This window comes from Croceimicrobium hydrocarbonivorans (assembly GCF_014524565.1).
Taxonomy (GTDB): domain Bacteria; phylum Bacteroidota; class Bacteroidia; order Flavobacteriales; family Schleiferiaceae; genus Croceimicrobium; species Croceimicrobium hydrocarbonivorans.
In genome coordinates this window covers 691535-748654 of sequence record NZ_CP060139.1, presented here as the reverse complement: position 1 = coordinate 748654, position 57120 = coordinate 691535, and the positions used below count along the sequence as shown (strand labels likewise).

General features: G+C 42.2%; 58 protein-coding genes and 1 other RNA gene (2 of these 59 only partly in view). 28 read left to right on the top strand and 31 right to left on the bottom strand.

Going from position 1 to position 57120, the window contains the following annotated elements; genetic code table 11:
* On the bottom strand, nucleotides 1–1720 hold the 5' portion of the coding sequence (locus H4K34_RS03420) for a GDSL-type esterase/lipase family protein (protein ID WP_210759431.1). Its footprint begins 530 nt before the window's first position; only the first 1720 of its 2250 coding nucleotides appear in the window; the start codon lies at nucleotides 1718–1720; its stop codon lies beyond the left edge, outside the window.
* A 340-nt stretch (nucleotides 1721–2060) separates the two neighbouring features.
* On the opposite strand from H4K34_RS03420, the gene H4K34_RS03415 reads away from it, so the two are divergent.
* The 15 genes from H4K34_RS03415 to H4K34_RS03345 all read left to right on the top strand — a co-directional run bounded on the left by H4K34_RS03415 (nucleotide 2061) and on the right by H4K34_RS03345 (nucleotide 15658).
* On the top strand, nucleotides 2061–2537 hold the full coding sequence (locus tag H4K34_RS03415; RefSeq protein WP_210759430.1) for a tetratricopeptide repeat protein: 477 nt from the start codon (nucleotides 2061–2063) through the stop codon (nucleotides 2535–2537).
* Between the two features lie 564 nt (nucleotides 2538–3101).
* Nucleotides 3102–4199, top strand: a complete 1098-nt coding sequence (locus tag H4K34_RS03410; RefSeq protein ID WP_210759429.1) for a slipin family protein — start codon at nucleotides 3102–3104, stop codon at nucleotides 4197–4199.
* Nucleotides 4200–4289: 90 nt separating this feature from the next.
* Nucleotides 4290–4622, top strand: coding sequence for an ArsR/SmtB family transcription factor (locus tag H4K34_RS03405; protein WP_210759428.1), 333 nt, complete (start codon nucleotides 4290–4292; stop codon nucleotides 4620–4622).
* 11 nt (nucleotides 4623–4633) lie between these two features.
* On the top strand, nucleotides 4634–5524 hold the full coding sequence (locus H4K34_RS03400; protein ID WP_210759427.1) for an arsenite methyltransferase: 891 nt from the start codon (nucleotides 4634–4636) through the stop codon (nucleotides 5522–5524).
* A gap of 9 nt (nucleotides 5525–5533) precedes the next feature.
* Complete coding sequence (locus H4K34_RS03395; protein WP_210759426.1) at nucleotides 5534–6142, top strand: low molecular weight phosphatase family protein; 609 nt, start codon at nucleotides 5534–5536, stop codon at nucleotides 6140–6142.
* A complete protein-coding gene (gene arsB, locus H4K34_RS03390) occupies nucleotides 6132–7172 on the top strand; it encodes an ACR3 family arsenite efflux transporter (protein WP_210759425.1) in 1041 nt (346 codons plus the stop codon). Before H4K34_RS03395 ends, arsB begins: the two co-directional genes overlap by 11 nt.
* 46 nt (nucleotides 7173–7218) lie before the next feature.
* Nucleotides 7219–8037 carry a DUF4349 domain-containing protein gene (locus tag H4K34_RS03385; RefSeq protein WP_210759424.1) on the top strand — a complete coding sequence of 273 codons (819 nt, stop codon included), beginning with the start codon at nucleotides 7219–7221 and terminating at the stop codon, nucleotides 8035–8037.
* 19 nt (nucleotides 8038–8056) lie between these two features.
* Nucleotides 8057–8629 (top strand): Crp/Fnr family transcriptional regulator, encoded by a 573-nt coding sequence (locus H4K34_RS03380; protein ID WP_210760528.1) that lies wholly within the window; start codon nucleotides 8057–8059, stop codon nucleotides 8627–8629.
* Nucleotides 8630–8697: 68 nt separating this feature from the next.
* Nucleotides 8698–9666: a cyclase family protein gene (locus H4K34_RS03375; protein WP_210759423.1), complete on the top strand. Its 969-nt coding sequence runs from the start codon at nucleotides 8698–8700 to the stop codon at nucleotides 9664–9666.
* 4 nt (nucleotides 9667–9670) lie between these two features.
* A complete protein-coding gene (locus H4K34_RS03370; RefSeq protein WP_210759422.1) occupies nucleotides 9671–10117 on the top strand; it encodes a DMT family transporter in 447 nt (148 codons plus the stop codon).
* Nucleotides 10118–10120: 3 nt separating this feature from the next.
* Nucleotides 10121–10819 (top strand): GNAT family N-acetyltransferase, encoded by a 699-nt coding sequence (locus H4K34_RS03365; protein WP_210759421.1) that lies wholly within the window; start codon nucleotides 10121–10123, stop codon nucleotides 10817–10819.
* A gap of 8 nt (nucleotides 10820–10827) precedes the next feature.
* Complete coding sequence (locus H4K34_RS03360) at nucleotides 10828–11457, top strand: NAD(P)H-dependent oxidoreductase (protein WP_210759420.1); 630 nt, start codon at nucleotides 10828–10830, stop codon at nucleotides 11455–11457.
* A 212-nt stretch (nucleotides 11458–11669) separates the two neighbouring features.
* Entirely contained in the window at nucleotides 11670–13559 is a 1890-nt protein-coding gene (locus H4K34_RS03355) for a sensor histidine kinase (RefSeq protein WP_210759419.1), read from the top strand.
* On the top strand, nucleotides 13556–13969 hold the full coding sequence (locus tag H4K34_RS03350; protein WP_210759418.1) for a response regulator: 414 nt from the start codon (nucleotides 13556–13558) through the stop codon (nucleotides 13967–13969). Before H4K34_RS03355 ends, H4K34_RS03350 begins: the two co-directional genes overlap by 4 nt.
* Nucleotides 13970–14041: 72 nt before the next feature.
* The gene (locus H4K34_RS03345; RefSeq protein WP_210759417.1) at nucleotides 14042–15658 is read left to right on the top strand and encodes a family 16 glycosylhydrolase; all 1617 of its coding nucleotides are present in this window, start codon (nucleotides 14042–14044) and stop codon (nucleotides 15656–15658) included.
* Nucleotide 15659: 1 nt separating this feature from the next.
* On the opposite strand, the gene H4K34_RS03340 is transcribed toward H4K34_RS03345, so the two are convergent.
* Nucleotides 15660–16643 (bottom strand): lipoate--protein ligase, encoded by a 984-nt coding sequence (locus H4K34_RS03340; RefSeq protein ID WP_210759416.1) that lies wholly within the window; start codon nucleotides 16641–16643, stop codon nucleotides 15660–15662.
* A gap of 114 nt (nucleotides 16644–16757) precedes the next feature.
* Here H4K34_RS03340 and H4K34_RS03335 point away from each other — a divergent pair, with 114 nt between their 5' ends.
* Together H4K34_RS03335 and H4K34_RS03330 are read left to right on the top strand one after the other, a co-directional pair.
* Nucleotides 16758–17312 (top strand): hypothetical protein, encoded by a 555-nt coding sequence (locus tag H4K34_RS03335; RefSeq protein ID WP_210759415.1) that lies wholly within the window; start codon nucleotides 16758–16760, stop codon nucleotides 17310–17312.
* Between the two features lie 110 nt (nucleotides 17313–17422).
* Complete coding sequence (locus tag H4K34_RS03330; RefSeq protein WP_210759414.1) at nucleotides 17423–18286, top strand: hypothetical protein; 864 nt, start codon at nucleotides 17423–17425, stop codon at nucleotides 18284–18286.
* A gap of 405 nt (nucleotides 18287–18691) precedes the next feature.
* Here the strand turns inward: H4K34_RS03330 and H4K34_RS03325 are convergent, their stop codons facing one another.
* The 12 genes from H4K34_RS03325 to ssrA all read right to left on the bottom strand — a co-directional run bounded on the left by H4K34_RS03325 (nucleotide 18692) and on the right by ssrA (nucleotide 30812).
* Nucleotides 18692–19162, bottom strand: a complete 471-nt coding sequence (locus tag H4K34_RS03325; RefSeq protein WP_210759413.1) for a hypothetical protein — start codon at nucleotides 19160–19162, stop codon at nucleotides 18692–18694.
* Nucleotides 19163–19470: 308 nt separating this feature from the next.
* The gene (locus H4K34_RS03320) at nucleotides 19471–22689 is read right to left on the bottom strand and encodes a hypothetical protein (protein ID WP_210759412.1); all 3219 of its coding nucleotides are present in this window, start codon (nucleotides 22687–22689) and stop codon (nucleotides 19471–19473) included.
* A 219-nt stretch (nucleotides 22690–22908) separates the two neighbouring features.
* Nucleotides 22909–23808 (bottom strand): ComEC/Rec2 family competence protein, encoded by a 900-nt coding sequence (locus H4K34_RS03315; protein ID WP_210759411.1) that lies wholly within the window; start codon nucleotides 23806–23808, stop codon nucleotides 22909–22911.
* A complete protein-coding gene (locus tag H4K34_RS03310) occupies nucleotides 23805–24293 on the bottom strand; it encodes a hypothetical protein (RefSeq protein ID WP_210759410.1) in 489 nt (162 codons plus the stop codon). Before H4K34_RS03310 ends, H4K34_RS03315 begins: the two co-directional genes overlap by 4 nt.
* A gap of 634 nt (nucleotides 24294–24927) precedes the next feature.
* A complete protein-coding gene (locus H4K34_RS03305) occupies nucleotides 24928–25284 on the bottom strand; it encodes a helix-turn-helix domain-containing protein (protein WP_210759409.1) in 357 nt (118 codons plus the stop codon).
* A 1-nt stretch (nucleotide 25285) separates the two neighbouring features.
* A complete protein-coding gene (locus tag H4K34_RS03300; RefSeq protein WP_210759408.1) occupies nucleotides 25286–25579 on the bottom strand; it encodes a type II toxin-antitoxin system HigB family toxin in 294 nt (97 codons plus the stop codon).
* 194 nt (nucleotides 25580–25773) lie between these two features.
* The gene (locus tag H4K34_RS03295; protein ID WP_210759407.1) at nucleotides 25774–26427 is read right to left on the bottom strand and encodes a hypothetical protein; all 654 of its coding nucleotides are present in this window, start codon (nucleotides 26425–26427) and stop codon (nucleotides 25774–25776) included.
* A 167-nt stretch (nucleotides 26428–26594) separates the two neighbouring features.
* A complete protein-coding gene (locus H4K34_RS03290; protein ID WP_210759406.1) occupies nucleotides 26595–27242 on the bottom strand; it encodes a hypothetical protein in 648 nt (215 codons plus the stop codon).
* A 186-nt stretch (nucleotides 27243–27428) separates the two neighbouring features.
* A complete protein-coding gene (locus H4K34_RS03285) occupies nucleotides 27429–27752 on the bottom strand; it encodes a hypothetical protein (protein ID WP_210759405.1) in 324 nt (107 codons plus the stop codon).
* Nucleotides 27753–27759: 7 nt separating this feature from the next.
* Complete coding sequence (locus H4K34_RS03280; protein WP_210759404.1) at nucleotides 27760–28152, bottom strand: hypothetical protein; 393 nt, start codon at nucleotides 28150–28152, stop codon at nucleotides 27760–27762.
* 89 nt (nucleotides 28153–28241) lie between these two features.
* Nucleotides 28242–29423 carry an SIR2 family protein gene (locus H4K34_RS03275; RefSeq protein ID WP_210759403.1) on the bottom strand — a complete coding sequence of 394 codons (1182 nt, stop codon included), beginning with the start codon at nucleotides 29421–29423 and terminating at the stop codon, nucleotides 28242–28244.
* A 987-nt stretch (nucleotides 29424–30410) separates the two neighbouring features.
* Nucleotides 30411–30812: a transfer-messenger RNA gene (ssrA, locus tag H4K34_RS03270) on the bottom strand.
* A 65-nt stretch (nucleotides 30813–30877) separates the two neighbouring features.
* Here ssrA and H4K34_RS03265 point away from each other — a divergent pair.
* Genes H4K34_RS03265 through H4K34_RS03255 form a run of 3 tightly spaced genes read left to right on the top strand, consistent with a single transcriptional unit; the run spans nucleotide 30878 to nucleotide 33963 of the window.
* Nucleotides 30878–32083 carry an NAD(P)-dependent oxidoreductase gene (locus tag H4K34_RS03265; protein ID WP_210759402.1) on the top strand — a complete coding sequence of 402 codons (1206 nt, stop codon included), beginning with the start codon at nucleotides 30878–30880 and terminating at the stop codon, nucleotides 32081–32083.
* A gap of 43 nt (nucleotides 32084–32126) precedes the next feature.
* Entirely contained in the window at nucleotides 32127–32969 is an 843-nt protein-coding gene (locus H4K34_RS03260) for a 1-acyl-sn-glycerol-3-phosphate acyltransferase (protein WP_210759401.1), read from the top strand.
* Nucleotides 32970–32973: 4 nt separating this feature from the next.
* Nucleotides 32974–33963, top strand: a complete 990-nt coding sequence (locus H4K34_RS03255; protein ID WP_210759400.1) for a GNAT family N-acetyltransferase — start codon at nucleotides 32974–32976, stop codon at nucleotides 33961–33963.
* On the opposite strand, the gene rpe is transcribed toward H4K34_RS03255, so the two are convergent.
* The 7 genes from rpe to tamL all read right to left on the bottom strand — a co-directional run bounded on the left by rpe (nucleotide 33960) and on the right by tamL (nucleotide 42529).
* Nucleotides 33960–34607 carry a ribulose-phosphate 3-epimerase gene (rpe, locus tag H4K34_RS03250; RefSeq protein ID WP_210759399.1) on the bottom strand — a complete coding sequence of 216 codons (648 nt, stop codon included), beginning with the start codon at nucleotides 34605–34607 and terminating at the stop codon, nucleotides 33960–33962. The genes H4K34_RS03255 and rpe overlap by 4 nt on opposite strands.
* 55 nt (nucleotides 34608–34662) lie before the next feature.
* The gene (locus H4K34_RS03245) at nucleotides 34663–35526 is read right to left on the bottom strand and encodes a sigma-70 family RNA polymerase sigma factor (protein ID WP_210759398.1); all 864 of its coding nucleotides are present in this window, start codon (nucleotides 35524–35526) and stop codon (nucleotides 34663–34665) included.
* A gap of 51 nt (nucleotides 35527–35577) precedes the next feature.
* Nucleotides 35578–37722: a polyribonucleotide nucleotidyltransferase gene (locus tag H4K34_RS03240; protein ID WP_210759397.1), complete on the bottom strand. Its 2145-nt coding sequence runs from the start codon at nucleotides 37720–37722 to the stop codon at nucleotides 35578–35580.
* A gap of 73 nt (nucleotides 37723–37795) precedes the next feature.
* Nucleotides 37796–38065, bottom strand: coding sequence for a 30S ribosomal protein S15 (gene rpsO / locus H4K34_RS03235; protein WP_210759396.1), 270 nt, complete (start codon nucleotides 38063–38065; stop codon nucleotides 37796–37798).
* A gap of 70 nt (nucleotides 38066–38135) precedes the next feature.
* Complete coding sequence (accD, locus tag H4K34_RS03230; RefSeq protein WP_210759395.1) at nucleotides 38136–39005, bottom strand: acetyl-CoA carboxylase, carboxyltransferase subunit beta; 870 nt, start codon at nucleotides 39003–39005, stop codon at nucleotides 38136–38138.
* Nucleotides 39006–39098: 93 nt separating this feature from the next.
* Nucleotides 39099–40175 (bottom strand): class I fructose-bisphosphate aldolase, encoded by a 1077-nt coding sequence (locus H4K34_RS03225; protein WP_210759394.1) that lies wholly within the window; start codon nucleotides 40173–40175, stop codon nucleotides 39099–39101.
* A 56-nt stretch (nucleotides 40176–40231) separates the two neighbouring features.
* Nucleotides 40232–42529 (bottom strand): translocation and assembly module lipoprotein TamL, encoded by a 2298-nt coding sequence (gene tamL / locus H4K34_RS03220; protein ID WP_210759393.1) that lies wholly within the window; start codon nucleotides 42527–42529, stop codon nucleotides 40232–40234.
* Between the two features lie 31 nt (nucleotides 42530–42560).
* On the opposite strand from tamL, the gene H4K34_RS03215 reads away from it, so the two are divergent.
* On the top strand, nucleotides 42561–43265 hold the full coding sequence (locus H4K34_RS03215) for a TrmH family RNA methyltransferase (protein ID WP_210759392.1): 705 nt from the start codon (nucleotides 42561–42563) through the stop codon (nucleotides 43263–43265).
* Here H4K34_RS03215 and H4K34_RS03210 read toward each other — a convergent pair.
* Nucleotides 43243–44106, bottom strand: a complete 864-nt coding sequence (locus tag H4K34_RS03210) for a DMT family transporter (protein WP_246452189.1) — start codon at nucleotides 44104–44106, stop codon at nucleotides 43243–43245. The genes H4K34_RS03215 and H4K34_RS03210 overlap by 23 nt on opposite strands.
* Here H4K34_RS03210 and H4K34_RS03205 point away from each other — a divergent pair.
* Both H4K34_RS03205 and H4K34_RS03200 read left to right on the top strand, forming a co-directional pair.
* On the top strand, nucleotides 44105–44260 hold the full coding sequence (locus H4K34_RS03205; protein WP_210759391.1) for a hypothetical protein: 156 nt from the start codon (nucleotides 44105–44107) through the stop codon (nucleotides 44258–44260). The two genes, H4K34_RS03210 and H4K34_RS03205, sit on opposite strands and share 2 nt — an antisense overlap.
* An 18-nt stretch (nucleotides 44261–44278) precedes the next feature.
* Nucleotides 44279–44623 carry a hypothetical protein gene (locus tag H4K34_RS03200; protein ID WP_210759390.1) on the top strand — a complete coding sequence of 115 codons (345 nt, stop codon included), beginning with the start codon at nucleotides 44279–44281 and terminating at the stop codon, nucleotides 44621–44623.
* A 55-nt stretch (nucleotides 44624–44678) separates the two neighbouring features.
* Here the strand turns inward: H4K34_RS03200 and corA are convergent, their stop codons facing one another.
* The gene (gene corA, locus H4K34_RS03195) at nucleotides 44679–45743 is read right to left on the bottom strand and encodes a magnesium/cobalt transporter CorA (RefSeq protein WP_210759389.1); all 1065 of its coding nucleotides are present in this window, start codon (nucleotides 45741–45743) and stop codon (nucleotides 44679–44681) included.
* Nucleotides 45744–45865: 122 nt separating this feature from the next.
* Between corA and H4K34_RS03190 the strand changes: the two genes are divergently transcribed.
* Together H4K34_RS03190 and H4K34_RS03185 are read left to right on the top strand one after the other, a co-directional pair.
* Nucleotides 45866–46624 (top strand): endonuclease/exonuclease/phosphatase family protein, encoded by a 759-nt coding sequence (locus tag H4K34_RS03190; protein WP_210759388.1) that lies wholly within the window; start codon nucleotides 45866–45868, stop codon nucleotides 46622–46624.
* A gap of 11 nt (nucleotides 46625–46635) precedes the next feature.
* Entirely contained in the window at nucleotides 46636–46998 is a 363-nt protein-coding gene (locus H4K34_RS03185; RefSeq protein WP_210759387.1) for a cupin domain-containing protein, read from the top strand.
* Nucleotides 46999–47004: 6 nt separating this feature from the next.
* Here H4K34_RS03185 and H4K34_RS03180 read toward each other — a convergent pair whose 3' ends face one another.
* From H4K34_RS03180 to H4K34_RS03145, 8 genes are all read right to left on the bottom strand, one after another.
* Nucleotides 47005–48564, bottom strand: a complete 1560-nt coding sequence (locus H4K34_RS03180; protein ID WP_210759386.1) for an NAD(P)/FAD-dependent oxidoreductase — start codon at nucleotides 48562–48564, stop codon at nucleotides 47005–47007.
* Complete coding sequence (gene porT / locus H4K34_RS03175; RefSeq protein ID WP_210759385.1) at nucleotides 48565–49278, bottom strand: type IX secretion/gliding motility protein PorT/SprT; 714 nt, start codon at nucleotides 49276–49278, stop codon at nucleotides 48565–48567.
* A gap of 20 nt (nucleotides 49279–49298) precedes the next feature.
* Entirely contained in the window at nucleotides 49299–50024 is a 726-nt protein-coding gene (ubiE, locus tag H4K34_RS03170; RefSeq protein ID WP_210759384.1) for a bifunctional demethylmenaquinone methyltransferase/2-methoxy-6-polyprenyl-1,4-benzoquinol methylase UbiE, read from the bottom strand.
* 65 nt (nucleotides 50025–50089) lie between these two features.
* Complete coding sequence (locus tag H4K34_RS03165; RefSeq protein WP_210759383.1) at nucleotides 50090–50653, bottom strand: hypothetical protein; 564 nt, start codon at nucleotides 50651–50653, stop codon at nucleotides 50090–50092.
* Nucleotides 50650–51519: a hypothetical protein gene (locus H4K34_RS03160; protein ID WP_210759382.1), complete on the bottom strand. Its 870-nt coding sequence runs from the start codon at nucleotides 51517–51519 to the stop codon at nucleotides 50650–50652. Before H4K34_RS03160 ends, H4K34_RS03165 begins: the two co-directional genes overlap by 4 nt.
* A 50-nt stretch (nucleotides 51520–51569) precedes the next feature.
* On the bottom strand, nucleotides 51570–52595 hold the full coding sequence (locus H4K34_RS03155) for a glycosyltransferase family 9 protein (RefSeq protein WP_210759381.1): 1026 nt from the start codon (nucleotides 52593–52595) through the stop codon (nucleotides 51570–51572).
* A complete protein-coding gene (locus tag H4K34_RS03150) occupies nucleotides 52595–53200 on the bottom strand; it encodes a DUF4254 domain-containing protein (RefSeq protein ID WP_210759380.1) in 606 nt (201 codons plus the stop codon). Before H4K34_RS03150 ends, H4K34_RS03155 begins: the two co-directional genes overlap by 1 nt.
* Nucleotides 53193–54392 carry a pyridoxal phosphate-dependent aminotransferase gene (locus tag H4K34_RS03145; protein ID WP_210759379.1) on the bottom strand — a complete coding sequence of 400 codons (1200 nt, stop codon included), beginning with the start codon at nucleotides 54390–54392 and terminating at the stop codon, nucleotides 53193–53195. Before H4K34_RS03145 ends, H4K34_RS03150 begins: the two co-directional genes overlap by 8 nt.
* A gap of 95 nt (nucleotides 54393–54487) precedes the next feature.
* On the opposite strand from H4K34_RS03145, the gene H4K34_RS03140 reads away from it, so the two are divergent.
* From H4K34_RS03140 to H4K34_RS03130, 3 genes are all read left to right on the top strand, one after another.
* Nucleotides 54488–55009, top strand: coding sequence for a DUF7935 family protein (locus H4K34_RS03140; RefSeq protein ID WP_210759378.1), 522 nt, complete (start codon nucleotides 54488–54490; stop codon nucleotides 55007–55009).
* 166 nt (nucleotides 55010–55175) lie between these two features.
* Entirely contained in the window at nucleotides 55176–56777 is a 1602-nt protein-coding gene (locus H4K34_RS03135; protein WP_210759377.1) for a hypothetical protein, read from the top strand.
* On the top strand, nucleotides 56778–57120 hold the start of the coding sequence (locus tag H4K34_RS03130; protein WP_210759376.1) for a M48 family metallopeptidase. The gene runs 1691 nt beyond the window's last position; 343 of the gene's 2034 nt are visible here — the first part of the coding sequence; it begins with the start codon at nucleotides 56778–56780; its stop codon lies off the right edge, out of view.

Below are 57120 nucleotides of genomic sequence, written 5' to 3'. Positions count from 1 at the left end.
CGGCTTTAAAGCCATAGTGATAATAGAATTGGGCTCGGATAGCCCGGGGATGATAGATGGTTCCGAAGGTATGCTGAATGCCACTGCCCGCTTGCACACTTAATCCTGCTCCTTGATACAGCTGCATGCTACCCACACTTTGGTAGGCCAATCTCTGATTGCTGTTTTCCAAATAGAGGTAGCAACCCAGGGTGTCGCCAGGATTTAAAATTATACTGCCGAATTTTAAGACATAGCTACTGTCTTCCAGAGCCCCATAAATACTGTCTGAGATGGAAGCCGACCAGGAAGCGGCCGTGTTTTCATGGCCTTGATAAGACCCTAATCGGGTGCGGAGGTTCACTTGCATATCACCAGAAGTTCCGGCCACAAATTGAATACTATCCAGGCTTACAGTATCCGGTCCGGCAATAAGGTTAAACATGCAACCATTCCATTTGATATTGGAGCTTTGCGCTGAGCTGAGTGATTCGATATAGTAAAAAGGTCCCTGTAAACTTTGTAAAAACAGGCTGTCGCCCAAAGTAGGATTCCAATACAGGCTGTCCCCTTGATTTATGGGCTGACTTAATCCGGCATCGCTAAACCAGGTCAATTGATCGCCGCTATGGCTGGGGCTAATCCACATGCTATCGCCCTCGCAGTAAAAGGGATCGGTGCTGGTAATTTGGGGACCGGCTTCACTTTGGACCTCAATACTGCTGCTAATATTATTAAAGCTATTGCTGTCTTGACTGCATATAATCCGGCTGTGTAATTGCCAGTGCTGCTGTTGATTGGTATTTAGGCTGAATTGCACCTGAGCATAGGCACAGCCTGAAATTTGATTGAGGCTTTGGCGCAAAGTATCTCGAATACCACTGTTGAGGTCTAATCGAATGAGTTCTACCGTAGCCGCTGATTGTAGGCTATCGCTGCGAAGATTGGCTAATTGGATTTCAATAATGCTGTTGGGGCTACCACAGGGCGAAGGATTGGTCCAAAGGGGAGGAGATACTTGTAAATCCAGACCCGAAACATTGGAAACCAGGCTATCGGGCAGGGCCTCTGTTAAAACCTCCTGCCATAGAAGGCGATGGCCGGCATCATTAACATGGGTGCCGTCGCCAGAATTATACTGCGCCAGGATGGTATTTTGACTGTTGGCTAAACCCGTCCAGAAATCTATGGCTCGGGGGCCGAAATAGCTCAAAATGGAATCGCGGACATCCAATTGAATTTGAATTTGGCTGGCACTAAAGTTTCGGGGTTGGGTGGTGCATACCCAGAGCGGTACATTATAGCTGGCCGCCAGGCTATCAATATGAATAAAATTAGTCATTTGCTCATTGAGCCCAGTTCCGATAGCAGCATCATTGGAAGGTAGGTTAATGATAATGGCATCGGGGTTTTGGCGCAGGGCATGACTGATATTACGCAGGGTATCCGGACTAGGACGGCCGGAAGGTGGGCTGAAATAATCGGGCATTAAACGCCAGGTATTATAACCACCTTGAGCAAGATTGATTACCTGATTGGCCGGGTTTAGGGCCTGCATACTGCGGCGGTAGCGATTTACCCAGGAAGAATCAGGGGTGCTGGCTCCTGCTCCTGCAGCGGTGGAAGAGCCAATCACTACAATGGTGAGCGTGTCATTCGCTAAGCAAGCCGAGTTTTGGGCCTTGAGAAAATGGAAGCTTAAAAAGAAGAGGAAAAGGTAGAGGGCTTTGTTTGGTTTCATGGATTAAAGCTACTAAACAGCATTCTCATTAAAACAGGAATCAATCTATTTTACGCGTTTAAAACTGTGAATTGCTCAATTGTTTCATTTTTATTTAAAAAAGCTTGCGGGTAAATAAAATGTTTTATTCATTTGCAGCGCAAAACAAAATAAAGCGAGCGATATGCAGTGTATAAACCATAAATACGGAATTGATCCAAATTTTAGCCAACAGGGGCTGAGAGGGAAGTAGGTTTTTTATGCAAAGCTATTCGCTCCCGGTTCCTCTTTAGGACCGGGATTTTTTTTGCTCTGAGGAGTGGTTCCGGTCTGGATTTGCCAACCTTAAAGCAAAAAGAAAATGTCAACTCAATTAGTAACATCTTATTATTTAAAGGCTTACGACGCTTATCCTTTTGATCTGGCAGAAACAGAGGAGCAGCTCAATTATGCCCTGGCTTATGATCCGGAGCATATACCCAGTCTTTGCTTAAAGTCTCAATACTATCTCCACATGCTTAATTGGCCAAAAGAGGCTAAGGATGCAGCCGAACAGGCGATGGCAATTGATCCTGAAAATGCTTGTGCTGCAGCAGCGCTAATGGATAGTTTGATTGCGCTTCAATTATATTCTGAAGCTCTAAATTTGTTGAATTATATTACCAGTAAATCTTTATTTAAACCTTTATATGTTTATTGGTATATGTTTAAGATAATGGAGTTAAGAGGCTATTTAAAAATAGCTATTAATTATTGTAAAATGCTTTTGCAATATGTGGAAAATGAGGCCCAACAAAATGAGATTGAATTAAGTCTTAAACGACTCAAAATGAAGTAGAAAGCCAAGCTGAAGACCAAGGCTTCTAAGGCCTGAAAATTCATTTTATCTTATTTAAAATACGGTTTGTTCTACCGGAGATCTAGATGGGTGTCTCTGTAGGTCACCATGGTGCCGGATACGGTATACCGTCTTAAAAGAACGCAATTTCCTGAGGTTATGGGTTCGACTCCCATTTGGACCTTTTGGTTCAATAGCTCAATGGCAGAGCACAGGTTTTTTCCGAGGGTTCGATTCCCTTATTATGTAGGATAATTACTGGTTGTAGGAAAATCAATCCTCCCTTTCACGGAGCCATGGCGAAGGCCATACCATGAAAAGAAGCTTGATCGGCTTTAAAAAGGATCACCAATATGCGAATGGGATTGTGCGAGGCTTTTACAAATGTAAAATTCTGGCACCGGTGTGCGGTATATGTACCGATGGCGAAGCATGTCCTGAATTTGGGGCAGAGAGGCCGGCTATTTGCCCTCTAAGGATGGAATGTGTGAAACCTGAAGTCCATACTGCCGCTGCCCTGCGCATATTGTTTTTTAACCGGGTTTAACCCACAATTTGATGAACATGTTACAATTAATTTTTACCCCTGAAGCGCAGCTTACTGTGGCCACAAAGAATGGTATTATCCAAAATATTTGGACTGCCGGTAAGCGTTGGAAATGGATAAATGCTCAATTGCAGAATTACCATCTCGGAAGCAAAGTAGATCTGCCCAAAGGTATAGACCTGCGGGTTAATGCTGAAAAGTTAAAGGACTATGCCGAGCTAGTGGAGCTTAAGCAAGGTGAATTGGCCATTGTGATGCTAAATGGTGTGTTTAGTGAAATCCTTATCCCTGGTATTTATGCCTATTGGAAGGGGGTGAATGCAATTGAGGTCCTGCGTTTTTCAACCGACGAATTGGAATTGCCAGCCCATCTCAAAGAGAACTTACGGGCGATTTTATGCACTCGTGGTTTTGTTCGAATGTTTAAAGTGGAGCAAGGTGAAAAAGGCCTAGTCCTCTTGAATGGGGCATTGTTTAAAGCATTGGAGCCTGGCGAATACTTCTACTGGAACAATTCTCAGAGTATGAAACTTCTGAAAGCCAATGTGAAACGCCAGACCATTGAATTGAATGGTCAGGAATTGCTCACTAAAGATAAAGCCACTTTACGTATCAATTTACTGGCAGAAATGCGAGTTCAAAATGTGGAAGAGGCCTTATTGGCGAACAGTGACTATGAAAAGCAGGCTTACTACTTACTGGCATTGGCTTTACGCTCTTATGTGGCAGAATTAAGTCTGGACGAACTCTTAAGTCGGAAAATTGAATTGGCAGAGCAAATAGCTGGTTCTACCCAAGCAAAGTTTCAAGCCATTGGTTTGGAGCTGCTGGAAGTAGGTATCCGAGATATTATTCTACCCGGTGAAATGCGGGAGATTATGAATCAGGTATTGGTAGCTGAAAAGAAAGCTCAAGCTAATTTAATTACCCGTCGGGAAGAAACAGCTTCTACCCGGAGCTTGATGAACACCGCTAAGTTGATGGAAAATAATCCTATGCTCTGGAAATTGAAAGAAATGGAATACCTCGAAAAGGTAGTAGAGAAGGTAAACACCATCAATATTAATGGTGGAGAAGTTGGTACGAAATTAAGAGAAATCTTTTCGTCTGCTTAGCAGGGGCCCCGTGGATTAGAATGAATTTTTTAACTGCGGGGCCTTTTTTTTAAACCTTTCATCGTAATATTGCAATATTACTTTTAAGCTATGGGAATCACTAAGAAAGATCTCTTTAGTCCGGAACAAAATGATCTGGCTGCCGGTGCCAAAGCATTGGGGCATCCCGCACGAATAGCCATCCTTCAATATCTGGTTGCAGCCAGGGCTTGCATAAATGGTGATTTAGTGCAGGAATTAGGTCTGGCGCAAGCCACTATTAGTCAGCATTTACGCGAGTTAAAAGCCGCAGGCTTTATTCAAGGTACGATCGAAGGCACTTCAGTAAGCTATTGCATCAACCCGGAGCGCTGGGAACGTATCAAGTCAGAATTTTTAGAATTATTCGAATCCTATTGCGGCAATGATCCTTCTTGCTGCTAAACCCTATTATCATGAAAACAGATCAGGAACTCAAAGAAATTGTACGCAAGAAGTACAGCGAAATTGCCGAACAAGATGTAGCTCTGAATAAATCATCTTGCTGCGGAGCGGGCCCAGTTTCCCAAGAAGTGTATAATATCATGACCGATGATTATTCCGAAACGGAGGGCTATCAGTCGGATGCAGACCTTGGTTTAGGTTGTGGTTTACCCACCCATTTTGCTCATATCGAAAAAGGCGATACCGTTTTAGACCTGGGCTCCGGCGCTGGTAATGATGTATTTGTTGCCCGACATGAAACCGGTCCTGAAGGCAAAGTGATTGGTGTCGATTTTAGTGGTCCTATGATTCGCAAAGCGCGCTTAAATGCGGATAAATTAGGCTACAATAATGTAGAATTCCGCGAAGGCGATATTGAGGAACTACCGATTTTAGACAATAGTATTGACGTGGTGGTTTCCAATTGTGTATTAAACTTGGTGCCTAATAAGGCTGCCGTCTTTAATGAGATTCATCGGGTATTAAAACCAGGCGCTCATTTTAGTATTTCAGATGTAGTCCTGCAAGGTGAATTACCAGATGCCCTGCAAAAGGATGCCGAAATGTATGCGGGTTGTGTATCGGGAGCCATTCAAAAAGACGCCTATTTAGAAATGGCGCGCAAGGCTGGCTTCAAAGATTTACAAATTCAAAAGGAAAAGCCCATTTACATTCCCGCTGATATTCTAAGTCAATATTTGACTGAGGAGGAAATGCAGAAATTTGGTCAGGGTGAACAGGGTATTTATAGTATTACCCTCTATGGTCAAAAAGAAGGTGAGCTTAAAAAGGAAAAGAAGATCCTACAATTAAGTGATATGCAAAGCTCAGAGGCTTGTACTCCGGGTGGAGGATGCTGTTAATACCCAGCCATGTTTAGTTACCTGAATAGTTACATTGATAGGCTCGATCCGAAAAGCATCCCTCCAGATCGTTTGGAGCGATTACAGCCATTAGTCCAATATGTGCAGGAGAACCAGGCGAATTTAAACCTGGTTTTCATCTGCACCCATAATTCTCGCCGCAGTCAATTTGCACAGCTTTGGGCCCATGTGGCAGCTAAGCGAGCGGGCCTTACATTGAATTCCTATTCTGGAGGTACGGAGGTGACAGCTTGTAATCCACGTACCTTGGCGGCGATGGAGCGAGCGGGTTTTGACCTCTATTCCGATGCGGTGATGGACCCTAATCCGGTTTACCGTATAGCTTTCGCTGAAGATGAGGATCCCATTATGTTGCACTCCAAATTGTACGATGATCCCGAAAATCCCAATGCAGATTTTGCAGCGGTGATGACCTGCTCGGATGCGGATGAAAATTGTCCTTTTATTCCTGGCACCAAAGCACGTATTGCCCTTAATTATGAAGATCCCAAGGCATTTGATGATACCGATCAAGAGACTGCTGCCTATGATGAGCGCTGCCTGCAAATAGCCACTGAGATGTTTCACGTTTTTTCAGCAATTGAGCATGGGTACTAAGAAATTGTCCTTTCTGGATCGTTATCTCACCCTCTGGATTTTCACTGCCATGGCTTTGGGTTTGCTCTTGGGCAATCTTTGGCCCGGCTTAGCGCAAAGCCTTGGAGAGAGTGGCGAAGGAGATACCAATATCCCTTTGGCCATTGGCCTGATTTTAATGATGTATCCGCCCCTAGCCAAGGTGAACTACCGCCTGCTGCCTAAGGTGTTTAAGCATGTTAAAATATTAGGAATCTCATTGCTTCTCAACTGGATTATTGGTCCAATATTGATGTTTGCTCTGGCCCTTATCTTTTTGCACGACTATCCCGAATATATGTCGGGTTTAATTCTGATTGGTTTGGCCCGCTGTATAGCCATGGTTTTGGTTTGGAACGATCTGGCGGAAGGCTCAGCGGAATATGGTGCTGGCCTGGTTGCCCTAAATAGTATATTCCAGGTCTTTGCTTATAGCTTTTATGCCTGGCTATTCATGACCCAAATTCCACCCTTATTAGGATTTGAAGGCGTGGTAATAGATATATCGATTGCTCTTATTGCCAAGAGTGTAGCTATTTATCTGGGTATTCCTTTTGCCTTGGGTATTCTCAGTCGGGTGGTTCTCATTCCCTTAAAAGGCGCAGACTGGTACCAAAGTCGATTTTTACCACTCATCTCACCTATCACCTTGGTGGCCTTACTCTTCACCATCGTATTGATGTTTAGCCTAAAAGGCGATTTAGTATTTAGCCTTCCGGCGGATGTGCTTTTAATTGCGGTTCCTCTTTTAATTTATTTCTTGATCATGTTCAGCCTGGGCTTTTTCATAAGTCGATTGGCCGGAGCGAGCTATGATCAAAATGCAGCCATAGCCTTTACCGCAGCTGGTAATAATTTCGAATTGGCCATTGCAGTTGCTATTGCGGTATTTGGGATTAATTCGGGTCAGGCCTTTGCCGGAGTTATTGGTCCCTTGGTAGAAGTACCGGCTCTAATCTTATTGGTACGGGTAGCCTTTCATTGGCGCAAGCGATATTATAAGCGAGCATAGACTTTAATCGCAAAAGCTTCGTTTATAGGACCTAAGATCAATTATAATGTCCTATCGTTACTCCTTTATTCTTAGCTTTTTAGTTCTATTGTCGGCCTGTGAAAGGGATCTGCAAAATGTAGCTCATGAAGATGTGGCCATGGAAGAATCCTATGAGCCAGCCATGGTGGTGAAGAACTCTGATGAACTTCAAAGCAATGGAAATCAAGTTCAAAATCTGCATTTGATCAAGGAAGCGGATATAAAGTATGAAACGAAAAACCTCGAGGAAAGTGCTCAATCCATCAATGCCTTAACCGCCCGCTTCGGGGGCTATATATCCTCCGAAAAAGCCAATCAGAATAGCTATCGAAAGGAAATCCTTTATACCCTTCGCATACCTAGTGCCCAATTTGAAAAAGCGATGGCCGGCATCGGTGAAGGGGTGCAACATTTCGATCGTCGGGAAATAAGAACCCGCGATGTAAGCGAAGAATATGTGGATGTAGAATCGCGTATTAAATCGGCACAAGATATAGAAGCTCGCTTGCTCAAGTTATTGGATCGCGCTAAAAATGTGGAGGAGATTCTGCAGGTAGAGCAGAAATTAGGGCAGGTACGCACCGAGATTGAAAGAGCTCAGGGGCGTATGAAATACCTCAAAGATCGTATCGCCTTAAGCAGCATCGAAGTTCATATTTACCAGGAGCTGGAGAGGGAAGTGATCGATACCGATGAACCCAATCGTTTTGTGATCGCTCTTAAAGATGGTTGGACTGGATTTACTGCCTTCCTATTGATCCTCATTAGACTTTGGCCGCTCATGATTTTAACCGCCCTATTTATTTTCGCCTTTAAACGCTTTCGCAAGAAGACCGTAAAATAGGCTTTCGTAATTTCGGGCTATCGAAAAGCTCATTGCCCATATTCAAGACCTAAGCCCGGTTTCAGCGGAGGAGATCAGCCGTATCGAAAAGGCCTTTCAAGAAAAAAAGCTGGCTAAAAAGGAATTTATCCTCAAAGCGGGCGATGTATCCCAGCACATGCGCTTTATCGATTCCGGAGCCTTACGCACCTATTATTTAGATGAAGACGGAAAGGAGTTTGTACAGAGTTTTGGGATTGAAGGCTGGTGGTTAAACGACCTATATAGTTACCTCAGTCAAAGTCCGGCCACGCAATTCATTCAGGCCACTGAGCCCAGTGTGATTTTTCAGATTCATCGCGATCGATTGGAAGAGCTTTTTAAAGAAGTTCCGGCTATGGAGCGCTTTTTCCGAATTAAAATGCAATCGGCCTATCAGGCGGCTCAGCATAGAAATTTACAGGTGAAAATCGAATCCGCCGTTGAGCGTTATGCCAATTTCCGCCAGTCTTATCCCCAATTAGAACAACGTTTCCCGCAGTATATGATCGCTTCCTACCTGGGTTTGACGCCAGAGCATTTGAGCTATATCCGCCGCAAGGCCCTAAAGTGATTTCTTAAGATAGCTTAATTTTTAGGCACTGAGGCCTCCGCACTTTTGTCGAGACAATAAACTCGACAATGAAAACAAAGAAAAATTTTTTTCAAGTCCTTGCCTTTCAATTTCTTATTTGGGGCGCACAGGCACAGGAAGTAGGACAAAGCCCTTGGGGTCCGGAGGATGAAATCGGCAGTCTCAATATGATGACCGACAGTAGTCGCATTCAGATTCTATCGCAGATTGGCAGTGGTCAGGTCTACGATCTCAGCGTAGATTATTTCGTAGGTATGCCCAGTTTCCACTCTCTCGGAGATCCTTCGTATCAATATTGGCTTACTCATACTCCGCATGGTACAGTGGTGGATAATCCTAATGGAATGGGAGAGGCCATGAATGAGAAAGTCTCCTATACTGGAGATGCTGTTTCCATGTACACCCATATGGGGACGCATATCGATGCCCTCAATCATTTTGGTTTGAATGGCTTGATTTGGAATGGCTTTAGTCCGGAAGAACATTTAGGCGACAAGGGTTGGAAGAAAACCGGAGCGGAGAAAATTCCGCCCATTATCGCACGGGGCCTATTGCTGGATGTGCGAGCTCTGGTAGATTCTTTTCCGCCCAATTATCGCATTACAATTCAGGATTTAAAAGCCTGTTTGAAACGTCAGAAAACCGAAATTCAGAAAGGGGATGTGATCCTAATTCGTACCGGCCAGGCAAAGCATTATGAAGATGCCGCCCATTACCTCCATCAATATCCGGGAATCAGCTTGGCTGCGGCTCAGTGGTTAGTAGAAGAAAAGGGGGCTATGTTATTGGGGGCTGACAATCTAAGTTTTGAAGCCTTTCCTCCCGAAAAAGAAGATAATTGGGTACCGGTGCACACCTATTTATTGGCCGAAAGAGGAGTCATGTTTTTGGAGCAAATGATGTTGGAAGATTTGGCGAAGGATAAGGTCTATGAATTTGCATTTATAGCCGCATCTCTAAAATTGCGAGGGGCCAGCGGATCACCTATGCGTCCGATCGCGATTCCGATAAACTAGGCTCATGAACCAGTTTGGCTTATCTCTATTAACGGTGCTCCTGGGGATATTTATCGTAACCCAGGGTAGCATGAATGCCCGCTTGGGACAGCAAACCGGCAGTGCCTTTTTGGCTAGTTCCATCAGCTTGGCAATTGGCTTTATTCTGAGCCTCAGTGTATTGATATTTCAATTGAGCAGCCGCAATCTAAAAAGCAGTTTGGAGGGTATTCCCTGGTACAATTGGATTGGTGGTGGACTCTTTAGCTTCAGTGCAGTAAGTCTCTTTTATTTTCTGATCCCCCGACAGGGAATTGCCAGTACGGTGGTGATAAGCCTAAGTAGTCAATTGTTGTATGCGATGTTGGCCGGTAGTATGGGCTGGTTCGACCTTCCGGTGGAGGCGATAACTCCACGGAAAGTCCTGGGTGTAATCGCCCTGTTGGGTTCTGTAATCCTACTTAAATCATAGAAGATGAAGAATCCTAATCTATATAATATGCTTAGCCTCTGGCAGGAGGTAGGGCAATTGAGTGGACAGTATTTCGAGTCGCGAAATTGGGCCGCGGCCTATAGTTTCGATTCGCATTGGCCTAACCGGATTTGGCTAAAGCCTGATGCGGATTTAGAAAATTTACTCGCTCCGGATGAGCTCTCTGTTCCTTTACGCTTGGTACTCTGGCAAAATGAAGTGGCTGAACAAAAGCCAGAGGTTTGGGGATGGGATGAAGCATTTAGACTCACGGCAATGTCCTCTGATCTAAATGATGTGAAAGCTCCAAAGGGGAAACTGCGTTTACAAAAACTGAATTCGGCAGAGGACTATAAAAACTGGTCTCAGCTATTTGAAGAGGCCTTTGCCTATCGCTACAGTCCCAATTTAGTGGCCAGCACCCATCGTATTCTGGATTATTATCTGGCTTTCGAAGGAAATCAAGCCATTGGAACTATTGCAATCTATCGAGATACTTTAGGCGGAACCGGACTGTATTCTATGGGAGTGCCTGCGCGTTTTCGTCGCCGGGGATTTGCCCAGGAAATTCTAAGAGGGGCGCTCAACTTCTTGAAAGAAGAGGGCCATCAAAAAGTATATCTCCAAGCCTCTGAAATGGGTAGGCCTTTGTATTTGCAAAATGGCTTTCAATCCGATTTTGAAATTATTCACTACCAATAAGATTAAAAATGCAATTATTAAAAGCTTTGAATTGGCGCTATGCCACCAAGAAATTTGATCTCAGCCTAAAACTGCGAATAGATCAACTGAACTTTTTAAAGGAGGCGATTCGATTATCTGTATCCTCCTATGGATTGCAGAGCTATAAAGTGCTCATCATTGAGAACCAAGTACTAAGAAAGGACCTTCGAGCGGTATCTTGGGATCAAGCTCAAATCACAGATGCTTCCCATCTCTTTATTTTCTGTGCTCGGAAGACGGATATCGAAGCTGAGGTAGATGCCTTTGTAAATCGTGTTCAGGATAAGGGATCAGCATCTCAAGTCATACAGGAATATGGCCAATCCATAAAAGCCAGTTTAAAACGGAAGTCGGCTGAGGAATTGAGAAACTGGTCAGCTAGGCAAACTTATATCGCTCTAAACTCCTTAATGATCGCCTGTGCAGAAGCAGAAATTGATGCCTGTCCGATGGAGGGTTTTGATGCTGAAGCTTACAATCGAATTTTAGCTTTGGAGGAGGAAGGCTATGAGGCGACTGTTATCGCTCCGGTAGGATTTAGATCAACGGAAGATCAAAGCCAGTTCCGGCCTAAGGTTCGAAAAAGTGAAAAAGAACTATTCGAGTACATAGAATAGGCATTCACACTCATTAAGCCGAAAATCGGTCTCTATTCTTGCTTGCTTGTCTCAAATGAGGGGGTAAATTTTATAAATTGAAGTGTTTTACGCTCAGGTCCTTTGAAGATAAGTAAATGGAAATTCCCTTATAAGCCTCATAGAATGAGGGGCTTATCGGAAAAGAATACCTTTGATGCTGTGGATTAGAGGGGCTTAATCCTAGCTTAGAAATGGGGAAATTAAATGCAGGCATAAATAAGGAGGCAATTTTCAATTTGATCGGCAATCTGGTTGATTTGGGAATATGGCAGTACAATGTGACTAGAGATTACCTCGAGTGGGATGAGGTGATGTTTAAAATCTATGGTCAGGATCCGGCCAACTTCGAACATAAATTTTCCGATTGGCGGAAGGCGGTACATCCCGATGATATTGAAGGGGCCGAAGCATCTTTTCAAGAATCAGTGCAAAGTGAAGGAGAATTCATTTATACCTTCAGAATTGTTCATCCCAATGGCGAAATTCATTTCATCAAAGCCAATGCCCAGAGTCATGGCTTAAATGAAGAGGGCGATCACATTATTGTGGGGGCCAATCAAGATGTAACAGAGTTCTTAAAGGTAAGTGAGGAAAATGAGGCCTTAATTGAAACCTTGAAAGATTCTCAAGAAACTGCCAGAATAGGTAGTTGGCAATATTTTCCAGATTCAAATATTTCGGTTTTAGATGAGGTGACTAAAAGTATTTATGGATTGCCTCCGGATTATAAAATTGATGCAGCAGAAGGAATCACCTATTATAAGAAAGGTTATTCTCGAGATAAAATAATTGAGGCTTTTGGCGAATTACTCGAAAAGAAAAAGCCTTATGACCTGGAGCTGCAATTAATTACGGCCCAGGGTAAAGAAATATGGGTTCGAACCATCGGTAAGCCTAAGCTGAATGCAGCAGGCAAGGTGATTAAGGCCAGCGGAGTTTTCCAGGACATCACCGAACAAAAGGAAAAGGAGCTGGCCTTATTAGAATCTACCCGTCGTTTTGAAGGTGCCTTTCAATACTCCGCCATTGGTATGGCCCTGGTGGGTTTAGATGGTAAATGGCTCAAGGTTAATAAGCGCTTGGTCGACTATTTTGGCTACGAAGAATCGGAATTATTGAAAAAGACCTTTCAGGATTTAACTCATCCTGAAGATTTAAATACCGATCTCGAGTTTTTGAAGGACTGTATAAACGGTAAGATCGACCATTACCATATGGATAAACGCTACCGCCGGAAATCTGGTGAGTGGATGTGGGCAATGTTGAGTGTGGCGGTTGTTAGAGATTCCGAGAACAAACCCATTTCTCAGATTGAGGATATCAACGCTCGTAAAACGTATGAGGAGCAACTTTTAGAGGCCAATCAGAGCTTGATAAAATTGACCAACAAGCTAAGCCTGCAAAATCGCAGCTTGAATGATTTCGCCCATATTACCTCGCATAATTTGCGAGCACCAGTGGCTAATTTGATCCTGCTGACCGAATTGTATGAAAGTGCTGAGGATGCGGAATACAAAGATGTGATCTTTACCAAAATGGCTCAGTCTACGGCTGATCTCAATGAAACTTTGGATGAATTGGTAGAGGCCTTGATTATTAAGAACAAGGCCGGCATGGAAATGCAAGAACTCGATTTGAGGGACTATGTAAATACCGTACTCAAGAAGCAATCGGCTCTAATTCGCCATACCGATGCTAAGATTGAAATGGATTTGGGCTTCGAAAAGATTTTTGCACAGCCTCATTATTTGGAAAGTATTTTATTGAACTTGATCAGTAATGCGATTAAGTATAAGAACCCGGATCGCCGACCCGAAATACAAATAAAGGCCTACCATAAGGAAGGAGTGCCTAGCATTGAAATTCGGGATAATGGTGTGGGAATCGATCTGGTACGACATGGCCATAAAGTTTTCGGATTGCATAAAACCTTTCACAAAAATTCGGATGCCAGGGGGGTAGGCCTTTTTATGGTGAAAGTGCAAATGGAAGCCATGGGTGGAGAGGTTGATGTTGATAGTGAGCCGGATGAAGGCTCAGTTTTTATTTTAAAGTTTAAACCTGACTTGCAGCGTTTATGAACAAAACCAATGCGGTATTTATCATTGATGATGATCCTATTTATCAATTTTCCTTTGGAGCTATTTTAAAGTTGATTAATCCAGAGGTGCAGACCAGTATTTTTTCCAATGGTGAAGAAGCTTTGGACCACTGTAAATCCGTTGTCAATACCGGCAAATCATGCCCAAAACTGATTTTCTTGGATTTGAATATGCCGGTGATGGATGGTTGGAATTTTCTGGATGAACTAGTTCTCTTTAATAAGGATGTACTGAATAAAACCAAGGTGTATATAGTTTCCAGTTCCGTACATGAAGAAGATACAGAGCGTGCTAAAAACTATCCATTGATTCAAGGTTATTTGGTGAAGCCAGTGAAACGGGATGTGTTGCAATCCATTTTAAATGAGGCCTTGAGCAAGGCATCTTAGGAGGAAAGGATTTGCTTGGATATACTTATGGTTTCAGATACCTTAAGTATATTGCTGGCTTAATCCCCATCCATGATTTTAAAAAACACCCTATTTTCTTTGGCCTGCTTATCCTCCTTAGGCCTTTCTGCACAAAGCTTACAAGACGATTTTGAAGGCAACGGAAACATCAATTCCTGGTTTGGTGATGCCTGTGTTATTGATAATGCCAAAGCCAATCCCTATGCTCAAGGAGCCAATACTTCAGCTACCGTTTTAGAATATGATGATCAGGGTGGGCAGTATGCCAATCTGCGTTTCGATGCCAATCAGAATCTCAATTTAGCCCAGCATCAAGTTTTTCAAATCAAGGTATATCTCCCTTCTTCCGGGATCAGTGGCAATCAGCCTAACCAAATTTCTTGCAAGCTGCAGGATGGTACTCAGGCCAGTCCCTGGCAAACGCAAACGGAAATCATAAAGCCCTTGGTTCTGGATCAATGGCAAACCATCACCTTCGATTTTGGGAATGATCCTTATATCAATCTTGATCCTACCTCATTGCCGCCCATACAGCGCACCGACTTCAATCGAGTTTTGTTTCAGCTTAATGGTGAGAATAATACCGATTTGGTATTAGCCTATTTTGATGATTTCATTTATCTGGATACTAGCTTTGTGAGCCCCGCTCCGGTTTACAGTCAATTGGTTTGGTTCGATGAGTTTAATGGCAGTGGAGCGATTGATACTTCCAAATGGTTTCATCAAACCCTTTTGCCAAATGGCAGTTCCTGGTTTAATGGGGAAGTACAACATTATACCGGTCGCACGGCAAACAGCTCTCAAAGCAATGGTAGCTTAAAACTGATTGCTAAGAAGGAAAGCTTTACCGATCAAGGGGTGACCAAACAATATACCTCCGCCCGTTTGAATTCCAAATTCGCTTTTACCTACGGAAGGGTAGAGGTACGGGCCAAGCTTCCCACCGGTTCTGGTACCTGGCCTGCTATCTGGATGCTGGGGCAGAATATCACTGAAAATGGTGGCTATTGGCAATTGCAAGGTTATGGTACTACCGGCTGGCCCGCTTGTGGTGAGGTGGACATTATGGAGCATTGGGGTACCAATCAAGATTATGTTTCCAGTGCCATGCATACGACCTCCAGCTCTGGCGCTACCGTAAATCATGGTGGACGAATGATTCCCGGGGTTTCGAATGACTTCCATGTATATGCATTAGAATGGACGCCGGAAAAGATGATTTTTAGTGTGGATAGTGTGGTTCATTATATCTACTTCCCTTCGGTGCGAGATGCCGCAACCTGGCCTTTTGATGATCCACAATATCTATTATTAAACTTCGCCATTGAAGGAGGAATAGATCCTTCCTTTAGCGAGGACACATTAGAGATCGATTATTTACGGGTTTATCAAGCACCTTCTGTGGGTATGCAAGAAGCTCAAAGTAAAAGAGCGGATCTTTATCCTAATCCGGTAGCCGATCAATTGCGAATTGAGATTCCTGATGCCAATGGTTCCTGGCTCTTAGAGCTGCGGGCTCAAGATGGTAAATTGTTGGAACAATTAGAAGTGCAGGCTCAGGATGGAGTCTTTCAAGTAAATGCCCTCGATCGTTTTTCCAAGGGAATCTATCTCCTGAATTTAAAACAGGAAGAGCAGCTATATCAATTGAAATTTTTGAAAAGCTAAATCAGAACATAGCCGCAACGAGGTCATCGATGCTAATATCTTTGAAGTAATCTTTCAAATTAAACTGCGCTAGCTTTTCTCTAATCTTAGCTTCATCATGAGGGGTATTGGCTAGCGCTTGTTCAATGTCGGTTATATCGCGGATGTGAAAGAAGTCCCCTTGAATTTTCACTTCCTGGATTAAGCCTTTGGAAACATTCATGTTCATCTCTAACAAGCCGCCACTGGTTTTTACCCCTTGCTTAAAATCATAATTGGGGGAGTAACCATAATTCCAATCCCAGGATTCGTATTTCTCCTTTTTAATGGATTCAATCATTGCTAGGTCCTCTTCGCTAAACTCATAGAGCTTAGAATCCTCATAATTTTCAAGGATGTAATTCATGATGCGATCAGCGAATTCCTCCACGCTCATTTTCTCTTTTAAATGGTCTTGGATATTGGTCACTCGCTTGGGGATCGACTTCACCGCCCGGTCTTTGTACTTAAGCGGATTAATTTTTAAAGCACCGCTTATATTGGGCATATTGCTGGAGAAGAGCAGGGTACCATGATGCATCACTTTGTTTTTGAAAACGTGCTCGGCATTTCCAGAAAACTTTTTGCCCTCAATCATAATATCATTGCGACCACTAAACTCGGCATTCACGCCCATCTCTTGTAAAACGGCAATGATAGGCGCGGTATAACGCTTGAAGTCCACTAGATCATCGTCTCTTTCGCTGCTGCGGGTAAAGGTGAAATTAAGATTACCCATATCATGATAAACAGCGCCACCACCACTTAAGCGTCGCACTACCTTAATATCGTGCTCCTTAACATAGTCGAGGTTAATCTCCGCTAAGGTGTTTTGATGTTTTCCCACGATAATGGCATTATCATTCTGCCACAGCATGAAGCAATCCTCTTTTAGATGCTTGAAGATAAACTCGTCAGTAGCAATATTGAAAAAGGGGTCGGTACTACGGTGTTTGATACAAAGCATGTGCGCGATAATTTAGAGGGCATAAAGGTAAAGGGGAAAGGCCTGCAAGCTCTTGAAAAGGAGAAAGCTTTTTCCCCCGGTCTTTTTTAAATTCGTCTGCTAAACCTAATTCCTATGAAGTATTTGCTTCCCCTGCTGCTTATTACCAGTGGCTTATTCGCTCAAAATACCAAAGACTGGCAATTCGATATTCAATTTGGAGGCGCAAATTTATTGGGTTTTAGTTTGGATTTTGAAAGGCAATTTCAAGTATCGGAAAAGGGCAATCAACGAATTGGTATTGGCAGTGGCGCCGGCATTGGTGGATTTGGTACCTCCATTTTATGGAAGCTGGAAAGTCAGTACTATTATAAGCGATGGACTTTTGGGATTGAAGCAGCACTTTATGGTGATAATCCACTATTACCTGCATATTGGCTGGTAGAAAGCCCTTTGGATGCAATTCTTTATCCCAATCTTGGCTATACCTGGACTTATAAGAATAGTAAAAGCCTGCGCCTAAGCTTTGGTGCTTATATTCCTTTTGAACGGGAAATTCGCAATGTGTACAATCGACTAGAGCCGGTGCGATTAATTCCTCTGGATGTGGTTCCCATGATTGGCTTATCCTATGGCTTCCCGTTGCAATCAAAGAACTACAAGGCCCAGGAGGGGAATAGGTTTCAATAATTTAGGGGAAGCCTGCAATTTTTCTTTTTGGCTATTCGAGGCTTTTAATTTTTCACCAATAGCTAAATGGGTTCCGATAGAATTTAGTCATTATACCCGATATTGCGAGGATGGGAATGAACCTGGCTGGGCTTTTAGCTCAAAACGAATTTCTGGATTTACAGCAATTAGAAAGCTCCTTAAAGATTGATCTTAAGGAATCTCGTCGCAGCACCTGGGCGGATGCCCAAAGTGAATCCATGTATAAAAATGAGTTGATGATCCTCTTTAAAAAGGGAAGGATGCTCATTTATTATCCCTTTGATTTCTTCGAAGAGCATTTCGAATCCTTGCGGCAATTGGCTTTGGAGTCTCAAGAATGCCTAATCTTTGGTTGCAGCGAAACCTCCATGACTTTCGTGTTTGACTGGTATCAATTCGGCAAACACCTCGGGGAAGATGCCTATACTTTCGAAGAGGAATTCAGGGCCCATGGTGCCAATCGTTTAGGTCTTACCGAAGAGGATGACAGCATCTTTGATGGCCTCTTTCCCTATATCGAGAATAGCCTCCAAGTTCAGGATGCCGACATTGCTATTTTCTACAAATGGCAAGCTCGCCCCAGCTGGCAGGAGCCCCAATCCCCAGCTCGCGATATTTCCAGCCTCGATCAAGAAATTAATCAACTCCTGAACAGTCGCAAGGCCGAAAATGGACTGATGAGCTTACAACGCCTGCGCAATCTCCTAGCTCAAAAAAAGAAAATGGGTTACCGTTTACCGGATGAAGCTAAAATCAAGCCGGGCATCAGTGACCGCGAACTCAAAGAATTGATTTATTCCGTTTCCACCGAATGGCAGGCGGGTCAGTGGCATGAGCTTACCTATGTCCTACGCAGCAATACCGCCGTGGCCTGGGCTCTGCGCGAAATTGATATCCAGGATTTAAAGGATGGGTCTTTTGTGTATAAGAAGTGGTGGGAGCTGTGGAAGTAGAGTTTTAGCCTAGAGTTTTTAACCGCAAAGAAGCACTTGCCTGCCGGTAGGTAGGAAGGTTCGCAGAGGGAGGGAGATGTGAGAAATGAGAAGTGAGATTTGAGAGGTTTTGGGGTTGATTGCTTCAACACAGAGGCACGCTTGCCTGCCGTTAGGCAGGGAGGTTTAGAGTAGTTCACGAAGGGAGTTTTCGATCTTTATTGATTTATTTGCCTATTATTTGTTTTAAGATAATGGGAAAATCAAAAGTTGTGAAGGTTTCATTTATAGGGAAGTTTACCTTTTTGTTTGCCATTAAGGGACCCGGCTAAGGCAAGTAAAAGGAGCTGCGAAGCGAGCTTGCGTTGAAATTAGATTAATTAAGGTATTCCAATATCGGGAACAAAGGTTGAAGCGACAAGACCTTTATTTGCTATAGCCATTGTTGGCGCTAGTTATTATTTCATTCCTCAACTTTTCAAATCCTTCCCAACTTTTGCTTTCGTCGTACCAGCTAGCAAAGAAGTCAATTCCTTCTCCATAAACGGGATGTGAGTTGATATAAGCGCTGTATAGATTTCCAGTATGCATATCTGAGTATTGATACTTGAAACTAACCGATACGAACTCTTGAATGTATTCTGCAATTCTATTTTCCGATGACCTTGATAATTGAACGGTTGTTAAACTTATTCTAGAGTATTTAGGGCTTTCTTCATTATCGCAATCCGCTGAGTCTAGCGACCATGTTGCGCAAAGTATTTCATTTTTCGGATACACTCTAATAACCTCTTTGTTACCACCAAACTCTCCGCACTCTGTAAACATGGCGTCGAGAAACAAGGTGTCGCTTTTAAACAAATACCCCAGAGGACCTTTTGCTGTATCTAAATCCATTTTATTCGGTTCTGTTTGGGTTTCGGTTTGGTATTCCGCGTCCGAGTTAGAATTAATGCACGAGAAGAGCAAAAGGGATAGGATGAATATTTTAATGAATGATCGTATCATCTTTCAATTAGCGGCAACGGCCCGTGTATGGTGTCGTAGCATCCCGAAGGGTGCTATGCACTATACACATTGTTGTGTTTTTGTGCTTTTTTCCTTTCTTTTTTCAGCGTTGGGCAGACATACTCTTTGACAAGTTTTGGCTCGTGTGGTTGGCTTTGAGCGACTTGGCAATGTGTATGGCTTTTTGTGCTATGGCATTATTGTAGAATGGATTCATTATTTATTCTTTTTAATACATATTTGACTTCATAGTCAGGAGGTAATGGCTTAAACTCTTTATCAGTATGAGTAATATCGAACGTTTTTCTCTGAAATTCTCTGATTCGATCTAAATCAATTTCTGCTGTTAGTATTGCGTCATTTGTGCCTCCTTTTAATCTGAGGATGTCAAGTCTAGCTGATTCCGTTGGTTGAGTTAACCGAGAGTCTCCAAATTGGCTCGTGTTTACCTGTGCCACATAGCAATGTAGATCACGAGAACAAGATTCAACTATATTTGAGAAGTAATTTGTATCCTTATTCCATTCTACACCAACTAATAGATCCAATTTACTTTTAAACAAACTTCTATGCCATACATTGGCTAATTCAAAACAATAGTATGGACTCAAATACAGATTTTTCCAATTGAAAATATCATATCTATTTTCTTTTGGTTTAGCAATTTTAAAGTGATTCCCTTTGATTAATGATTCTTCAATATGAGCATAGTGATTTTTTAGTCTAAATACCACTACTGCATCACTTACCCCGTCAACCTCAAAAGGTAAAATTGTGACAATAAAATTGAAAACAGTATTTTTTATTTTAACGTGTTCCAACCCAGTAATTGTTAACACTTGATTTCGTTCGGCATATTTAACTACGCTAGACAGTAGGTTAATTGGAATGAAAAACTCTGGAAAAAGTAAAATATCACTTTTATCAAGTCGAACTTTTTTCACAATTTTAGCCAGTTTATCATACCTTTCCGAGTCGAGGTTTGGAGTTCCTCTCATGCTATCTAGGATATTTTTTTCTTCAACTTTTGTGTTAGCAAATGCTATTTTGAATTTGTTTGACGAACGCTTCTTGTTGTTAACAGTTATCTCTTGAACATGGACAACAGGACTATTCTTTTTAACCTCGCTTTTGCATGCATAAAATTTTTGTCTGAATCCATCATCCTCTAATTCGTATTCAGCTATGTGATTGCCATTAATAAGTTTGAAAAGTTTAAATGATTCATCTAAATAGAATGATTCCTTTTTTTTGTTATTAATACCGAATAATTCGGATTCAACTTTGTTATTGGTTTCGGTTTCTCTTTTTCTGTGATGTGAACCAATAGTCTCATTGGCAACAGACATACAACATTCCCAAAACTTAACTCTTCGAGGTGAATTCTTGATTAGATTTTTTTCTAATTTGTAATTTTTAAAATCTAATTTTATTGAAGTAAGATCTTTTAAAGTGCCTTTCCTTGAAGCTTCTGTAAAGGTTAAAAGAGGATGAATTACGTAATGATGTCGCATCATATTTGATTGACGAAATCTGCGAACCCAGTAAGAGTCTGGTTTCGTTGGTTCAAATCTTCCAAATAAGAATGTCCAATTACTATTCTTTAATTCATTTAGTTTGAATTCAAGATTTCGAGCTACTTTTTTTGTCTTAGTCAGAAAATCTAAGTTGAGCGAGAGAGACACTTCATGAGATACATCCAAATAATTGACAAGAGTATCTTTAAGTTGGTCTTTTGAAACAGAAGTTTTTTCATCACTAATTTCAATTTTATCTATTTGATCAAAGCAATGAAGAAAAAAGTCAACATACTGTTTTGCTTTTTTATTGACCAATAATAAAGTAAGAATTCGCTCCCAAAGTCTATAAAAGTTTAAGCATGTTTCACCCTTAAAGAAATTAACGATTTGCTCACTTTCTTCGTCAGTAAGGTGATCTTCGTGTCTTAGAGCACTAAATATTTTGTTTGAAAGAAAAACAGTAAGCCCGTATCTGTTTTCCTTGTAATCCTTTAGGGTTCTTATCTTACCTTCCGATCCATCATAGTGAAGATGATATGCATTGGAGGTAAAAGAAAAGTTACTTTCAGATTCTTCAGGAAAATCTCTAAACTCACTTGTCCTTTCATCTAGTTCCTGTTTTAGTCTGTCAATTACTAAATGAGATTCATTATAATTGAAAAAATGCATTAGGGATTTTTCACTTTGACAGAAAAGCGAGTCATACCCTTCCAGTAAAAATGCTTTTTGTTGAGATTCATTAGTGTTAGGAGGGATAAAAGGAGGAGCTGAAACTAAATCAATTATTGGATAGAAAGTTTCTAAAACAAATTTTTCTAGTGAGGAGGGGGAAAGATTTGAATAAGGTGTTAAGTCAAATTTTATTTTTTTGTTGAGTTCTTTCTCTTTAAAACCCGGCTTAGGGTCTGAAATTACAAATATTAAATCATCTACATAACGTCCATAATATGCTGGCTTTATATTATTTACAACCCTTTCGTCAAACTCTTGTAAATAATGATTGGCGAGTACATAAGAAGATACTAGACCAATCGGTAAGGCTATTTTGTCAAGATTACCCTCTTTATTAATTAGCTCACCATGAAAAGCATAAGGACTTGCATATTTTTTCGATAACTGTTCCGAATACTTGTCATGAATGCATAAAAAGATTTCTTTGAGATTATAGTACTCATTCAGCACTTTATGTTTTCTACCTTCGAATAGCTCTGAACGTTTAATTCGAATCGAGCTAAAATAGTCCTTTATGTCAAGATTTAGAAAGGCAACATTTTTCCCCTTCTTTAAAATGCTTTCAGCTACTTCAACTGCTTCATCTCGCCACTTGCTATATTGATTAAAATAAGGTTTGAAAAGTCCAGACCCTTGAACAATGGCAGATTTGTCTTTATTAAGCAACAACCTATTGCCAAGACATTCATCCTTTAATTCTTTATCCTTAGATACTCCGTGTTGAATGATCCATAATACTGAAATTATGTGAAGCTCGATTGGGGCATTTATGAAAGGAGTAACTCTTTCTACTTCATACTTGTCTTTGATTCTTTCATTACTTATAAAATTGCTTTCCTCTTTAGGGCTTTTTATTTTTTTTGGATAAAAGTCAATATCAATTTTTTTCAGGATGGAATTGAAAAAATCAGAGTTCTCATGAAATGTATTGAGTTCATGTGCTATTCTCTCAAATTTTTCCTCTAATGAAAAACGTATTTTATAAGAAAATATATCGCCACCAATATTGTAATGTGAGCTAGGATTTTTAAATAAGAAGTCTTTATCGATACTTGTTTCAAATTCTACTAATTGGCTTCTAAGTATTAGATCTGTATTATCATAGTATATATATGATTTCAATTTTTGATAAGCGACTTGAATATCTTCTTTGGTAAATCCCATTTTATTTCATTTTTAACTTTTTTTAAACCACCCATTCCACTTAGTCAGAGCATTGGTGAAAAAATAGCTCTTTTGGTTTTTTAAGTGTTTGCTATTGTGTCGGCAAAACCAAATGTGCTATTTGTGCGGTCGGCTCTTTTTTCGCATGAAACACAACGGTTTGGCTATGCGCAGTGTCCCGAAGGGCATTGCGTATAGGTATTGTTGTAGCCAGTATTTTTAAATATTTAGTGTCCCTTTATAATAATCAAAAGTGCTTTTATTCTCATTTTCAAGAAAGTCTATTTCATATGTTTCACTAGAACAGTACACATGAACTTTTCCCTCTTCACATTCAAAAGTTATATCCTTCGCAGAGTTCTGTCTGATTTTGTTATGATTTGGATATGACGCATAATCTGAATCTTTCGAGTTAGCTTCTCCCATAACAATAATGTCTGGATCCATTGTGTCCAACCATTCTTGAGGAATTTTACCACTTTTCCTACCATGATGAGGTGCAAAGAGAATATTGGTCTTGGTTAAAGAAACTTTGTCTTTTATTTTCTCCATGAAATCAGTCTCAAGGTCTCCCATCCAAACAGCTGTTACTCCACCATTTAGGCTATACTTTATGATACAAGAAATATTATTGAAAGCTGTGCCGTTCTCTGCTTTTTCCAGTTCAGTTTTATAGTCATCGTCAGTCGTATCTGGCCATAAAATATTGATACCCGAACTTCCTATCTCTTTACCATACTTATCTGGGCCATCTTGATTCATCCATTTCCGTTTACAACCTTTATAAATATTGAATGCTTTGCTTGAGTCTCTCAATTCACAATACCTTGTAAAACTGGCAGTTTCATCAGGCTTTGTTGCCTTGTTCTTGACACAATAAAAATTAACAATATCAATTTCATCGTCTAAGTAATCAAGCTTTTGAATGTGGTCACCATCTGGATGAGTTGAAATAAACCTTGTAATTTCTTTGTATTTATGTTCTGCATTTATTTCACCAACTATTTCCTTTTTGTTGTCGTCAGATAGGCAACAGTCAATAATTGTGAAGTTATCTGAGCCATGTTTAATGTAGAACATGTCACCTAACCCGACCGAGAATGATTTTATAATACTCATTTAAGCTTTGCTTTGATGCGTTGTGTTATATATTTCGTTTGTTTCCGATAAGCGAACAAGAACATGGCTAACAACCCAATTGATATTATTGACCAGTGGACTTGAAGCGCCCATCCAAAGTATTTTGCAATTAGTAAATAGGATTTTGAAATCAAGATGAGCAAGAAAAGAGCGATTAAAGTCCTATACATGTTATTTGATTCAGAAAGGGTCTCGAGCTTCTTATCTTCACTCTCAACTTTCACATAGTCTTTGTAGGGTGCGAATTCCACAAACTTTAGCCGTTTCAATATCGGTTCAACTACTAATGAACCAATACGACTGACAATCAAACCAATGAAATAGTATAGGAATGCACCAGTGATAATATCTTTTTGAATTAAGTTCACATCTGTCCATTTTGAAACTATGATGCAGAAAACTACTCCAGGGAAGAGATAGTTGAAAAGATTATAGGACGATATTTTATCTAGTAGTTCTTTCATTTCTATTGGCTACAACTTGTTTTTGTCCCCAACAAAACCACAGATAATCAACATCACATTAGGAATAAACCCAGAAATGTGTGATGATAAAAACAGATGTTAAGGCATCAACAAGATAGAAAAGCTTATTGAGATTTAAGTGGATGTTGCCTAAGAAGCTGGGATGTCTCAGGTTCAAATAGCCAGAAAAAGAAGGCTGTTCTAAAGCAATCTCCACAACCCTCTGTAAAACTCTCTGCCTGCCGGTAGGTAGGGAAGTTCGCAGAGTAGGAGTGAGTTTTGGGATATGAGAAGTGAGTGGTTTTGGGCTTTATTTGCTTCAACACAGATGCGCGCCTGCCTGCCGGTAGGCAGGGAGGTTTAGAGGAGAGCACGGAGGGGGCTTTCGATCGTCAATGATTTATTTGCCTATTATTAGTTTTAAGCTAATGGGAAAAGCAAAAGTTGTGGAGGTTTCATTTTTAGGGAAGATTATCTTTTTGCTTGCCATTAAGGGACCCGGCTAAGGCTAGTAAAAGGAGCAGCGAAGCGAGCTTGCGTTGAATTTTGATTAATTAAGGTTTTCCAATATCGGGAACAAAGGTGGAAGCGACAAGACCTTTATTTGCTATGGCCATTGTTGGCCACTGACTATTTAATAATCTTGAATTAGGACCTCTGTTGGAATCCTCAGCGCAGTATTTAGCTTTCTAACCATTTCTAAGGTTAGCTTTCTTTTTTTATTTAAAATCTCACTGACCCGACTTTTAAAGCCTACGATTTCGGCTAAATCTTTTTGCTTTAAACCCATTTGATCCATTCTAAATTTGATGGCCTCGATGGGATCTGGTAAATCGATAGGGAAGTGCTCTTTCTCGTATTGATCGATTAGGATGGAAAGAATTTCTAGCTCATCTCCGTTTTTGCTGCTTGGCTTAGAGTCAAAAATCTTTTCTAATCTCGCCAATGCCTCTTGATAATCCTCTTCTGTCCTAATTACTTTTAGTTTCATCTCAAATTTTGTTTGCGTCAATCTTATCGTACTCGGCATGTGTTCCAATGAACCTGATCCAACATATTTGGAAATCAAAATTGAATTTTACGATTAATCGGTAGTTGTTTCCTTTAATGTTAAATACAATTCTGTTGTCCTTTAAAATACTCGCACTTGGATATTCCAGTTTCAATTCATTAAAGGATTGCCAACTGGCTTTTTCTGCTTCTCGGTACCATGCCTTCAATGCTTGTTCACTCTCAGAATGTTTTTCCCAAAAAAGGCGAAGGGTACTTTTTGCTATTACTCTCAAGTGCAGGATTTTGACAAAATTATGAAAAGTTACCAAAATGGTAACAATTTGAATCTGGTTTCTTTAGCTTGTGGCCAACGGTTTGCATATGGCATTGTGGCGGTTTAGCTACGTTGATTTCCAATTCGAAGCACTTTCCTGTCCACCGAAATGCGAAGCGAAAGCCTTGCTGGTAGCCGTTCACCCACCATAAGCTATCTGCGTTGTTGTGGTGTGTATTTTTCTTTTAATTCCCATACTTCATCGTGCTTTTTGTCATATCGTATGATTCCTTGACTTCTGCTCCAATAAAGTCGTTCAATGTGATTTGTTCTTTCGAAGTACTTTTTTTTCTGGTCTTCTATTATGACTACATCGGTAAAATGTCTCCCAGAGATTAGGAGAGTCTTTTCTGGTAGTTCTTTAAATTTTTTCAGAGTTGATTTACTTTCACCATAAAACCACGCATCTTTAGCAGCGAAGTCTATTTCTATGTATGTTTCATTAGATTCGTTCATTGCGAGTCCTACAAGTCTGTGCCCGTCCAAATAACGGTGCTTTCCACTTGGTGGATTAGGGTCAGAGTGTTTGTTCAATATGAAGTAATGTTCAGCCTTAATCGGAAAAAGATCTAAGGGGTCTGTAGGTCTGATGAATCTATTTGAGCCTTGCAAAAAGATAGTGTCAGTTTCGGCCAAGTTCGATTCAAAAATCAAGATTTCATTTCCATTATATGGAAGAATATCAAGGTCATTATTAGGAATTCTATTTGTCCTTCCACAAGCACATAATAGGGGAAAAAGTAATATTGATATATGGAGTCTCATTTTATATGGACCAAAACGGATTGCACATGGCAAGTAGGGCATCAGAAAGCAATAAACTTTCAAATTCACTCTGAGCCAAAGCGTTATATTTTGTTTTTAAACTGTTCATTTTGAAAGCCAGATCAATGATTTGGCGGAGTTTGTAAAGAGCATTGACCTTTCGTTAAGCACCGAACGCTCTATTTGATATATACCTTGTTGTAAGTCGCTTAATCACTTTCATTCAATGACTTTTGATAATCTCCGTAATTACTTTTCACAACTTCATAATCAGTATACCTAAAAATTCTTCCTTTATCAGGGTTTTCAAATGATTGATAGTCTTTCGGAAAACCTCTATTCTTATAAAACTGTCCAGTAAATTTTATTATGTCATTGCTATACCCAAGTGTATCAGGCAATTTGATTGATTCATCCGATGGTTCGATGAATATGCTTTGGTAGGCTAAAGAATCCCCTATATTTTCAGAATGTTTTTTCAAATCTTCTTTAGTCGCCCAATTCGCACAGTCACAAGCCCAGGCGATATAAGTCAATTCAATTGTTTGTACCTTTTCGTTCAGATTGTTCTTTTCGATAAAGACAGGGGCTTCAAAAAATGGAATCGCCAAAAGGCAAGGAATTATTCCAATCAGACCAAAAAAGACTGTTTTTCTGTTTCTTGATTTTAAGTACTTCGTAATTGCTATTATTGAAAAAATGATTGTCAGTCCAATCAGCAAGTATGTGAATAATTCTCTCAATTTACCAGCTATCCAATTAAACTGGTCTCGTATTACAAAAAGCAAAATCAATAAACTGATATTTATCAATAGATAAAGTCCATATCCTAATATTTTGATTTTTAGGTTTTTCATGATGCCCAACGGTTTGCCTATGGCTTTGTAGCGGTTTAGCTACGCTGATTTTCAATTCGAAGCACTTTCCTGTCCACCGAAACCAAAACTGGCTGCGGAGGAGCGAAAACCCTGCTTGTCGGCAGGCGGGCTTGCAGTCAGCCGTTCACCCGCCATAAGCTTTATGCGTTGTAGTGGTGTCGTTTTTTATTTTTTCCAATTTATTTTGTCGTCAATATGATTTAGATCTAATGGTTTTCCTTTCTCACTAGGTTTCCACCCGTTTTTCTTTCCATAATCGATTGTCTGTCTCACAATATCTGGAGTTACCAAAAATTGTTGTTGGAGACTTACACTATCGTTCGTCTGAATTCTTTTGTGATGATAGTCGAATTTTACCATCAAGCGCTGTCCCTTTTCACCATCCAGTTCAATATAGAGATCAATCCAGCCATCATTTCCTGAGGCCATCCAGCGATAGATCTGATCTTCAACTGTTATTACTCTTGATCCCGGTTTTGGTATAGCCACAGGTTTATTAATTCTTTGTCGGGTTATTCATCAAATCTAAAATTTCAATTACTTCACAATCCGCGGAGTACATAGGACCTTCTCTAAAATTACATTTCATTCCAACTTTAATTTTGCTATAGTGCACAGGTCTCATTTCAGGATTGATAATCCACATTCTCGCAGTTCCTTCAATAGGTAAATGATTGTCATTAAATAGATTTACATTTCCATGTTCATCTTCGAATTCTGGCCAAATCTTGTATTGCAGATTTTCTGGTTCACCAACAATTGAAAAATCACAACGAATGCCTTGGAAAGGTGTCCCAGTTTTACGGCCTCCTTCTTCAAGGCTTCTGAATCTATATTTTACTCTGAAATCAGCCTTGTGACTTAGTCTATCTTCGTATGGCTCATGCATTTTTTCTTACTTGTGGCTAACGGTCTAGCTATTCGCAGTAGCGTCCCGCAGGGCGCTATTGCTTATAGGTTTTGTTGGGCACTGGCTTTTTATTTTTTAAAATCATCTATACTGAGGTTGTCGGGAGTTTTCTCGATTAACCTGCCTTTGAATTTCTTCACAAATTCTCTTGACTTGTCGGAAGGATAAGGTTCTACCAAGTTTACCATCTTGTTTTCGAAGTCAAAACACTCTTCAATGAGGCGGTTAATTTCAATGTCTCCACATCCATAACCAATAATTATTAGTTGTTCTGAGTTTTTAAGGTTTTCTTCAAAGTGTGTAAATACCTTGTCATAGTACCAAGGTTCCCTATATCGTAGGATTTTTGATGTTGTTCCTGAAAGAAAGTCTGGATGATAGTTGATCCAATCATTTATATACTTCGGTTTTCCGTTTTCTTGAACCTCTTTGAAAAGGTCACTTGTTCCAATTCCGAGTTTTATTTTAACATAGGTGTCAATTCCTTGGTTTTGAATGTGAAATGGAAACTGGTCAACACTCCCATGCAGTTTGTAAAGTCGAAATTTTTTGTCAAAATGATTGGTAAACCTGGGAAGTCTCACCTTGTAGTTTTCTTTGAAGTTTCCATAATAAGGAGAGCCAATTTCCTCAAAACCATCTGATAGTTCTCCCTGAATCCAATCTGAAGATTTAAACGTCTCCAAGAATAAGTCATGGTTAAGGGTGTGAATATGTACTATAGATTCTGATCCCCATTTTTCCATGCAATATAGAAATCCACTATACCCTGGATAAATCGGTTTACCATGATTGACAGGTTTGTAAAATTTATTTCCATCTCGGTCTACAAGGAAGATTGAAATCAATTGATTCAAAATGTTATTTGTTCTTGAAATCAAATTGATATTATCGGTATCACTGTGGAACTCCTCTCTGAATCCGTTACACAATTCATCAAACTCATGACATTCTCTTTCACCTCTTCGAATTTCATTGTAGAAGTCATAAAATTCTTCGTAATTAAAGAGACCTTCGGATAATTCTTTATACAGTTGAATTAGTCTTGTTACGAAATGTCTATGTTTCGAATCCTGCGTGTACCAAAATGGATCTTCATCCTCTCTGTTTTTTTTGATTACAGTACCATCCGTATGAACACAAAAGTCTTCGGGGTCGAGGTTGACCAAGATTTCGTTAAACTGATTTGCTGTCGGATATCCTTGGTTAACAGAAAATCCTGCTCCTAAAAGAATAGATGTCTGTTTCATTTATTGTTTGTGCTCAACTTGTTTTTATCCCCAACAAATCCACAGATAACCAACACCACAAAAGGAATAAACCCATAAAAGGCTGATGATAAATAGCTGATGTCAAGGCACCAACAAGATAAAGCTTATTGAGATACAAGTGTGAGTTGCCTAAGAAGCAGATATATCTCAGGTTCAAATAGTCAGAAATAGAAGGCTGTTATAAAGCAATCCCCACAAACCCTCTGTGCACCTCCCTGGCTGCCGCAAGGCAGGTACTTCTCTGCGTCTCGAGCTCGGCACGAGCGGGTGTTGAAGCAATCCCCACAAAACTCTTTGCGTCCCTTTGCACCTTCCTGCCACTGGCAGGCTTCCTTTAGCTCGGCCCGTGGGAGCGGTTAATAACCCAAAGCTCTGTGCTCCTCCAATCCTCCTATTCTCTGTGTTGAAGCAACCCACAAAACCCTTTGCGCCCCTTTGTACCTTCCTGCCACTAGCAGGCTTTCTTTAGCTCGACACGAGCGAGCGGTTAAAGACCCAAAGCTATGTGCACCTCCCAACCTCTTTTTCTCTGTGTTGAAGCAATCTCCACAAAACCCTTTGCGCCCCTTAGCACCTTCCTGCCACCGGCAGGTTTTCTTTAGCTCGGCACGAGCGAGCGGTTAAAAACCCAAAACTCTGTGCTCCTCCAGTCCTCCACTTCTCTGTGTTGAAGCAATCCCCACAAAACTCTTTGCGTCCCTTTGCACCTTCCTGCCACTGGCAGGCTTTCTTTAGCTCGGCACGAGCGAGCGGTTAATAACCCAAAGCTCTGTGCTCCTCCAATCCTCCTATTCTCTGTGTTGAAGCAACCCACAAAACCCTTTGCGCCCCTTCGCTTCTTTCCCTCATTAGCTCGGCACGAGCGAGCGGTTAAAAACACCAAATCTCCCAGCCAGTCCTCAGGCGAGCTTGGTTCTGGCTAAAAAGAAAGCCCCGCCTGCTACGCAAACGGGGCTTAAAAATACATTGTGGAGCTGCGGGGAGTCGAACCCCGGTGCAAACAAGGAAGTAAAAGGCTTTCTACATGCTTATTTTGTTATTCAGTTGTCGACCAGGACCTGGGAACAAACACCCGAGTACTGGCTTATTTGCGGATTACGATGTCGCGGGCACTACGCAAAGCTTTACCCGTTAGTCCAGATTTAATGACACCCCTGATTCTGCGCTCTCCGGGCTTAAGCGCCGAGGGATGACTTGCTCCCGCGTCTTACGCGTGGATTAGCTAAAGCTACATTCCGTAGGCTTAAGCGGCAAGTGCGAAGTTATTTTCGCCAATTATAGTTTGAAGCATCTATTTGCGGGAGAACATCTCCATATCCCGACATGCTTACATTCCACTTCATCTTGCTGTCGAAACCGATCAGCCCCAATATGTAAAAGAACGCCCAAAAGGGCCCGCAATTTAGGTATCTTTACCGGAAATTCATGTGTCTATGAAGTTCGGAATTATCCGTGAAGGAAAGAATCCTCCCGATAAACGCGTTCCCCTAAGTCCACAACAATGTCTGCAATTATTGAACCAATATCCTAATTTGGAAATTGCCGTTCAACCCAGCCCTATTCGCTGTTTCCCGGATGCCGAATATGCAGAGGCAGGCCTTAATCTTCAGGAAGATTTGTCAGATTGTGACGTTTTGCTGGGTGTTAAGGAAGTACCAGTAGCAATGTTGATCCCCAACAAAAGCTACCTATTCTTTTCGCATACCTATAAAAAACAGGCTTATAATCGCGATTTACTGCGAGCCATTCTCGATAAGAAAATCCGCTTGATCGACTATGAGATGTTGAAAGACATCAGCGGAAAACGCCTCTTGGGCTTTGGTCGCTATGCCGGAATTGTTGGTGCTTACAATGGCTTTAGAGCCTATGGTAAGCTAAGCGGCGAGTATGAATTGAAGGCGGCACATGAATGCAAAGACCGTCGCGAGCTTGAACATGAATTAGTGAAAGTTCGATTGCCCCAGAATTTTAGAATAGCCCTTACCGGTGCTGGAAAGGTAGCCGGAGGAGCGATGGAAATACTCTCGGCATTAAAAATCACTCAGGTATATCCGGATGAATTTGTGCGTGAGGACTTTAATAAAGAAGTGGTCTACACCCAGCTTAATGTGCAGGACTATTTTAAAAGACAAGACGGCAAGCCTTTTATCCGTAAGGATTTTTACCAAGATAATCAGGGTTATGAATCTAATTTCCTGCCCTTTGCAGAGCATGCGGATATGTATATCGCCTGCCATTACTGGTCAGAAGGTTCACCTTTGATTTTTAGTAGAGCAGAAGCTCGAGATCCGCGATTTAATATTAAACTGGTAGCTGATATTTCCTGCGATATTGATGGTCCGGTGGCCAGCACTATTCGTCCTTCGACAATTGCTGATCCCTTTTATGCCTATGATCCGCAAACCGAAAAAGAAGTTGCTTTTGGAACATCAGGCAGCATTGCAGTAAGTGCCGTAGATAATCTTCCGGGTGAATTACCTCGGGATGCTTCGGAAGACTTTGGTAATGAGCTGATCAAGAATATTATTCCCCATTTCTTTAATGGCGATCCGCAAGGAATTTTGGCGAAGGCCAGCGAAACGGAGCTCAATGGAAAACTTAGTTCATACTTTGCTTATTTGAAGGACTATGTTGCTTAGCCAATTGCGCCTATTCCCCTAAATTTGCGGTCAATTTAATTGCATGAGCCAGTCAGAGCTACAATCCGCCCCGGAAAAGTACATTGAGATTGAGAAGGTGGTGGCCGAAAAAAATCCGGCCCTGGCCAAGTGGTTGCCGGGTTTTGTAATGCGCTACATTAAACGCATTATACATCAAGACGAAATTAATGAAGCGATGCGCTTGCATGGCGATAAGGAAGGTTTGCCCTTTGTGCGGGCCGGACTCGATTTTTTAAATACCACCGTAAAAACGGTAGGCCTCGAAAACATCCCTAAGGAAGGCGGGGTAATATTAGCCTCGAATCATCCCTTGGGTGGTTTAGATGGAATTGCCTTTATGAAGGCCGTTGGGGAAGTACGGGAAGATCAACAGTTTTTGGTGAATGATATTCTTTTGAATATTAAGAACCTCGAGCCGCTTTTTATTCCGGTGAATAAAGTGGGAGCCAATCCTCGTAAGGCCCTGCAGGTGATTGAAGATACCTACGCTCGGGATATTGCCATTTTGGTGTTCCCATCGGGGATGGTAAGTCGCCGTTTAGCAGATGGTATTGGTGACCTTACCTGGCAAAAGAGCTTTATCGCGAAAGCGAAGAAATACAAGAAGGATATTATTCCTGTGCATATTGATGGGAAAAACTCATCTTGGTTTTACAATCTTTCCTACTGGCGCAGTAAATTAGGCATCAAAGCCAATTTGGAAATGTTCTATCTCGCAGATGAGATGTTCAAGCAGAGAGGCAAGACTATAACCATTACTTTTGGAGAACCTGTTTCCTGGCAAAGTTTCGATAATTCGAAAAGCTTGGTAGAGTGGGCTGAGTACATGCGCAGCCTTACTTATGCTTTACCTAAAAAGAAATGAATTGATGAAGGAAATAATCAGTCCGGTTAGCCGGTATGCCATTATAAGTGAACTTAAGGCTGAGGCCTTTTTAAATCATACTTCTAAAGGAAGTAATCACTTGTATTTGGTAGATCACCGCAATGCTCCGAATATTGTTCGGGAGATTGGTCGTTTACGTGAAGAAGCTTTTCGCACGGCAGGCGGGGGTACTGGTAAGGAATTAGACTTGGATCAATACGATCTGAGCGAAAATCATCCTTATCAGCAATTGGTGGTTTGGGATCCCGAAGATCAGGAGATCTTAGCCGGCTATCGCCTGCAACGTTGCATTGATGGCGAGCGCGATGAAGACGGTCGCTTAAAGTCGCCTACCAGCAAATTATTTGAATTGTCGGATAAAATGGTGGAGGAGTTCTTGCCCGTTACCATCGAATTAGGACGTTCCTTCGTTCAACCTAAATACCAGCGTACCGCTGCTCGTAAAGGTTTATTTGCCCTTGATAATTTATGGGAAGGTTTGGCCTCGGTGATGATTCAAAGTCCGGAGCTGGAATACATGTTCGGTAAAGTAACCATGTATCCGCATTATGAGCGCGAAGCCCGCAATATCATTTTGGCCTTTATGCGCTACTTCTTCCCCGATCCCGATCAATTGGTACGTCCACGTACTCCCTTGGTAACGGAAGAAGAGTTAAGCCCCTATTTCAATTTGTTTAATGGCCTAGCCTATAAGCAGGCGCATAAGGTATTGTCGCAGGAAGTGAAGAAGCGTGGAGAGACTATTCCACCGCTCATCAATAGCTATATGTCTTTAAGCACTACCATGCGTTCCTTTGGTACTTCCGAGAATCCATTCTTTGGTTCGGTGGAAGAAACTGGAATCTTAATCCGTTTTGAGGATATCGACCCGGCGCGCAAAGAACGCTATATCAAAAACTATCAGGAGCACAGCTCAGAGTATGAAGGCCCCCTGTACATTCCCAGCACAGGGAGCAATGCAGAAAAGGCTTAAATCGCTTTTAAAGCAGCGATAGTTCCTATTTGATTTTCGGCGCGGAACACAAAGCTTCCGGCTACTAATACATCGGCACCAGCTGCAATAAGCTTGGGTGCATTATCGGTATTCACCCCACCATCAATTTCGATGAGGGTATTGGAGCCCGCTTCATTGATCATGCCTTTCAGTTCACGAACTTTATCATAGGTACGCTCAATGAATTTCTGACCACCGAAGCCAGGGTTTACGCTCATCAGGCAAACCAGATCAATATCCTGGATCACATCTTTTAATAAGCTAACGGGAGTGTGCGGATTTAAGGCCACACCAGCTTGCATGCCTTCGGCTTTAATCGCCTGTAGGCTGCGGTGTAAGTGCGTAGAAGCCTCGTAATGTACGGTAAGTACATCGGCACCGGCGGCTTTAAAATCCTGGATATAGCGCTCAGGCTTTTCGATCATTAAATGAACATCCAGGGTTTTCGTGGCTACACGGTTAATGGCTTCAATCACCGGTAAACCGAAAGAGATGTTAGGAACAAATAGCCCATCCATCACATCTAGGTGAAACCAGTCGGCGGCACTTTCGTTCACCATTTTACAATCGCGTTCAAGATTCAGGAAGTCGGCAGCCAAAAGGCTAGGTGCAATAAGTGCCATAAGTTTAATTTTCGGCAAAAATAAAAAACCCCGACGCAATGGCCGGGGTTCGAATCTAACCTAAATAGGTTTTAAGAATTTTACTTCTCGATGTGTGTTTTAATCTGCGGATCGCTTTTTCTTTGATCTGACGCACCCGTTCGCGAGTAAGGTCGAATTTCTCTCCGATCTCTTCCAAGGTCATTGGGTGTTGGCCGCCAAGGCCAAAGTAAAGGCGTACCACATCTCCTTCACGTGGGGTCAATGTGGCTAAAGAGCGTTCGATCTCAGTACGCAATGAATCTTGCATCAGAGTGTCATCAGGATTAGGACTTTCACCGGTATTCAATACATCATACAGGTTGCTGTCTTCGCCTTCCACTAAGGGAGCGTCCATGGAAATATGACGACCACTGTTACGCATGCTCTCCTTAACATCATTCTCGCCCATCTCTAGGTTATCGGCGATTTCTTCAGGGGAGGGAGCACGCTCATGCTCTTGTTCCAATTGCGCATAAGATTTGTTGATCTTATTGATCGAACCGATCTTATTCAAAGGCAAACGCACAATACGCGATTGCTCTGCCAGGGCTTGCAGGATACTTTGGCGAATCCACCATACGGCGTAGGAAATAAATTTAAATCCGCGAGTTTCGTCGAAACGCTGTGCGGCCTTGATTAATCCGAGGTTTCCTTCGTTGATAAGATCCGGCAGGGTTAATCCCTGGTTCTGATATTGCTTAGCCACAGAAACCACAAATCGAAGGTTGGCTTTGGTCAATTTCTCCAAAGCTACCTGATCACCAGCCTTAATACGCTGCGCTAACTCTACTTCTTCCTCGGCCGTAATCAGGTCTACTTTCCCAATTTCTTGAAGGTATTTGTCGAGTGAGGCGGTTTCCCGGTTGGTAACCTGTTTTGTGATCTTTAACTGTCTCATTGGCTACAATAAAAATGGATAACGTAATTAATTAACTAAAAAAGGGTCGATTTAGTTTTCTTCTTTTTTAGCTTCTTGCGCTGCAGGTTTCTCTAAAAGAGCTTTACGGGAAAGCTTCAGCTTACCGCGGTCGTCCTTACCGATCAATTTAACGTCGATACGGTCGCCTTCTTTTAATTCTTCCTCAACGGTTTGCAAACGACGGTGTGCAATCTCAGAGATGTGCAATAAACCATCGGTTCCAGGAGCGAGTTCTACGAATGCTCCATAAGGTTGGATCGAACGAACCAAACCATTATATACTTCACCTACTTCTGGTACGAAAGCAATTTCCTTGATGCGAGCTTCGGCTTTAGCCATTTTCGCGGCATCAGTTCCGCTGATCTCGATAACTCCGTATTCACCGTCTTCTTCGATGGTGATGGTAGTTTCGGTATCAAGCTGCAGCTTTTGGATATTCTTTCCTCCAGGTCCGATAATCATACCGATGAATTCCTTTGGAATCTTCATCATGGTTAATTTCGGAGCATGTGGCTTTAATTCGGTACGAGGGGCATCGATGGTCTTCATCATCTCACCTAAGATGTGTAAACGACCGTCTTTAGCCTGGTTCAAAGCTTTCTCAAGAATCTCGTAAGAAAGACCCTTAATTTTGATATCCATCTGACAAGCAGTGATACCCGCTTTGGTTCCGGTTACTTTAAAGTCCATATCACCTAAGTGGTCTTCATCACCAAGGATGTCGCTCAATACGGCATACTCTCCACTTTCGTCGGTGATTAATCCCATTGCGATACCTGATACGGGAGCTTTCATTTTGATACCGGCATCCATCATCGCCATAGTACCGGCACAAACCGTTGCCATGGAAGATGATCCGTTAGACTCCAAAATATCAGAAACCACACGAATGGTGTAGAAGTTATCGTCGGGCACCATGCCTTTTAAGGCACGCTGGGCAAGGTTACCGTGACCGATCTCACGACGGCTGGTTCCGCGAATAGGGCGAGCTTCACCGGTAGAGAAAGGAGGGAAGTTGTAGTGCAGGTAGAAACGCTCAGAACCACTGAAGGTTACGTTATCGATGCGGTTCTCATCCAGCTTGCTTCCTAAGGTTACGGTAGTAAGAGATTGAGTTTCCCCACGGGTAAATACGGCAGAACCGTGCGTAGAAGGAAGGTAATCTACCTCTGACCAGATAGGACGAATCTCATTCAATTGACGACCATCCAAACGCTGACGATCTTTCAAGATCATGTTACGCATGGCGTGGTATTCAACATCGTGATAATAAGTTTTGATAAGGCCGCTTTTTTCTTCCAGCTCTTCAGCGCTGAAATTAGCTTCCATATACTCGTCGCGAACGGTTTTAAACTGAGCAGAACGCTCTTCTTTGCTTAAACCACTTTTAGCAACGGCATATACCTTATCGTATAAGTCTTTCATGATTTGATCACGAAGAGCTTCATCGTGAGTTTCATGACTGTACTCGCGCTTAGGGCTAGACTTGGCAACTTGGGCTGCTAAATCCAACTGAGCTTGTACTTGAACTTTAATTGCTTCGTGAGCGGCGGCGATGGCATCAAGCATTTCTTTTTCAGAAATCTCTTTCATCTCACCTTCAACCATTACTACACTATCTGCAGTAGCACCCACCATCATATCGATGTCGGATTCTTCTAATTGAGCAGGAGTAGGGTTGATAATAAATTCACCATTTACACGACCTACGCGTACTTCAGACATCGGGCCGTTAAAAGGAATATCAGAAACGGCAATAGCAGCAGAGGCAGCTAAACCGGCTAAAGCATCAGGCTTTACATTAGGATCCCAAGAGTTAAGGGAGATCATCACCTGAACATCAGCGTGGTAATCTTTTGGGAAAAGCGGACGTAAAACACGGTCCACCAATCGCATCACTAATATTTCTTCGTCGGAAGGACGAGCCTCTCTTTTAATGAATCCACCGGGCATGCGGCCGGCAGAAGAAAATTTCTCGCGGTAATCTACGGTTAGGGGCAAAAAATCAATGCCATCCATAGCTTCTTTATTTGAAACTACAGTCGCTAACAACATGGTGTCACCCATGCGAACCACTACAGAACCGTCGGCTTGTTTCGCCAGTTTTCCGGTTTCGATGGTGATGGTTCTCCCGTCTGCTAATTTGATTTCCTGCGTAATAGCGTTTGGAATCATGTATTAATTGTAAATGGTAATTGGATCAGAAGAAAAGAAGGCAACTCTAAGAATTGCCTTCTTTATCAAGAGATTACTTTCTAATTCCGAGTTCGGCGATAATCGCACGATATCTTTCAATATCACGATCCTTCAGGTAACCTAAGATGCGACGACGCTTACCTACCATGTCTACCAGAGCTTTCTCAGTAGCGAAATCCTTGCGGTTACGCTTCAAGTGCTCGGTTAGGTGGTTAATACGGTAAGTGAACAATGCAACTTGACCTTCGGGTGAACCGGTGTCGTTGTCAGATTTTCCGTATTTCTGGAAAATCTCTCTTTTCTTCTCTGGGCTTAAATACATTTCAAGATCCTTTAGATGAATGTTATGTATACTATAAATTGAGCCTGCAAAAGTAGAAATTCTTTTCTAATTAATTGCTAGCCTTGGCCTTAACTTCTCCTTGTGTCATGCGGAGAAAATTGGACATTTTACTCTTGAGGTCCTTTCTTTCGGAAATGAAATCCAGGAATCCGTGTTCCAGCAGGAACTCAGCTGTTTGGAATCCATCCGGTAAATCTTTACCAATGGTTTCCTTTACTACCCGGGGACCGGCAAAGCCGATTAAAGCTCCGGGTTCCGCGATATTAATATCTCCTAACATCGCAAAGGATGCGGTTACTCCACCAGTTGTGGGATCGGTTAATACGGAGATATAGGGGATTTTCGCTTCGCCTAATTGCGCCAGTTTAGCACTGGTTTTCGCCATCTGCATAAGCGAGAAGGCCGCCTCCATCATACGGGCACCTCCACTTTTGGAGATCATAATGAAAGGCTTATTGTACTTGATAGAGTGGTCAATCGCCTTGGCAATTTTTTCACCTACCACAGAGCCCATGGAACCTCCAATGAAATTGAAGTTCATGGCCGCGATTACTACATCGCGCTCATTCATTTTACCGTATCCGGTGCTTACCGCATCATTGATGCCGGTCTTTTTTACTGTGGCCTTATAGCGATCAACGTATTTTTTGGTATCCTCAAATTTCAGGGGATCGCCGCTGGTCATTTTAGCGTTGAGCTCGGTGAATTTACCTTCGTCAAATAAGATGCTGAAATACTCCTTGGCATTAATGCGTTCGTGGAAGCCACAATTCGGGCAAACCCACATATTGGCAGAGTGATCTTCAACGCTGGAAATCACCTTGCACTTCTTACACTTGTACCAAAGTCCTTCCGGCGTTTCTTTCTTATCTTCAGTCTTGGTGGTTATCCCCTCTTTGTTTCTTACAAACCAACCCATAGAATTCAAATTAAAGTGAAAAAGTCTGCATCCGATATTTTGAATGCAGACTTTGTATCAAAAATCCTTAAAAATTGTGATAATCACAAATGATTAAGCGATGCTAATATCAGTGTCCAGATATACGTCCTGAATAGAGTTTAATAAGGCTACTCCTTCATTCATAGGTTTCTGGAAGGCTTTACGACCGGAGATTAATCCCTGGCCACCAGCACGTTTGTTAATTACCGCAGTACGAACAGCATCCGCTAAATCATTTTTAGCATCGCCACTAGAAGCACCACCGGAGTTAATTAATCCCGCACGACCCATATAGCAATTGGCTACCTGGTAACGAGTTAAGTCGATAGGATTATCGCTGGTTAATTCGGTGTAAATGCGCTCGTCTAATTTACCGTAGCTGCTGCTTCCGCTGTTTAAAGCTTTGTAGCCACCATTGTTTTCAGGAAGCTTTTGCTTGATGATATCCGCCTGGATAGTTACACCCAAATGGTTAGCTTGTGCAGTAAGGTCTGCTGCAACGTGGTAATCTTTATCTTGTTTGAAGGCTGGATTACGCATATAGCACCAAAGGATGGTAGCCATGCCTAATTCGTGTGCATATTCAAATGCTTCAGCCACTTCTACCAATTGACGGTTGCTTTCTTCAGAACCGAAGTAAATGGTAGCACCTACTGCCACAGCACCCATATCGTAGGCATTGCGAATACTTCCGAACATGATCTGATCGAAGGTATTAGGGTAGGTCAATAATTCATTGTGGTTAATTTTTACAATGAATGGAATTTTGTGCGCATACTTGCGAGAAACGCTAGCCAAAGCTCCAAAGGTGGAAGCTACTGCATTACAGCCGCCTTCCAGGGCAAGCTTCACAATATTTTCGCCATCAAAATAGATGGGGTTTTTAGCAAATGAGGCCCCTGCAGAGTGCTCAATACCCTGGTCTACCGGAAGGATAGAAAGGTATCCGGTATTGGCTAAACGACCATTACCATAAAGAGCTTGCAAGCTTCTTAATACTTGAGGACTGCGATTGGAGTCAGCGAAAACCCGGTCTACGAAATCCGGGCCAGGAAGGTGGAGCAGACTTTTATCAATGGTTTTGGATTGGTGGTTCAAAAGGGCTTCGCCATCAGAACCTAAAAGATCTGCAATTTGGTTGACGTTCATAATGTGGATCTAAGTATTAGAAATCGGTACAAAAATAGAGTTTTTTCTCACCCAGATTAAAATGGGTATCCTAAGGCAATGTTATATGTGAGATTATTGAAAACAGGCTTGGTGGCAATCACCCACTCCTCGCGACTGGAGTAGTATCCAGGGTCTCGAAGGCGCAATCCAATATCTAAACGAATTACAAAAAAATCGAGGTCTAAACGAAATCCTAATCCACTTCCGATGTATAAATCGCGAGCTAGATTTCGCAATTCGAATTTGCTTTGCTCAGATTCGAGGCCACCAGTTAGCCAGATATTTCCTGCATCCAGAAACACAGCTCCTTTTAAGCTGCCATACATCGGGAAACGGTATTCGATATTGGAAAGCAGTTTAAAAGTACCAATGGCAAAATTGGAACTGGTATCAGTATAAGAGGAAACCTGATCTTGACCACCTCCGGCACGATAAGCAGGCCAGGCGCGTAAATCGTTAGTACCCCCTATAAAGAAAAAGCGACTAAAAGGAGGGAGGCGAAAAGTGCTATTGGCTCCTTCAATCTGACTTAAACCATAGGGGTGAATATAACCTCCACTCAGCCGGAAAACATAGAGCTGTTCCGGGCTGGGGTGGATGTAATAGCGGTAATCTAAATTGATTCGGGCAAATTGGTAAACCGGTGCACCAAATAAGAGGCTGGTTCCGGCATCATTTACCTTACCGATATTATTAGCAAGAATAGACTGTAAGCTTCCGGCTAGCTCCACTTCCGAGCTGAAAAAATCATAGTATTCCTGACTTACACTTTGCTGTCCATTATAGGTGTATTTCCAGGAGCTGCTGCTGATGAATTCTGATTTGAAAGCTAAGTTTTGAATGGTGTCCAATTGGCTAATGAAATAGTCATCAATAGAGTCTAAGCGCGAGAAACTGAGGTTTAAGAGGTCGACCTGATGGGTCTTAAAAGCACTTTCATTCCATTGGTAACTGAGTCGCCCCCCGAAGGTCTCACGATCAAATTCTATTCTGGCAGTACGATTAGCATAAAGGCTCACACTGGAACGAGGTTGCATACGTTTGGGAACTAAGTTCAGCGTATTGAAAGGGAGCACAAAGCGGGGGAAGTCAATTCTAATCTCGGCTCCTAATTCAAAGGTTCGAGAAAGATTTTCGGTATTGGCCAGGGTAGGTTGATATTCTAAGCCACTGTTGATTTTAAAGCTCAAAGCTTCTCCGCCACGAAAGAGGTTACGATTGATAATACCTACAGATCCGCTAATTCCATAATTACCGGAAGTATTGGTGACCTCCATTTCGGTATTGAAGCTTCTTTTATCCTGGGGTACCAAGCGAATTTCTACATCTAAAAAGGAACGACCGGTATCACTTTTAAGCGGTCGGAAATTAATTTCGGTAACATTAAAAGCATTGTAGCTGCTGTAGTGAGAATAGGTTTCATTAATTACACTTTGGCGAAAGAGATCACCTTGATTAAAGTGAATGGCATCGGTTAAATAGCGTGGTTTATAGGCTAGGCTATCGTACTTAATCAGGTATTTCTGAAATTGGATACTGTCGCCCGGGGCTTGCCTGGATTGGAAATCGAAATCCGGAATCACCGAGATATTGCGGATGAAATATGGTTTGGGAACCCGATAAACAATACTGTCGCCCGCTCTTTCAGGGATACCGCGCACGATCAATTTTACCGTTACCCGGTGTAAGCCAGCTCTTTTATTGGTGTCGGCATCAAAGCTGATATAGCTGTCGCTGAAGTCGAAATAACCATTGTCTCGGAATAATCGCTTTAAACGACCGCGTTCCAAATCCAGTTTTTCGAGGTCATAATATTGACCTTCTTTTAATTCAGATTCATCGGCGGAAGCTAGGCGCAGACGTTCCAAAGCGGGGATTAGCTCATATTGAATACTGTCGATCCGATAACGGGGACCACGCACTACTCGATATTTTACCTGGGCTCTTTGATGCGAGCGATATTCTATTTCCTCCTTTACCTGGGCTTGGAAATAGCCTTTATTGAAATAATATAATTGCAGTAAATCTGCACTGCGTTCGGCTTTGGCCTGATCAAAAATAACCGGGGCCTGACCTAAACGCGACCAGAAGTTTTTTTCTTCACCGCTGCCCCAGGAATGAATAGCTAAACCGGGTCTTAAGCGAGGGAGGATAAACTTGCGATTGGGCTTTTGGCGGATAATTCCTTCTGCCAAAGCATCTGCTCGACCACCATCCTCGAGAATAATCTCGCTGCGCCATAGTAAATAGCGGTCGTCCGGCACATAACGGCTATATTTACAGCCTGCAAGGCTCGTGAGTAAAAGGCTCCAGATGATCAGGCGCTTCAACATGCAGTCTTTTGAATTTTGGCAAATGTAAGTCATGCCCAGTCTATCCGCTCAAAAGTTAATCCGAAAGCTTCGACAACGCAAGCATCGCTGGCAAGAACAGCTCTTTGTTGCCGAAGGTCCAAAGTTAGTACAAGACCTACTCGATTCCGGCTTAAAGGCCCATAGCATTTGGTCTACAGTTGATTTTCCGGAAGCAGAGTTTATCGAGCCTGAGCTCTTACAAAAGCTAAGCCAACTCAGTACCTCCAATGAATTAATTGCCTTATTTCCATTTCCCGATTATAAAACTCAGCAGCTGAATCGTCTGTTGATTTTGGATGGAATTAATGATCCGGGCAATTTAGGAACCCTCCTTCGCACGGCCGATTGGTTTGGTTTTGAAAAGGTGATTTGCACCAATGGGACTACCGATATCTATAATGCAAAGGCAGTGCAAAGTACCATGGGCTCCTTGGCCCGATTGGATATTGAATATGCTTCCATTGAAGAGATTCTAAGTCAATATCCGGAACATCAGTTTCTAGTAGCAGATATGGAGGGGCAATCCTTCCAGGAAATGGAGAGCAGTCAAATTTCTAAACTTGCTTTAGTGATGGGGAGTGAAAGTCATGGTCCTTCGCAAGAATGGCTCCAGCGGGCAGAGAAGATTACCATTGCCAAAGGCAGTAATTCTCAGATTGACAGTTTAAATGTGGGAATAGCTGCCGGGATTCTTATGCAGCATTTCGCTTCTTAGCACGCTGTCGCAGATGCGCCTTTAGTAGCAAATTGAGCAACACCCCAGAGATTACCAGAACAATGCCGATCAATACCGGCCATTCGTAGGTATAGCCAAATAAGAAGAAATCGAAGCCCAGAGCGAAGACCACACCCAGGTATTTGAAGCCGGTTATTTCATTGGCTTCTACCAATTGCAGGGCTTTGGTCATATTGATTTGCGCGATCTGTGTAAGTACGCCCATCAATAACAATAAAGCCCATTCCCATCCGATTGGAGTGACCCAATTAAAGAGGGAGATGATCGCCATCACCGGAGTGGCAATTAATGGGAAGTAGAGGACCACCACTAAGGGGTGATCGGTATTCTTAACCTTGCGAATAAAGTTGTAAGCCAATCCAGCGAAGATGGAGGAACTGATACCCAGTACAAAGAGCAAAGGACTGATTTCCGAATCAAAGCCTTTAATGATGGCAATTCCCGCAAAGCTCAATCCGAAGAAGAGCCATTGCCACCATTTCACCTTTTCTTTTAAAATGAAGATTCCGAAAAGGGCCGTGAAAATTGGGGAGAGGTATTGCAGGGTGATGGCTGATCCCAGGGGTAATTTTTGCAGGGTATAAAAGAAGAGGGAAAGGGCAGTTACACCAGCCAGTCCGCGCCCGATCAGGTAAATTTTCTGATTGCCCCAAGGCGATAGATTACGCCGACGAATAAAATATAGGCTTAAAATCAGGGAAACGATGGAGCGAAAAAGCACTAATTCGGTAGCTGGCAGTCGATCGAGAAATTTTACGGTGAGGTTCATCAGGGAGAACCCAAGCACCGAAATAAGCATAAAACCAACGGCCTTCTTCATGGAATTAAAAGTGGCGGCAAAGGTCGTTTTTTCGAAGATGAAAAGAAGTCTTATTGAAGGAGACTATTTTAAAATCGCAAAAGCCTTGGCTAAGGAATCAGCCCTCATTTTAAGGTCTGATTTTACACCAGAAGCATGGAAATGGCTACTTTAGAGCAGTCCAAAAACCAAGATGATGTACAAAAAATTACTTGTAGGCGGTCTAATCATTTTTGGAGCAGCCAGTTGCGCTATGTTTAAGTCTTCTGCTGCTACAGAATCATCCGTAAGCTATGCCCAACATATTGAACCAATAATGCAGGCCAAGTGTACGCCCTGCCATTATCCAGAAACGGGCAAGGCAGATATGTTGAATACCTATGAATCGGTTAAAAGGCATGCAAATGGCATTTTGCATCGCATTCAATTAGATCCCAGTGATTCGCATTATATGCCCTTCAAACAGAAGAAACCTGCTGTAACCGCGGATGAAATTGCTTTGATCCAACAATGGAAAGCGGAGGGTTTCGCTAAGTAATCCAGCAAAGAATATTGACCAAAAGCCTGATATCGAAGATGTCAGGCTTTTTTTATTAAAACCATTTCTTCCTTCTAAAGTACCAGAGCATACTTATGGCTACGGCCAGGATCATTCCCCAAAAAATGAAATAGCTGTATTTATAATGCAGTTCCGGGAAGTACTCGAAATTAGTTCCATAAACGCCAGCAAAGAAGGAGAGCGGAATGAAAATAGCGGAGAAAATGGTGAGCACCCGCATGATATCATTCATTTTGGTGCTGATGGAAGTATGGTACAAATTGAGATAATCACTCAATAAGTTTCGATAGGTGTCTACTGATTCGAGGGTGTGTAAAACCAAGCCCTCCAAATCCTTGAAATAAGGAAGCACTTCCTTTTTATGAATATAAGGACTGTTAGAACGAATAATGCCTCCCATCAGGTCCTTAACCGGTTTTAAAACCTTCATTACGAAATGCAATTCCCTTTTATAAGTATTGATTTCAGCCACAATGCTCTCATCAGGGCTATCCAAAACCCGTAATTCCAGGTCATCGATTTTCTCGCCCATATGTTCTACCAGATAGATATAGCTATCAACCACCGTATCCAGCAGGGCATAGGCCAGGTAATCACAACTGCGTTTGCGGATGAGGCCTTTGCCTTCGGCTAAGCGTTGGCGTACCGGATCAAAAACATCGCCTTCCTGTTCTTGAAAGCTGATCAGGAAATCATCGGCAAAAACCAGACTTAATTGCTCCGATTGAACCAGTCCCTTTTTATCATCGAATTGCAGCATCTTCAAGGTGATAAAAAGGTGATCATCGAATTCCTCAAATTTCGCTCGCTGTCCGGTATTCATAACATCCTCCATGGCCAGGGGATGTAAACCAAATTGCTCTTGAATGTTATCCATCAATCGAGCATCATGTAAGCCCACTACATTTAGCCAGCGCTTTTCATATTTGGCCTCCGGGAGTCTTAGATCCGCAGGATTAGGTTCTTCCTGGTCATAGTTTTCCGGACCATAATGATGAAGTCCCAATAAGGGTTGATCAAGTTTTTTCTGGCCAATAAAAACCAGAGCGCCAGGAGCGAGACCTTTATTCTCGATTCGCTTTTTAAAGAAACGTGCCATGGGGGAAAGTTACTAATATTGGCTTTTGGAATTTGAGATTATATAAGATGGCTAAGATGAAAATTGTTTTCACTTTTTCGGCAATTCTCCTTTCTCTCGTGCTTGGGGCGCAATCAAGGGTAATGACTTTTAACCTGCGTTACAGCAATGCTTATGATGGCGATAATCGTTGGGCCTTGCGCAAGGCTGAGGTGGTAGATTTAATAAACCGTTATCATCCTGATGTACTGGGAGTTCAAGAAGCTCTATATGCTCAAATTGAGTATCTCGATTCCAATTTACAGGGCTATACCTACATAGGTGTTGGTCGAGATGATGGTGCCAAGGCCGGGGAGTTTGCAGCCATTGTTTACGATACGGCCAAAATAGAGTTGCTCTACTGGGAGAATTATTGGCTATCGCCCTTCCCGGATCAGGTTTCGGTAGGTTGGGATGCAGCAATGCCCAGAGTAGTGACCTATGCTCAATTTAGGGATCGGAAAAGCGGGAAGCAATTTCATGTTTTTAATGCCCATTTTGATCATCGTGGGGAGGAAGCTCGTTTACAATCCGCCCAGTTTATTTTGGCGCAAATTGAAAAGTTTAAGATTCAAGAGGAGCGAATTATTGTAATGGGGGATTTAAATGCAGAGCCTGATTCACCTCCTTTGGATGTGCTAAAAGCCTTGTTGAAGGACAGCTTTGAAGCGAGTCGTAAAGACCCTCAAGGACCGATTGGTACTTTTAATGGATTTCAATCGGAATCGGATCCAACCAAGCGTATTGATTATATACTGGTACTTAATCTTAAAGTGAAGAGCTATCAATGCATTGATGATCGTCGTAGCAATGATTTGTGGCCTTCGGACCATATGCCCGTTTTAGTACAATTAAAAAACTAAGCAAGAATAAAATGGAGAAGGCAATTAATCTGGAGGAGAAGTTTAAGGGCATCCATGAGTTTTGGAGTCCGCATATTGCGGCGGAGCTGAATGGTCAGGAGGTGAAATTAGCCAAATTGAAAGGGGAATTTGTTCGGCATCAGCATGAGCAAGAAGATGAAATGTTTCTGGTGATGGAGGGCGAGCTCATCATGGAATTTGATGATCGACAAGAGTTGATTAAGGCGGGTGAATTCATCGTAATCCCCAAGGGTATTTACCATAAGCCCATTGCAAAGGAAGAAGTGAAAGTTCTGTTGTTTGAGCCGGCTTCTACTTTGAATACTGGAGATGTGGAAAATGAAAGGACTCGCTATAATCTGAATAGAATATAGAAGGCTTTACTTTGATTCTAGAAAATGGGCAGCGGCTTCTGCACAACGCTCACCGTCCATTCCCGCACTTACAATGCCTCCAGCAAATCCGGCACCCTCACCACTGGGAAAGAGGTTTTTAATTTCAGGATGTTGATAGCTTTCGCGGTCACGTGGAATCCGTACGGGTGAGCTGGTTCTACTTTCAATGCCTACAATATTGGCTTCATTGCTGTAATAACCCGGCATTTTCTTACCAAATTCTACAAAGGCAGCCTGCAGACGTTGCGCCATAAAGGGCGGTAGTATTTCATGCATAGGCATGGAGATCAAGCCGGGGATATAACTGCTGGGATTCAGCTCTGGGCTGATTCGACCTTTCACAAAGTCAACTAATCGCTGAGCTGCGGCTTGCTGTGTGGAGCCACCCGCTTCCCAAACTTTTTTCTCTACCTCTTTTTGGAACTCCAGTCCAGCCAAAGGACCATATTGCTTATAATCTGAAAGATCTTCCAATTCGATCGCCACCACAATCCCGCTATTGGCGAAATTATTATCTCGCTTGCTGGGACTCATGCCATTTACTACCAACTCCTCCTGAGCCGTGGCAGCTGGCACTATAAAACCACCGGGGCACATGCAGAAGCTATAGACCCCACGGCCATCTACCTGCTGCACTAGCTTGTAAGATGCGGCTGGCAATATTTCATCATAATCATTGCCGTGGTACTGAATCTTATTAATGAGCTTTTGCGGATGCTCAACCCGTACTCCCATGGCAAAGGGCTTGGCCTCTAAGCGAATTCCTTTTTCATGCAGGAGATAATAAATATCACGCGCACTATGACCGGTAGCCATGATTAGGGCTTGCACCGGCCAGGTCTTTCCATCCGAAGTGCGAATTTCTATGATCCGATTTCCCTCTTGAACCAGATCTGTAAGACGAGTTTCAAAATGCACTTCGCCACCATATTTCAGTATGGTTTCGCGGATGGCTTGAACAATCTTGGGTAATTTATTGGTGCCAATATGAGGATGGGCTTCAAAGAGGATGTCTTCCACCGCACCATGTTCCACTAGGGAATCGAGGATACGCTGCATATTGCCCCGCTTTTTACTGCGGGTATAGAGCTTGCCATCCGAATAGGTTCCGGCACCACCTTCGCCAAAGCAATAATTCGAATCGGAGTCCACCAGATTATCGCGGTTTACCGCCTTTAAATCTCTTCTGCGACTGCGCACATCTTTACCCCTTTCAATAACGATGGGTTTGAATCCTAGCTCTAAACATCGCAAGGCGGCCCACATACCTGCCGGTCCAAAGCCAATAATATGTACTTCAGGAGCCTCGGAAACATCTTGGTATTCGAAATGACAAAGCTCTCGTGGAGCCAGTTTTCGATTTTTCTCGTAGGCTATTTGGAGGTTTACCTTGATCTTTTTGCCCCGCGCATCAATATTGCGGCGCTCCAATCTGAAATCAATGCTTTCATTGGAACGAACATTGGCGACCTTACGGAGATGCGCCTCTAATTTTGCCTCATCATAGGCAATCTCAGGAATAACACTAATCTCCAGAAGTGGCATTTATTCGAAAGTGAAATTGATCAGCAATCCACGGGTATAAACTCCCTGTAATCCTGCGGCCAAAAAGGTGTCGTCTACCACCTTCTGATTGGTGATGCCAAAGGAATAGATGATTTGCGGGGAAAATTTGAAGAATTCGAAATAGATATCTACCCCAATCCCCATATCGTAATAGACCTCATTGCGCTTCAGTTTAAAAACGCGATCATCTTCAACATCCTGATCACTGGCAAGGTCGATATTGTATTTAGGTCCGGCCAAAAGGTACATGCGGTAATTACCAATGCGATCGGCCCGAAACTTGAAGTAAACCGGGAATTCTAAGAATGAGGATTCAATATCGCGCTCCACCATTTCTCTTTCCAAGGTAAATTGGTTGAGGATGTCGAAACGCAAGGTGCGCACGGTAAAGGCATAACCAGGACTAAAGTTGAGGTCCCAGTGATCCCCCAGGCGTAATTTGCTAATGATCCGAATATTGTAACCAGGTGAAGTTTCTGAATACACACGGTAATAGCCTGGTAATTGGGTGCTTAGGTCAGGAAGGGTGCGCGTGCGCAGATCCGTGTAATTCAATCCAATCGAAAAACCAAAATCAATCACCTTGCGATCATAGCGCGGATTATTTTTAAGTCGGCGACTTAATTGCGCACTCATATTGAGGCTAAGCCCCAAAAGGAGGAAGAGGATGAAATACTTTTTGTTCACGATCATGGAACGCTTCAAAACCGGGCTTATTTTATTCCTTCGTAGATAGAGGCAATACCAAAGGTAAGGGGAATTCTAGCTCCGCGCTTATATTGGCATTCTCCCATAATTTTCATGAATGCTTCGCCGTGTGGAAAGGCTTGCACTGACTCAGGTAAGTAAGTATAGGCTCGGCTATCTTTACTGATCAGCTTACCAATCCCGGGAAGGATATTCTTGAAATAGAAATTGTAGAGTTGTTTCATCGGGAAGGCCTGGGGCTGTGAAAACTCCAATACCACCAAATGACCGCCGGGTTTCAATACCCGATACATTTCTTTTAAACCTTGTTTTAGGTTTTCGAAGTTCCGCACGCCAAAGGCTACGGTAATAGCATCAAAGGTATTATCAGCGAAAGGAAGATTTTCGGAATCTGCCTGCTTCAGGGTGATTAGCTTGCTAAGGCCTTTGTCCGCCACTTTTTTGCGACCCACCTCCAGCATACCATTGGAAATGTCGATTCCAGTGATGGCTTGAGCACCACTTTTTTCAAGAGCGATAGCTAAATCCGCGGTACCAGTAGCCACATCCAGAATCATTTCCGGATTACGGGCTTTTACCATTTTTACCACTTTTTTACGCCAACCTTTGTCGATGCTTAAAGACAAAACATGGTTTAAAAGATCGTAGCGTTTCGAAATATTATCGAACATTTCCGCTACCTGCTCTTTCTTGCTTCCGTCTGCCTGATAAGGCTTTACTTCCTGACTCATAATTCCATTCAAGGGCGGCAAAGGTACGGGGAATTTTGACTTGAGTTTAAGATTTGCCAGGGAAGCTACTTGCCTTGTAAATAGGCTTCTGCCATGGCTTTCATTTGTTGGCGAATTTGCATGCCATCCATAACTGGATAAGCCATTCCATTTATCTCATAAACTTCGCCCAAATTCTGTTTGGCCCGACCTTGCATCATTGTACTGTAAAACCAATAATCGGGTCCGAAGTTCAATTGCTCTTTTAGAAAATTGTTTCGTTTCTCAAGATCGTCGAAATAGGGAGGAATCAATTTTTGTGGGGCTTCAAAAACCAATAACTGGTTGAAGCTACTGTCACCTTCTACTTTAGGGGCTAATAAAAAGTAAATGTATTGACCATCGCTGGCGGCTGTTTCCAATAAGAACAGGGCTTGCCCTATTCGGAAGCTTGCATATTGTTCCCAATGCTTAAAGGTGCTATCTTCTTTTATTTCTGCTTCAAATTTATGAGCAAAGGCTTCCATCGGATCATGAAAATACCAGAAGGCCTCCTGTTCATTAACCTTGGCAGGTCCTAAGCTTTGCCATTGGGCTTTCGCGGTAAATTGAAAGATTAGCAGGAAAAAGAAACAGCGTACTAAAGTCATTCTTTCTTTAAGTCAAAGGGTACGGTAATTCCCAACCAGGGGATCAAGGCATCAATTTCATCAGGCAGAGTAAAGAAGCCATAATCCAGACTTACTTCGCGCCAAACCGTGCGCCCTCCTAATGAAGCGATAAAAGTATCAAAGACTAAATAATTCTCAGTTATCAAGTAGAATTTACGCGTAACTCTAAGCATGCCACTTAAGCTAATGGTGGGGTTTTCACTCCAATCACCATCCGACATACCATAGCCAATGGATAGAGTCACGTTTTTATCGTAATCCCCTAAGGTAAAGGCACCGTATCCGATGCCAAAGGTATTATTGAATTCATCTCCTAATACCGATCCAAATAGGCCACCAGCGGCTACATTTAATTTCCCAGGAACTATGGGAACACTAAATTTTGGAGTTATCCAAACTGGGGTAGGAGCACCATAGCCAAAGATGAAAAGGGGGATAGTACCTACTCCAATAGTAAATCGATCACTCAATCCAACCGAAAGTTGATTTAGGAATACCCAGTTGTTTTGATAATAGCCTTCGCCTCTTTTCATGTTTAATGCATTGGGGCCGAAGAAATAGCGACTGGCTTGGAGGTTATAATGCACTGCTTTAGAGAATGTCTCCTGCTCGAAGCTTAGTTCTTTAATTTGTTCCACCTTAATGGTGATTTGATGACCATTGCGATCTTCGATGGTAATAATCTTGGTATCCTGATAAATTAGGTAGCCTTCGAATTCATCACCTTCAATGGTTTCAATAATGGCGAAGGGGCGTTTTTCAGTACTGTCGCCAGGCTCGTATTGTGCCATAAGATTAGCACCCAGTAAACAGAAAATGAGTAGGAGGAAGTGGCTGGCTTTCATGCTCTTTGTTTTTATAAAGATGCATGAATTGAATGAATGGTTGGAGTAGCCTAGATCAAGGAATTTACTTTTTCAGCTACTTTACTAACCGCTAAATCTTGCATACAGGCGAAGTCCCCTCTTTTACAAGTACTGGTCCCGAAAATGCTGCAAGGTTGGCAATCGAGTGTGCCTGGATCTAAGGAAACCATATGATCCTCATTAGCATAGGGCGCAAAGCCAGCGCCGGGATGCGTGCCACCCCAAATGGAAACCACCGGACAGCCACTCCAGGCGGCCATGTGCATATTGGAAGAATCATGACTTACGAAAACATCCAAATGTTTCATCAAGGCAATTTCCTGATCCAATTTAAATTTGCCTGCGACTATCTCGAAAGAAACTTCAGCGGCTTTGGCCAGTTCTCTTAAGCCTTCTACTTCATCAGGCCCACCAAAGAGGAAGAACTTTCTATTTGGTCTTCCCAGATCCTTAAGCAGGGCAATGAACTTTTCACGAGGCCATTCCTTGGATTTATGTCGAGCGCCAGGGGCGATACCAATATTGATTTCTGCCTTGGATTCTTCCCACCATTGCAAATGTTCAGCGCTTAATTGATAAGGAGCAGCTTTAATGCTATCCCGATTAAATGAGATGGAGATATTTTGACGAGCAAAGCAATCCAGATGTAACTGACTTATGGGAGCCAGAGCTGCCTGAGCAGGATTTGTACTCTCTAAAAAAGCTTTGCGAGCTTGTCGATCTTTATGCAGGCTTTCGGTGGGAACTCCTTTGAGTGCGAAAAACTTGCTGATGATTTTGGTACGTAAAACCGAATGCGCATCAATTAGCAAATCCGGCTTAAAGTCGCGATTAACCTCTTTTACCAAACGCTTTAAGCCTAGTACTCCTTTATGCTCCTTTTGCAATTGAGCGCCATAGAATTGAAGGCCCAAATCCTGGCAAAGCCTTCCTATATAGGGACGACTCAGGAGGGCTATTTCATGTTCGGGATGCTCGGCTTTAAGCTGCTGAAGTATAGGTAGCAGGATCATGATGTCGCCCAGGGCGGAAAAACGCTGGACTAAGATCCGCATTACTTATTCTGATAAAGCACCGGATTTAGTTCCGGATCATTGTACATCTTCATCTGGCGATAAACCTTGGCAATGCGTTTGCCGGTCGCTAAATCATCCAATAGTTGATCGATGGCGGTGCAGAGGTCTTCCTCCTGAACTTTGAGAACAGAGAGTTTGTGTTGATTTTTCGCTAAAAGCTCTGGTGTCACATCTTCGCGCTGGGCTTCCACATTCATGTGGAAAATTTTCAAAGCCAAAATGGACAAGCGGTCAATGGCCCAACCTGGACTTTCAGTATTTAAACGGGCAAAAGATTGTACTTGAACATCAGTGTACAAGGAGAGAATCGCGTCATCAATTTGCTCCACCATATCGGTACGATCCTGATTGCTAGCATCGATGCGACGTTTTATTTCCAGGGCTTTTTGAGGCTTAATTGCCGGATCACGGATAATATCTTCCAAATGCCATTGCACGGTGTCGATCCAGTTTTTCTGATACAGCATTTCCTGGAGGCTATCCATGGGAAATGGGTTTTTCATTTCCTGATCAACATGATCTTTGATATGATAATCTTCGATGGCCAAATTGAAGAGGGCCATCATTTCCTGAGCTTTAAGCATGGTCTAATTTTTCAATTGCCGCTTTAATTCTACTAAGGGCGGTTTCCAAATCTTTTAAGGAGGAAGCGTACGATATCCGAATACATTCGGGGCTACCAAAGGCATCACCTGGTACTAATGCCACCAAAGCCTCTTCAAGCAGGTACATGCAAAGGTCGGCAGAATCATTAATGGTTCTGTCCCCAATTTTAGAACCCAATAGGGCACTTACATCCGGGAAAAAATAGAAGGCGCCTTCTGGCTGATTAACCTTCAAGCCTGGAATTTCGCGTAACCACTCACCAACTTTAGCTCTGCGTTCTTCAAAAGCCTCTTTCATGTAATCCATTTCAGAGGGATCGGCCTGCAAGGCGGCCAGTGCAGCTCTTTGAGCAATACTGGAAGTGGCTGAGGTAAATTGCCCCTGCATTTTTACGCAGGCATCGGCGATTTCTTGAGGAGCGGCGATATAGCCAATCCTCCAGCCAGTCATCGCAAAGCCTTTACTAAGTCCGTTTACGGTAACAACTTGATCGTAAATTTCACTAAAAGAGGCCAGGCTTACATGCTGAGACTTGAAATTAATCAGCTCATAAATCTCGTCGCTAATCGCAATAACATTGGGATGAGCTTTTAGATAATCGGCAATTTCAGCTAGATCTTCCTTGCTAAATACAGAACCTGAGGGATTACAGGGTGAGCTAAAAATTACCAATTTGGTTTTATCCGTATGGTATTTTTCGAGATCGTCTCTGGTAACCTTGAAGTCGTTTTCAATAGCGGTAGGGATGATAACCGGAGTTCCTCCTGCCAAACGAATTTGCTCGTAATAGCTTACCCAATAAGGCGCCGGTAAGAGCACTTCATCACCGGGATCAACCGTACATAAAATCACATTGGCCAAGGATTGTTTCGCGCCGGTGGATACTACAATTTGATTTGCAGTATAGTCCAATCCGTTGTCGCGTTTCAATTTGTGCGCAATGGCTTGTCTTAAATCCTGATATCCGGGGATGGGTGGATAATGGGAATAACCAATATCGATGGCCTCTTTGGCGGCTTGGCGCACAAAATCAGGGGTTTCGAAATCTGGTTCGCCTAAAGAAAGGCTGATAACGTCCAATCCTTGTTCACGCATTTCGCGACTCCGACGGCTCATTGCAATTGTGGCCGATTCGGATAAGTCAAGGATACGCTGCGATATTTTATTCATATGCTCCCTATGATAGCGAGCAAAGCTACGAATTTCACCTCGTCACCTTAGGATTTTTACGATATTTGAGGCCCCATAAATTTTCCTACTCTGACATGGAGCTTTTTATTGAAATACTCAAATACGCATTACCCTCCATATTTTTATTGGTCTTGACCTATATGATGCTATCCAATTTTATGGATAATGAGGAAAAGCGCCGTTTATACTTCCTGAAAAAGGAAACTCAAAAAAGTGCTTTGCCTGTGCGGATGGCGGCTTACGAGCGTATTGCTTTGTTTTTAGAACGCATTCACCCTGATCGATTATTGATTAGAGTACCAGCTAAGGATATGAAAGCTCGTCAGTATCGTAATCTACTGGTAGAGAGTATCCGTATTGAGTTTGAGCATAATTTGTCGCAGCAAATCTATCTGAGTGACGAAGCTTGGAATCTGGCTGTAAATGCCAAAAGTGCTACAGTGGGAATGATCAATAATTGGGCTCAGGATATTGATCCAGATGCACCGGCATTCGACCTCAGTAAGCACATTTTGAATAAGGTGATGACCATGGAGAATTTTCCAACCAAAGGAGCCATTCGCTATTTGAAAGGAGAAATTCGAGCGAACTTCTAGTTCCTTTGTCCTCAAATTTATTCATTTCACTACTAAACTTTTAGGCATAGGATTGGCCTGTCAATTGGCTGGAAATGCCCCTGCTTATTTGTATTTTGCGCGGGATTAAACCTGGTCCCTTCGCAATTCTCATCTATTGAGCATAGGGTCCATAGAAGAACCTATTATGAGAAAAGTCCTGTTCAGCTCGATTTTGAGCCTTGCTACTCTATTCCTTTCGGCTCAAAGCCAAGTTACTAAAAGTGAAATTTTCGAAACCGAAGATTCGGGTTATGCTCCCAAGATTTTACATGAAGATGATAGTAAGTTTTACTGCGCCAATGTGACCCATGATATGATTCGGGTGGTGATCTTTGATAAGAAGAGTCTTAATAAAGAGAGTCAATTTGATGTTACCATTCGCCAACGCACCGGAGTGGAATACGGACTTTTAAACCTGGCCTGGATTGATGGTAAGATTATGGCTTTCATCCGCGAGGATAATTCTTCTCGAAATGTTTTAATGGTAATGGCTTATCCCATTAATGTAGAAACGCGTCGACTGGAGAAAGCGGTGCAATTGACCGCTCGTAAGTACGAATATCGCAGTGATCGGGGCGTGGATAAATTGAGCTTAATTGGGGATCACATCGTAATTCAATCGGCAGCTTATAATGGTGATTTGGATAAAACCGAGAAGCAATTAAATGTCTTCGATCTTCAATTGCAAGAGCAATGCAGTTATGAGTATAAAATGCAGTTGGAGCTTGAGGAGATCAATAGCGATATAGCTTTTGATAAGGATGGAAATATCTACCTTCAGAATAACCGCGAATTATTGGTTTTAGAAAAAGCCAATGCCTATCAAGCCAAATCCTACCCTCTGCCTATGGTAGAAAAGGAGCAATTAATTCCTTTTAGCTATCAATTGGCAAATAATCCCCAAGGTGAGGTGGTACTAACTGCTTTTTATCAAAGAGCTGATGAAGATGAGGACCTATATCCAGAGCTAGAGCGGATTTCTGAAATCTATGAAGATATTGCCACCGAGGGTTTACTATACTATGTATTTGATCCGGCCAGCCAGAGTTTTAGCTTACAGCGTCGCCATAAATTTGATCAGAGTTTCGTAGATAAATTCCTGGAGTCTGGCGATGCAGGAGAGGAGCCTTTTATCCCGCAAGTTTTCACCAAAATAGTATTGCATTTCGATGCCGCAGGTAATTGTTACCTGATTGGTGAACGTCTTATCTACCGACCATTTTACTCTACTTCCTTAGCGACAATGGGAACCTTAATGGGAGAAAAGTTTGATCTGGAAGATTTAATTCTATTGAAGATTAATCCGGCAGGTGATATTGTGTGGAAGAATAATTTGGCCAAAATGCATCGCTATATGTGGCAGCAGAATGATCTGGTAGCGATGACTTCTACGGATAAGGAATTATCCATTCAACCCATGGGGGAGTTTGATTACTTCTCATTCTATTCGCGCTTAAGTGATGGTAAACTGGAAATTATCTATAATGATATCCCTGAGAATGAAATCGGTCAGGTAAGTTATGAGGAAGTAGATGTATTTGATGAATTTGATGAGGGTTTTCCGAATTACTTATTGTTTAACCCTGGAAACGGACAAGAGGAGAAGCTGGAAATCTGGGAGGATATGATCTTAGAGAATGACCTCTACTTTAAAACCCAAAGCATTTACTACAGCGAGAAAGAACAGTCTTATTTCAGCTTCCTAGGAGCGGATGAGGAGTACCAGTTAATTAAGTTTCAGCCTTAAATGAAGAAGAGCCTTATTCCTGTTTACCTGCTTTTTTTACTTTTTGTTTCAAACGGCAGCTTTGCCCAGAGCGTGGGGCATAATTACCAGAAAGATTATCATCCCATTCAAGTAGCCGGATATATTCCGGAAGATTTTTTAGATCGATTAGATCAAGATGTGGATAGCCTGAAAATTGGCGATCCGCTAAGTGACTATGAATTTAACCAGTATTACAGTACACTGTATTTTCTAAAAAGTGGGAAATTCTCTTTTGGAGATCCAGTGAGTCTTTATTTGGAGCGTATTAAAAATAAGTTGCTTCAGGATGATCCGAACTTAAGTAAGGAGATCCGTATTTATC

Coding starts and splice junctions, on each gene's coding strand:
- H4K34_RS03355 (WP_210759419.1), top strand. CDS start 11,670: ATGGGGAAATTAAATGCAGGCATAAATAAGGAGGCAATTTTCAATTTG.
- H4K34_RS03335 (WP_210759415.1), top strand. CDS start 16,758: ATGAAGTATTTGCTTCCCCTGCTGCTTATTACCAGTGGCTTATTCGCT.
- rpsO (WP_210759396.1), bottom strand. CDS start 38,065: ATGTATTTAAGCCCAGAGAAGAAAAGAGAGATTTTCCAGAAATACGGA.
- H4K34_RS03180 (WP_210759386.1), bottom strand. CDS start 48,564: ATGCCACTTCTGGAGATTAGTGTTATTCCTGAGATTGCCTATGATGAG.
- H4K34_RS03365 (WP_210759421.1), top strand. CDS start 10,121: ATGAAGAATCCTAATCTATATAATATGCTTAGCCTCTGGCAGGAGGTA.
- H4K34_RS03245 (WP_210759398.1), bottom strand. CDS start 35,526: ATGAGACAGTTAAAGATCACAAAACAGGTTACCAACCGGGAAACCGCC.
- H4K34_RS03280 (WP_210759404.1), bottom strand. CDS start 28,152: ATGCATGAGCCATACGAAGATAGACTAAGTCACAAGGCTGATTTCAGA.
- H4K34_RS03215 (WP_210759392.1), top strand. CDS start 42,561: ATGCCCAGTCTATCCGCTCAAAAGTTAATCCGAAAGCTTCGACAACGC.
- H4K34_RS03210 (WP_246452189.1), bottom strand. CDS start 44,106: ATGAAGAAGGCCGTTGGTTTTATGCTTATTTCGGTGCTTGGGTTCTCC.
- H4K34_RS03320 (WP_210759412.1), bottom strand. CDS start 22,689: ATGGGATTTACCAAAGAAGATATTCAAGTCGCTTATCAAAAATTGAAA.
- H4K34_RS03305 (WP_210759409.1), bottom strand. CDS start 25,284: ATGAAACTAAAAGTAATTAGGACAGAAGAGGATTATCAAGAGGCATTG.
- H4K34_RS03290 (WP_210759406.1), bottom strand. CDS start 27,242: ATGAAAAACCTAAAAATCAAAATATTAGGATATGGACTTTATCTATTG.
- H4K34_RS03400 (WP_210759427.1), top strand. CDS start 4,634: ATGAAAACAGATCAGGAACTCAAAGAAATTGTACGCAAGAAGTACAGC.
- H4K34_RS03165 (WP_210759383.1), bottom strand. CDS start 50,653: ATGACTTTAGTACGCTGTTTCTTTTTCCTGCTAATCTTTCAATTTACC.
- H4K34_RS03385 (WP_210759424.1), top strand. CDS start 7,219: ATGTCCTATCGTTACTCCTTTATTCTTAGCTTTTTAGTTCTATTGTCG.
- H4K34_RS03265 (WP_210759402.1), top strand. CDS start 30,878: ATGAAGTTCGGAATTATCCGTGAAGGAAAGAATCCTCCCGATAAACGC.
- H4K34_RS03225 (WP_210759394.1), bottom strand. CDS start 40,175: ATGAACGTCAACCAAATTGCAGATCTTTTAGGTTCTGATGGCGAAGCC.
- H4K34_RS03325 (WP_210759413.1), bottom strand. CDS start 19,162: ATGGATTTAGATACAGCAAAAGGTCCTCTGGGGTATTTGTTTAAAAGC.
- H4K34_RS03155 (WP_210759381.1), bottom strand. CDS start 52,595: ATGCGGATCTTAGTCCAGCGTTTTTCCGCCCTGGGCGACATCATGATC.
- H4K34_RS03410 (WP_210759429.1), top strand. CDS start 3,102: ATGTTACAATTAATTTTTACCCCTGAAGCGCAGCTTACTGTGGCCACA.
- H4K34_RS03330 (WP_210759414.1), top strand. CDS start 17,423: ATGGGAATGAACCTGGCTGGGCTTTTAGCTCAAAACGAATTTCTGGAT.
- H4K34_RS03370 (WP_210759422.1), top strand. CDS start 9,671: ATGAACCAGTTTGGCTTATCTCTATTAACGGTGCTCCTGGGGATATTT.
- H4K34_RS03295 (WP_210759407.1), bottom strand. CDS start 26,427: ATGCCCTACTTGCCATGTGCAATCCGTTTTGGTCCATATAAAATGAGA.
- H4K34_RS03190 (WP_210759388.1), top strand. CDS start 45,866: ATGACTTTTAACCTGCGTTACAGCAATGCTTATGATGGCGATAATCGT.
- H4K34_RS03315 (WP_210759411.1), bottom strand. CDS start 23,808: ATGAGTATTATAAAATCATTCTCGGTCGGGTTAGGTGACATGTTCTAC.
- H4K34_RS03240 (WP_210759397.1), bottom strand. CDS start 37,722: ATGATTCCAAACGCTATTACGCAGGAAATCAAATTAGCAGACGGGAGA.
- H4K34_RS03275 (WP_210759403.1), bottom strand. CDS start 29,423: ATGAAACAGACATCTATTCTTTTAGGAGCAGGATTTTCTGTTAACCAA.
- H4K34_RS03345 (WP_210759417.1), top strand. CDS start 14,042: ATGATTTTAAAAAACACCCTATTTTCTTTGGCCTGCTTATCCTCCTTA.
- H4K34_RS03200 (WP_210759390.1), top strand. CDS start 44,279: ATGATGTACAAAAAATTACTTGTAGGCGGTCTAATCATTTTTGGAGCA.
- H4K34_RS03145 (WP_210759379.1), bottom strand. CDS start 54,392: ATGAATAAAATATCGCAGCGTATCCTTGACTTATCCGAATCGGCCACA.
- porT (WP_210759385.1), bottom strand. CDS start 49,278: ATGATCGTGAACAAAAAGTATTTCATCCTCTTCCTCCTTTTGGGGCTT.
- H4K34_RS03340 (WP_210759416.1), bottom strand. CDS start 16,643: ATGCTTTGTATCAAACACCGTAGTACCGACCCCTTTTTCAATATTGCT.
- rpe (WP_210759399.1), bottom strand. CDS start 34,607: ATGGCACTTATTGCACCTAGCCTTTTGGCTGCCGACTTCCTGAATCTT.
- arsB (WP_210759425.1), top strand. CDS start 6,132: ATGGGTACTAAGAAATTGTCCTTTCTGGATCGTTATCTCACCCTCTGG.
- H4K34_RS03350 (WP_210759418.1), top strand. CDS start 13,556: ATGAACAAAACCAATGCGGTATTTATCATTGATGATGATCCTATTTAT.
- H4K34_RS03310 (WP_210759410.1), bottom strand. CDS start 24,293: ATGAAAGAACTACTAGATAAAATATCGTCCTATAATCTTTTCAACTAT.
- corA (WP_210759389.1), bottom strand. CDS start 45,743: ATGGCACGTTTCTTTAAAAAGCGAATCGAGAATAAAGGTCTCGCTCCT.
- H4K34_RS03160 (WP_210759382.1), bottom strand. CDS start 51,519: ATGAAAGCCAGCCACTTCCTCCTACTCATTTTCTGTTTACTGGGTGCT.
- tamL (WP_210759393.1), bottom strand. CDS start 42,529: ATGTTGAAGCGCCTGATCATCTGGAGCCTTTTACTCACGAGCCTTGCA.
- H4K34_RS03260 (WP_210759401.1), top strand. CDS start 32,127: ATGAGCCAGTCAGAGCTACAATCCGCCCCGGAAAAGTACATTGAGATT.
- H4K34_RS03150 (WP_210759380.1), bottom strand. CDS start 53,200: ATGCTTAAAGCTCAGGAAATGATGGCCCTCTTCAATTTGGCCATCGAA.
- H4K34_RS03185 (WP_210759387.1), top strand. CDS start 46,636: ATGGAGAAGGCAATTAATCTGGAGGAGAAGTTTAAGGGCATCCATGAG.
- H4K34_RS03415 (WP_210759430.1), top strand. CDS start 2,061: ATGTCAACTCAATTAGTAACATCTTATTATTTAAAGGCTTACGACGCT.
- H4K34_RS03395 (WP_210759426.1), top strand. CDS start 5,534: ATGTTTAGTTACCTGAATAGTTACATTGATAGGCTCGATCCGAAAAGC.
- accD (WP_210759395.1), bottom strand. CDS start 39,005: ATGGGTTGGTTTGTAAGAAACAAAGAGGGGATAACCACCAAGACTGAA.
- H4K34_RS03135 (WP_210759377.1), top strand. CDS start 55,176: ATGAGAAAAGTCCTGTTCAGCTCGATTTTGAGCCTTGCTACTCTATTC.
- H4K34_RS03360 (WP_210759420.1), top strand. CDS start 10,828: ATGCAATTATTAAAAGCTTTGAATTGGCGCTATGCCACCAAGAAATTT.
- H4K34_RS03140 (WP_210759378.1), top strand. CDS start 54,488: ATGGAGCTTTTTATTGAAATACTCAAATACGCATTACCCTCCATATTT.
- H4K34_RS03375 (WP_210759423.1), top strand. CDS start 8,698: ATGAAAACAAAGAAAAATTTTTTTCAAGTCCTTGCCTTTCAATTTCTT.
- ubiE (WP_210759384.1), bottom strand. CDS start 50,024: ATGAGTCAGGAAGTAAAGCCTTATCAGGCAGACGGAAGCAAGAAAGAG.
- H4K34_RS03255 (WP_210759400.1), top strand. CDS start 32,974: ATGAAGGAAATAATCAGTCCGGTTAGCCGGTATGCCATTATAAGTGAA.
- H4K34_RS03205 (WP_210759391.1), top strand. CDS start 44,105: ATGGAATTAAAAGTGGCGGCAAAGGTCGTTTTTTCGAAGATGAAAAGA.
- H4K34_RS03405 (WP_210759428.1), top strand. CDS start 4,290: ATGGGAATCACTAAGAAAGATCTCTTTAGTCCGGAACAAAATGATCTG.